The organism is Streptomyces sp. 5K101 (assembly GCF_046506645.1).
GTDB lineage: Bacteria > Actinomycetota > Actinomycetes > Streptomycetales > Streptomycetaceae > Streptomyces.
In genome coordinates this window covers 570,743-626,601 of sequence record NZ_JBKFFO010000002.1, presented here as the reverse complement: position 1 = coordinate 626,601, position 55,859 = coordinate 570,743, and the positions used below count along the sequence as shown (strand labels likewise).

Here is a 55,859-nt window from a genome sequence, read left to right as displayed (position 1 = left end):
GGGCTGCTCTACGGGCTGCTCGGCGTGTCCACCCGGGTCTGCTGCTCCTGCGCCTGGCGGAGACCGCCGTCGGCGCGCTGGGCGCGGTGCTCGCCGTCGCGCTGGTCCTGCCCGTCACCACCCATGCCGCGACTGACGCCTGGATCCGGCGTGCGGTGCGGTGCGTGCACGACTGCACGACCACGGCCGCACGGCGTCTCGCCGGCGACGAGGCGGCCGACCCCGCGCCGCTCGCCGCGGAGCTGGAGCTCCTGCTCGGCCGCGTACGCCTCTCGCTCGCCCCGCTGGTCCACCCGCTCAGCCCGCTGCACGCCCGCAAGGCCCGCGCGCGCCGGGTCATCGAACTGCTCGACGTGTGCGCCCGCGAGGTCCGCGGGCTGGCCGCCGTCGCCGCTGATCCGCAGGCGTCGCACGACGCCCGGCTCGCGGCCGCCTGCGGCCGCGTCGAGGCAGCCGTCCACGCACTCGTACCGGCGCGGCCCGCCCACCCGTCCGTCGCGACCGAGGTCGTGCACGTCCCGCCGCACCACCCGGGGGCCGAGGCCGCGCTCAGTCACCTCCACGGCCTCGAACGCGCGCTCGCGGACCTCGCCCAGCCCGTACGCACCTCCCCGCGCGCCCCGCTCGTGCCGGCGTGACCGGCCGGCGCCGTCGCCACCGCCGGCGATCCCTCTTGGTCTAGACCTGCTGCTACCGTCGGGGCCGCGCACCCGTGCACGGCCCGTGGACGGTCCACCGGCGACCCACGGGGCGGGGAGGGGACTGCGGTGGGTGACACACGCGCGGTGCGGGCGTTCATCGGATCGTTCACCTCGGCGGGCGGACGGGGGGTCGTCGCCCCCTCGGTGGATCCCGGCACCGGTGCCCTGACGGCCACCGCCGCCACCCGCGCGGTGGCCGACCCCTCCTACCTCGCCGCGGCGGACTCGGTCCTGTACGCCGTGTCCGAGACGGCCGACGGCGCGGTCGCCGCCTTCGACATCGCCGGCGGCACGCTGCGCCCGATCGGCGGACCGGTATCCGTCGGCGGCCACAGCCCGACGCACCTCGCCGTCACCCGGAGCCGGCTGCTGACCGCCCACTACGGCTCCGGCAGCGTCAGCGTGCTGCCGCTCGGCCCGGGCGGGGCCCCGGGCCCGGTCGCGCCTGGAGCCGACGCTGACCGCGTGCCGCTGGGACGACAGCACCGGGACGCTGGAGCCGGGCACCGCGATCCGTGTCCTGCCGGACGGCGTGGCAGGACCGGCGTACCCCTCGGCAGTCGTCGTCGCGCCCGACGGCAGGCGGGTGTGGGCCGCGATCCGGGGCCACGACGCCATCGCGGTGCTGGAGCTGGACGAGACCTTCGAGAAGGCGGAGCTCGTGACCACGGTCCCGTGCGGCGGCCACTGGCCCCGCGACCTCGCCCTCGATCCCTCCGGTCGCAGGCTCTACGCGGCGAACGAGCGTTCCGGGGACGTCACTTGGTTCTGCGTCGACGAGGCGACGGGCATCCCGCACCGCGCCGGGTCGCTGCGGGTCCCGGCCGCGTCCTGCGTCGTCTTCGCCTGACCGGTTCCGGCGCACGGCGATCGCCCGGGCGCATGGTTCGGGCACACGGGGATTCGGCCGGGCGCACGGTTCGGGCACACGGGGATTCGGCCGGGCGCACGGTTCCGGCGCACGAGGCCGGCCGGGCGCACGGCTCCGGTGCACGGCGATCGGCCGCGCGCACGCGAAGGGTCCGGGCCGGTCGACATGTCGCCCGGCACGGACCCTTCGTCATCGACGCCCGACGGGGCGTCAGCGCAGCTGAGTCCCCTGCGGCTGGGCGATGCCCAGGGCGGTCGCGTACTGCGACAGCACCAGCTTGCCGATGGCCGGGTAAGCGCCGAGGGCCTCGGAGGCGGCGCAGCCGGCCTCCTTCACGGCGGCGTCGAGCAGCCCCTCCGGCAGCTCAGGACCCACCAGGTACGGCGCAAGCGCCAGCTGGACGGAGCCCGAACCCCGCAGCTCCTCCGCGACCGCGGCCACCGAGCCCGGCTCGTCGAGCGCCGCGGCCATCACCGGCACGGCCAGGCGTGCCGCCAGGAGCATGCCGGTGATACCGGCGGCCTGCACGGCCTCCTCGCCGCCCACCGTGGCGAGGATGATGCCGTCGGCCGCGGTCGCCACCGTGAACAGCCGCGCCCGGTCGGCACGTGCCATACCGGCCTCGGAGAGCCGGACGTGCACGGCCTCGGCGAGCAGCGGGTGCGGACCGAGGACATCGGTCAGCTCCACCGTGACCCGGCTGTCCATCAGGGCCTCGCGGATCCGGCGCATGAGCGCGTTGTCCGGGCCCGCCAGCAGCGGGACGACGACGGCGGCAGGGCCCTCGGGCTCGGCGACCTCGCGGCCGGCGGCCTTGGCGATCTCGTACCGCTCGGTGCGGACGGCCGCGGTGCGGGCGAGAACCGACACCAGTGTCGGGTACTCCTCGTCGTCGCCGTCGATGTAACCGATGGCGACCTCGAGGCCGGGCAGCTCGGACCGGGCGATGCTGATGACCTCTTCGGCCAGGCTGCGCGTCGTGGGCGCGGGGGCACCGGGCACGGCGAGAACGAGCGCGGGCGCGCCCTCGGGAGCGGCCACGGGCTCCGGGCGGCGGTGTCGCCCGGTCTGTCGGGGGCGTGGCATTCGTACAGGCAGGCCGGGTGCAGGCCCAGTGGGGGAGCTCATGGCGCCGCATGCTACTGGCTTTGTGGGCGCGGCTGTTCGGGGAGGGGGCAGTCGTGCGTCTTCTGTCCGTGTTTATCCGCCTGGCGACGAGTGGATCACACGTCCGGGTCCGTGATCCGCCCGGCGACGGGTGGATCACGTGGCCGGATCCGTCACGACGTGCAGCATGGCGGGATGCGGCGGCAGCAGCAGCCCGCCGGTCGCCACGGCCTCCGCGAGAAGCAGCGCGCCGTACAGCGGATCGCCGGCGGCCGGGACGAGGCGGACCCTGGGGACCTGGTGCGCGAACTCGGCCCGCAGGGGGACGAGCAGCGGGTCGCCGAGCTTCGGCACCCCGCCGGTCACCGCGACCTCGCACCCGCCCGGTGCTTCGGCCGCCGCCGGGCACACGGCCGCGGCAGCCTCCGCGATGTGCCCGGCCGCGCGCGCGAGGATGCCCGCCGCGACCCGGTCGTGATCGGCGCAGGCCGCGACCTCGGGAGCGAACGAGGCCAGCATCGCGGGCCGGTCGGCGCGGGGATAGAGCAGCCCCGGCAGCTCAGCCGCCGGACCGAACACGGCCTCCGTCCGCGCCAGCAGCGCCTGCGAACCGCCCCTGCGCCCGTCGTACGCGCGCAGCGCCGCCTCCAGGCCGGCCCGGCCGATCCAGGCCCCGCCGCCGCAGTCGCCCAGCAGATGGCCCCAGCCGTCGGCCCGGCGCCACGACGCGAGGTCCGTGCCGACCGCGATCATGCCCGTGCCCGCGGCGACCACGGCACCGGGCCGCTGACCCAGCGCACCGGCGTACGCCGTCACCGCGTCGGCGGCCAGGCCCAGCCGCCGCACGCCGAGCGACGCGGCCAGCGCGGCGGGCAACTCGGCACGCAGCCGGCCGCCCAGCGTGGCCATCCCGGCCGCGCCGATCACCACGGCCGCCGGCTCGCCGCCGCCGGCCCGCTCCAGGAGGGCCCGCGCCATCGGCACGAGCTGCTCCAGCATGTGCCCGGCGTCGATCCCGTCCGGCCCCGTGCGCACCGGCTCGGCCGACACCGAGGTCTCGGCCTTCTCCAGCGCGCCCGCCTCGGCGAGCGCTACCCGCAGACCGGAGCCGCCCGAGTCGACGCCGAGCACTCGGATCACGGCAGCCGCCAGTCGACGGGCTGCCCGCCCTGCCGGATCAGCAGTTCGTTGACCCGGCTGAACGGGCGCGAACCGAAGAAACCGCGGTCCGCGGACATGGGCGAGGGATGCGACGACTCGATCGCCGGCAGGTCCCCCAGCAGCGGGCGCAGATTGCGCGCGTCCCGGCCCCACAGCACCGACACCAGCGGCTTGCCGCGCGCCGCCAGCGCGCGGATCGCCTGCTCCGTGACCTCTTCCCACCCCTTGCCGCGGTGCGCGGCGGGTTTGCGCGGCGCGGTGGTCAGCGCCCTGTTGAGCAGCAGCACGCCCTGACGCGTCCAGGGCGTGAGGTCCCCGTTGGAGGGACGGGGATGGCCGAGGTCGGCGTGCATCTCCCGGAAGATGTTGTCGAGGCTGGGCGGCCACGGCGCCACGTCCGGTGCCACCGAGAAGCTGAGCCCGACGGCATGGCCCGGCGTCGGGTACGGGTCCTGACCGACGATCAGCACGCGGACGTCGTCGAACGGCTGCTGGAACGCACGCAGCACATGCTGTCCGGCGGGCAGATACGTGCGTCCGGCGGCGATCTCCGCGCGGAGGAAGTCCCCCATGGCGGCGATGCGTTCGGCGACGGGTGCGAGAGCGTCGGCCCAGCCGGGCTCGATGATTTCTTTCAACGGTCGTGGTGCCACGGGGCGTCATGCTACTGGTGCGGTCGGCACCCGCGGCACCACATGATCCGTTTCCCGGCGGCCGTGGGCCGCCGACCCCGACCGGCCCCGTCAGCGCATCACCGCCGCCCGCACGCACAGCACGTCGGGGAGGTGCGAGGCCAGTTGCTGCCAGGAGTCGCCGTCGTCCGCGCTCGCGTACAGCTCGCCGTTGCGGTTGCCGAAGTAGACGCCGGCGGGGTCCGCGTCGTCCGTGCACATCGCGTCGCGCAGCACCGTGCCGAAGTGGTCGCCCTCGGGCAGGCCCACCGACAGGGCCCCCCAGCTGCCGCCCGCGTCGCCGGTCCGGTAGACCCGGCAGCGCCGGCCGGCCGGGACGCGATCGGAGTCGGCGGTGATCGGGAAGACGTACGCCGTGTCGGCGCGGTGCCGGTGCGCGGCCACCGCGAAACCGAAGTCGGACGGCAGTCCGGCGCCGATGTCGGTCCATGTGGTGCCGGCGTCGTCGCTGCGGTAGACGCCCCAGTGGTTCTGCAGGTAGAGGCGGTCCGGGTTCGCCGCGTCCTGGGCGATCTTGTGCACGCACTGCCCGAACTCCGGGTTCGGATCGGGGAGGAAGACCGCCGACACCCCCTTGTTGGCGGGCGCCCAGCTCGCGCCCCCGTCGCGGGTGCGGAACACGCCGGCCGTCGACACCGCGACCGTGACCGCGTCGGGGTCCCGGTGGTCCGTGACCACCGTGTGCAGACCTTCACCGCCGCCGCCCGGCACCCACTGCGAGCGGGTCGGGTGCTCCCACAGCGGCCTGACGAGCTCGAAGGTCTCCCCGCCGTCCTCGGAGCGGAACAGCGCGGCCGGCTCGGTGCCTGCGTAGACCACGTCCGGTGCCGCGTCGGACGCTGGATGGAGCTGCCACACCCGCTCCAGCGAGGCGCCGGTGTCCTTGGGGAACTTCACCGCCGGCTTCTTCGGCTCGACCCAGGTCCTGCCGAGGTCGTCCGAGTGGAAGACGGACGGCCCCCAGTGCGAGCTGTCACCGCCGACGAGCAGCCGCGGCACTGCTCTGCGCGTGTCGATGCCGACCGAGTAGACCGCCTGCGCGTTGAAGTGGGGGCCGTCGAAATCCCACGCACCTGCCCTTCTGCGGCCGATGAAGAGCCCTTTGCGAGTGCCTACGGTGAGCAGTACATCGGTCATGGCCGATATCCCTCCAGGACGCCGTTGTCTCGGATCTGGGCCAGTCTGCACCCGACCACTGACAGCGTCCTGCGATGCGGTCTGTGCGCACGTCGGCCCCGCGACAGCAGTACCGACCGTCCCGGCCGGCGAAACTCATCGGTGTGCGCGGGTGAATTCCCGCACGCACGCCGGTCCGCCGGGAGAGAGCTCCCGGCGGGCCGCCGCCGGCGGCCCCGAGGGGCCGCCCTGAGGGACGGACGGGTCAGACGGAGCGGTGGTACTGCTGCGGTACGTGGACCTCGGCGCCGAGCGTGCGGGCCGCGTGCCGTGCCCACGACGGGTTGCGCAGCAGCTCCCGGCCGAGCAGCACGGCGTCCGCCTCCCCGTTGGAGAGGATCTTCTCGGCCTGCTCGGCCTCGGTGATCAGCCCGACCGCGGCGACCGGCAGCCCGGTCTCCGCCCTGACCTGCGCGGCGAAGGGCACCTGGTAGCCGGGGCCGGTGGGGATGCGGACGTGCGCGGCGTTGCCGCCGGAGGAGACGTCGAGCAGGTCGACACCGTGCTCCTTGAGGAGAGAGGCGAAGCGCACGGTGTCGTCGGGCGTCCAGCCCTGCTCCTGAAGCCAGTCGGTGGCCGAGATACGGAAGAAGAGGGGCAGTTCCTCCGGCCAGACCGCGCGCACGGCGTCGACGACCTCCAGCGCGAAGCGGACCCGGTTGTCGAAGGAACCGCCGTACTCGTCGGTGCGGTGGTTGCTGTGCGGCGAGAGGAACTCGCCGATCAGGTAGCCGTGCGCGCCGTGGACCTCGGCGATCTCGAATCCCGCGTCGAGCGCCCGGCGGGCCGCGTCCGCGAACTGCCCGACGATCTCATCGATCCCCTCCCGCGTCAGCTCGTCGGGCACGGGGTGTCCCTCGTCGTAGGGGACCGGGCTGGGGCCGAGCGGCTGCCAGCCGTGCTCGTCGGCTCCGAGCGGCGCGCCGCCCTTCCAGGGCCGGTCGGTCGAGGCCTTGCGGCCGGCATGGGGGAGCTGGATGCCCGGAACGGTGTTCTGGCTCTTGAGGAAGCGGGTGATGCGCCGCAACGCTTCCACCTGCGTGTCGTTCCAGATGCCGAGGTCCGCGGGGCTGATCCGGCCCTCGGGGCTGACCGCGGTCGCCTCGACGAGGATCAGGCCGGTGCCCCCGGCGGCGCGGGCCGCGTAGTGGGTGAAGTGCCAGTCGCCCGCGACGCCCGCGTTCGGGCCGAAGACCTCCGCGCTGTACTGGCACATCGGCGCCATCCAGGCGCGGTTGGGGATGGTCAGCGAGCGCAGGGTGTAGGGCTGGAACAGCGAGCTCACGGCGGACTCCCTTTCGGACGGGGTGGAACCTGGGTACGGAATCACGGGGCGGGACTCCGTCATGTTCGTACGATAGCCATCGTAGTACGGTAAGTGTCAAACTACGAGGGTTCTCGTACAATGGGTTCGGGGTGCGGGGCCGCGCCCCGTGTCGTACGAAGCCCATCGGACGAACCCCGGACGAAGCGGAGCCGCCGTGACCAGCGTGAGCAGCGCCCGAGTTCTCGATCACCCCGCGCGGGACGAGATCCGGCTGGAGAGCGTGCTCCACGCGCTGTCCGACCCCATGCGCATGCGGGTCGTGCGGGAGCTGGCGACGACCGACGACGAGCTGTCCTGTTCGTACTTCGAGCTGCCCGTCACCAAGTCGACGACCACGCACCACTTCCGGGTGCTGCGCGAGAGCGGCGTGATCCAGCAGATCTACCGCGGCACGGCCAAGCTCAACTGCCTGCGCCGGGACGACCTGGAGGCCCTTTTCCCGGGCCTGCTCGACAGCGTGCTCGCCGCGGCCGAGGGCCAGGACGCCCGCCTCACCTGACCCGCCGGACCCGCTCCCATCCTGGGCGTGGCCCATGTCCGCGGCCGCCTTCGGCCCGAAGGGCCCGGTCGGCCGTTTCGCGACGGGCCGGCCGCCCGGAGGCGCTCGTTCCGCAGCCGTCGGCCCGGCCGATGCGGCCGACGCCGCGTCCGTCCGGTCGGCGTCCGGCCGAGACCGCGGCCCGGACCGGCCCGGATCCGGCCGCCGACGCGGCCGGTGTCGCCTCAGTCCGCCGCGTCCGCGGCCGTCAGCAGGCCCTGCCAGTCCGCGATCTTGACCGAGCGCCGGCCCAGCGTGCGGCCCAGGGCCTGCTCGGCCGACTCGATGGCCAGCCAGCCCGGCCAGGCGACCGGACGGTGGCCGGCCGCGCGCAGCTCCGCGAGCGGGTCGGCCGCGACCGGCCTGGCGGCCAGCCGCGCCGCGTCCTCCAGCAGCGAGGCGACGGTCTCCTTGGCGCACGGCCGGTTGGTGCCGATGACGCCCGTCGGTCCCCGCTTGATCCACCCCGCCACGTACTCGCCGGGGGAGGGCATGCCGTCCCTCAGGACCCGCCCGGCCTCGTTCGGCACGATGCCGCGATCCGCGTCGAACGGGAGGCCGGCCGTCGGGACGCCCCGGTAGCCCACCGCCCGCAGCACCAGCTGCGCCTCGATGTCCTCGTACGCGCCCGTGCCGCGCACCCCGCCCCGGTCGTCGGGCACTGTGCGCTCGAAGCGGACCCCCGCGGCCCGCCCGCCGCGCTCCAGCACCTCGACCGGGCGCAGAAAGAAGCGCACATGGATGCGCCGGGCCCGGCCCGTGGGGCGCCGGGCGGCCCATTCGCGGACGACCAGGAGGTTGCGGCGGACGAGGGCGGGCACGGCCTCGGGGTCGGCGTACGCCGTCTCCAGGGCGAGGTCCGCCGGCTCGACCAGCACGTCGGCCCCGGGCAGCGCGCCCAGTTCCCGCAGCTCCTTGGTGGTGAACTTCGCACCGGACGGGCCGCGCCTGCCCACCATGTGCACATCGCGCACGCCGCTCGCCGCGAGCGCCGCGAGCGCCGGTTCGGGCACGTCCGTGGGCCGCAGTTCATCCGCGCCCCGGGCGAGGATGCGGGCCACGTCGACGGCCACGTTGCCCACCCCGATCACCACGGCCGACGGCCCGCCGAGCGGGAAACCGCCGGCCACCGCGTCGGGGTGGGCGCTGTACCAGGAGACGAAGTCCGTGGCGGAGTGGCTGCCGGGCAGGTCCTCACCGGGAATGCCGAGCCTGCGGTCCCGCGCCGCCCCCACGCAGTAGACGACGGCGTGGTACAGCTCCAGCAGCCGCGCCGGCGCCAGACCCTGCGCCCCGGCCTCGACGTTGCCGAGGAAGTCGATGTGTTCGTCCTCCAGCACGGACCGCAGGTTGTTCTGCAGCGACTTGATCTTCTCGTGGTCGGGGGCGACCCCGTAGCGCACGAGTCCGTACGGGCAGGGGAGACGGTCCAGGATGTGCACCCGGACGTCGGGCACGGCGGTCTGCTGGACGAGGGCCTGAGCGGCGTACACCCCACTGGGGCCCGATCCGACGACGGCGACACGAAGCACGGCTGCGCTCCTTCCCGCAGGGGATTCCAGCATCGCACCGGCGTGCGCGCCTGGGGAGCCTCCCGCCGGGGTGTCGTCGCGCCACTTCGTCGCGGCTGTTCACAGCGACCGCATCCGGCCGATCTCACTCGTCTGCTGCGCGATCACGTCGTTCGCCATCTCCTCCACCGTGACGTTGTTGCCGTGCGACAGGACGTCGGCCGCCATGGTGATCGCCCCCTGGTGGTGCGTGATCATGAGCTTGAGGAAGAGCTCGTCGAAGGCCGGCCCCTCGGCGTGGCGCAACTGGTCGAGCTGGGCGTCGGTGGCCATGCCTGGCATGGAGGCGTGGTCGTGCTCGTGGGAGCCGGCCCTTCCTCCGCCGGCGTGGGTCTTCAGCCACGCTCGCATCGCCCCCACCTCGGGTTCCTGCGCGGCGGCGATGCGGCCCGCGAGCCGTTCGATGCGGGACGAGCCCGCGCGGCCGTCGGCCAGCGAGGTCATCACCAGTGCCTGCTCGTGGTGCTTGATCATCATCTGTGCGTAGCGGAAGTCGGCGGAGTTGGGGCTGTCGTCCGGCACGGCCTTCGCGGCCTCCTCGGGGGACAGGGTCTTCGCGGGCTCGCCCGGCTTCCCGGGGGCGACGACCGACGTCCCCTTGTCCGTGCCCGCCTCGGCGCGCGTGCCGGAGTCCGCGTCGCAGGCCGCCAGGACGAGCGCGGCGGCGGCAACCACCGCCGCCGTGAACGAGGTTCGAGTGCGCGCGGATCGGCGGGGCTTCAACACGACGACCTCCTGGGACACTTGGGATGTCAGGGGAGCGTACTTGCTTGAACGCGCGGCGAGTCGATCAGAATCCTTCATGATGTGTGTGTTGCCATCTGTTGAGATGCGCATGCAAAGGACGATACTGCCGGGGTCCGTTGAACCGTTCGGCCATGAACGGCGACAAGGGAGGATGCAGTGACCCCGTTGCACACCACCCGCGTGCGGCGCAGACGTCTCGGCGCGGCGGCAGCCGCGGCCGGTCTGCTGGCCGCGCTGCTGACCGCGGGACCGGCCGTCGCGATTCCCGACCCGGGAGACGCTCCGGCCGGTGGCGAAGTCTCGTCGAGCCAGGCGGCCGGGACCCGGTCCGCCATCGCGAGCGGCGAGATCCCCGCTGTGGACGACATCGTCCACAGCGACAACATCGAGCACGTGAGCAACATCCCCAAGGATGCGCTCAAGGGCACCAACTCGGACATCGCGTTCCAGGGCTCGTACGCCTTCGCCGGCAACTACGACGGCTTCCGGATCTTCGACATCAGCGACCCGAGGTCACCGAAGTCCGTGGCCCAGGTGCTGTGTCCCGGATCGCAGAACGACATCAGCGTCTCCGGCGATCTGCTCTTCCTCTCCACCGACTCCTCGCGCAGCGACAACTCCTGCAACAGCACCTCGCAGCCCGCCACGGAGAAGTCGTCGTGGGAGGGCATGAAGATCTTCGACATCAGCGACAAGCGCAACCCCAAGTACGTCGCCGCCGTCGAGACCGCCTGCGGCTCGCACACCCACACCCTCGTGCCCGAGCGCAGGAACGTGTACATCTACGTCTCCTCGTACGCGCCGAACGCCGCGTTCCCCGACTGCCGGCCGCCGCATGACGGCATCTCCGTCATCAAGGTGCCCCGCACGGCACCCGAGAAGGCCGCCGTCGTGAACTTCCCCGTGCTCTTCCCCGGCGAGGGCCCCGACGGAGGCGGCAACCCGGGCGGGCCGACCAACCCGGGCGTCTCCAAGACCACCGGCTGCCACGACATCACCGTGCTGCCCTCGAAGGACCTCGCCGCCGGAGCCTGCATGGGCGACGGCATCCTGTTCGACATCGAGGACCCGGAGCACCCGCGGGTCATCGACCGCGTCCAGGACAACGTGAACTTCTCCTTCTGGCACTCGGCCACCTTCAACCGGAAGGCGAACAGGGTCGTCTTCGCCGACGAACTGGGCGGCGGCGTCGCGGCCACCTGCAACACCCGGGTCGGCCCCCACCGCGGCGCGGACGGCATCTACGACATCAAGGGCAAGGGCGACCGGCGCAAGCTGGTCTTCCGCAGCTACTTCAAGATCGACCGGCACCAGGCGGACACGGAGAACTGCGTGGCGCACAACGCCTCGCTGATCCCGGTCAAGGGCCGCGACATCATGGTCCAGGCCTGGTACCAGGGCGGCGTCTCGGTGGTGGACTTCACCGACGCCGACCGGGCCGAGGAGATCGCGTACTTCGAGCGCGGCCCGGTCAGCTCGAACAACCTCGTCGTCGCGGGCTCCTGGTCCGCGTACTACTACAACGGCTACATCTACTCCAACGACATCGCCAAGGGCCTCGACGTCCTCAGGATCGACGACCGGCGCACCGACGCCGGAGCGCGGGTGCGGATGCACGAGCTCAACGTGCAGACGCAGCCGGACTACTTCGAGGACTTCGACGACTGACCCGGACCGGCCGGGACGGCGCGAGACGCTCCGCCGGGTCCGCGCGGGCCCGGCGGAACGCCCAGCTCCCAGTCCAGCCCGTAACGCTGGAACAGCTCGGCGCGCAGCCGTGCGTGAGGCATGGGCGCACCCGGCAGCAGCACGGCGAACACCGCACCCATCAGCAGGGCGCGCAGCAGCGGATAGTCGGCGTCCACGTCGGTGGAGCCGTACCGTTGCACCGTGTCGCGCAGCAGGGCGGCGAGCCGCTGCTGCTCCGGGCACTGCACGAATCCCTCCGCCTGCAGGATCCCCGCCATGTGCGTACGCATCAGCCGCGGACGCTCGACCGCGAGGCCCAGGATCGCGTCGATGGCGCGCGCCAGGCGCTCCTGGCCGTCCTCGGTGCGCGGCTCGCGTTCGAGCGCGGCCTCCAGCGTGCGGTGCATGAGCCGGTGCACCGCGGACTGGAGCAGCTGGCGCTTGCCGGGGAAGTAGTACGAGACGAGGCCACGGGCCGAGCCCGCCCGGTCGGCGATGTCGCCGAGGGTCGTCGCCTCGAATCCGCGCTCGTCGACCAGCTCCACCGTCGCCTGCAGCAGCCGCTCGCGCGAACGCCGACGAAGTTCTTCATTGACCTCTGCGCTCCGCGGGGACATTCTGTACTCCTGCGTTGACTGGCTCCGAGCCAATATACTCAGCGCATCCCGCCTCCAGGCCCGGCGGGGGCTGGCCGGCGGATGTGCTGCCCGGACCGGGCGACGCGGGGGATCGTCCGGTCCGGGTGGCTTCGCACCCGATTCCGTCGGCTGTCTTCAGTGTGCTCCGGTCGCGTCGCCGACCGAATGCCCGGTGCGGTCCCGCTCGACGTGCCCGGCCGGCCGACGGCCGCGGTCGACCAGTTCGAGCACCGGGCGCAGCCCGTCGGGCCGCTCGTCCACCGGCAGGTGGTCCACGAAGTGCACCGCGCACCCGAGGTCCGCGGCGCCGCCGTCGGCCGGCGGATGGTCCCCGACCATCAGGGCGTCGCGCGGGTCCCGGCCTAGCGCCTCGCACGCCGCCCGGAACAGCCGCACGTCCGGCTTCTGCACCCCGTGTTCGTACGACAGCGTGTACGCGTCGACCCATGCGTCCAGGCCGTGCGCCCGGAACACCGGCCGCAGGTCCCACCCGATGTTGCTCACCACGCCGACCCCCACGCCGCGCTCCCGCAGCCCGCGCAGCACCTCGGCTCCGTCCGGGTAGGGGCGCCAGGCCGCGGGCGTCTTGTGGCGGTCGTAGAGCGCGTCGTAGAGGCCCTCGTCGGGCAGCGCCACCTCGCGGGCGAGGCCGGTGTACACGACGCGGTGCAGCTCCGGAGTCGTGTCGCGCAGCGCCCACTGCGCGGCCAGCCGCTCCGGCAGGCGGCGCGGCGGCGGCCCGCCGGGGAGGGCGCCGGCCTCGGCCAACCGGCGTGCGAGGCCGTCCGCTTCGGACTCCGGGAGCGCGGCGCCCCGCTCGCGGAGCACCGCGCGGAGCCAGTCGTGGGCCGACTCGCTGCGGAACAGCGTGCCGGAGAAGTCGAACAGCACCGCCGTGATCGCCATGTCGCCGATCCTTCACGGTTCAGCGGCGCCGCGACAAGACCGCCCTGTCGTAGGAGACCGCCGTCAGTGCCACCACGGCCGCCCCCAGCAGCCACCCGGCGACCACGTCGGTGGGCCAGTGGACGCCCAGGTACACGCGGGTGAAGCCGACGCCGGCGACGCTCACGACGGCGAGCGCGACGCCCGCCGCCCAGGTGGGCCCGGACGCCCCGTACCGCCGGGCCAGCCACAGCAGCAGTCCGCAGGTGACCACCGCCGTCATCGCGTGACCGGAGGGGAACGCCGCGTACTGCGCCGAGTCCACCGGGTCCGGCCACCGCGGGCGTTCCCGGCCCGCCACCGCCTTCAGTGACTGCTGCACGGCCGCACCGAGGGCGCTCGCCGCGGCCACCCACACGGAGAGGAGCCGTTCGCGCCGCACCCAGAGCCACACGGTCACCGTGGCGGCCAGCAGGCGCATGGTCCACGGGTCCCACACCCAGTCCGTCAGCACCCGGTTGACGCGGGTGAGTGCGGGCTCGGTGACCGCGGTGCTGTGCAGCGCCTCCGCGACGTCACGGTCGAAGGCGAGTAACGGGGGCCAGGGCAGGACCACCAGCACGGTCAGTACGGCCGACAGGGCGACGCAGACCGTGCCCGTACGGGCCGCGGCGGTCGCGCGCGGGGCCGGACGGCGGGCTTCCTGGGACGGGGCCGGGCTCAGTCGGGGCGAGAGGGGCATGCGCCGATCCTGGCCTCCCGACGGGCGGTCCGGCTATCCCAGCGCGCGCAGGCCCGGGACGAATGCCACGAGCAGCGGAACGACGGGCACCAGCGCCGCGGCCGCCGTCAGTTGAAGCCGTCGGCCGGCGGTGAACCGCGGCACGGGGCTCAGCAGCCGGTTCACCCGCTGGGGGAGCTCCGCGCCGGGCGTCGGGCAGGGGCCGAAGACCCCGCGTTCCTCGTTCAGTTCGACCAGGGCCAGGGCGATCGTCAGCCGGCCGTACCGCCGCGAGGCGACGTCGTCCGCGGCCAGCTCGACCAGCCGGTGCATCTCGTCGCGGAACGCCGCGAACACCGGGATCTGCGGGAACCCGTTGGCCAGTGCGGCGGAACAGTGCAGCAGCCAGTCGTGCCGGGCCCGGGCGTGTCCCTGCTCGTGCGCCAGCACGGCATCCAGCTGACGGCCCTTCAGCCTGCGCAACGCAGCTGTGGTGACGACCAGTTGGGGAGCCGCGCCCGGCAGCCACCAGGCGTCCGGCCGCTCGCCCTCCAGGACCACCAGCGGCTCGTCGCCCGGCTCCTCGCCGGGCAGCAGGGGCGAGCGCACCAGAAGCTCCCGGTGCCGCCGACGGCGCCGCGCGTGGGCCCGCAGTACCTCCCGCGTGAGCATCGTCGCGGTCCACAGCCCGCCGCAGGCGAGCAGGACCGCCAGCACCGCGGACCAGGGCTCGTTCGCCCGCAGTGCGTAGGCCTCGACGACGCCGTGGGGTGCCGGGGCGAAGACATGGCCGCGGACCAGCTGCCAGGCCGCGGCCGCGCTCAGGACCATGGACAGGGCGAACGAGAGGAGCACGGCGGCGACCACGCACTGCCACACCCACAGAGCGACGACGGGCTCGCGCTCCGCCCAGTCGCCGCGTGACACCAGGCGTGGGGCGACAACGGCGGCCAGTACGCCGAGCAGAAGCAGCGCGAGCGAGACCATCATGGAATCCAGCCTATGAGCGCGGGCTACCTGCCGGTATGGCCCAGCGCGTCAAGTGACGTACGCCACGGTTTGAACGGGCGGACCGCCCGAGTCCGCTCACAGCGTCAGAAGCATCGCCAGCATCGCCATGCCCATCGCGACTCTGCAGGCCGGCGCCAGTTCCGGCGGGGCGCCCCGGGCGGAAGCCGCCGGACCGGGTGCTCCGGCGGGAGCCACGACCGGCACGAGGCGCAGGCCGGTGCGCAGCACGTACGCCGCGAAGTAGACGACAAGCGCAGCCGTCAGTACGGGGACTCCCGTGGGGGCGTGGGACGCGTGCGGGCCGGCGGGCCCCGCCATCGCCGCCGCCATGTAGACCATCGCCAGACATGCCACGAGATGATGCGCGTGGTGCCTGCCGGTACGCAGGGCCCATATCGCGCGCAGGGCCGCGACGCCGAACACCGCGGCGTACACCACCCAGTGCCAGGACGGGAGCGTGAGCACGGCCGCCGGCACGGCCATCGCCGCCATGCCGAAGCCCATCAGCGCCTCGCCCCCGGCCTCCTCACGCGCGTCACCCGTGCAACTGCGCATCCGCACCAGGCAGTACGCCCCGGTCGCGGCGCACAGCGCCATGAGCAGCCATCCGGACGTCATCGGTCCGTGCACGCACATCTCCCCCTTCGACGGCGTCGAAGGAGGCATGCCCGCCGGCACAGGACGCACGCGAGCGCACGGGAGTACAAGGGAGCGCGTCAGGGGCGCGGACGGTGGAGCCCACGGGGCGACCGGCCCCCATCGGCCGCCGGGGGCCGCGTTACCCTCGTGCCACGCGTACCCCCCCGTGCCTCCGGCGCCCCACGGTGCCCGGCACCCGGTCGAAACGGAGCCGCCCATGGACACCGCACCGCCCCGCGCTTCCGGCGAGCTCACCTACCGCGACGCGGTGGCGGTCGACGTCCCGGTGCTCGTCCCGCTGATCGAGTCGGCGTACCGCGGCGACAGCAGCCGCGCGGGCTGGACCACCGAGGCCGACCTCCTGCACGGCCGGCGCACGGACCCCGAGGGCGTGCTGGCGGTGATCACCGCGCCCGGCAGCCGGCTCATGGTCGTCGAGCGCGACGGCGAGCCGATCGCCTGCTGCCAGCTCGAACACCGCGGCGACGCCGCCTACTTCGGCATGTTCGCGGTGCGACCCGCCCTCCAGGGCGGCGGCCTCGGCCGCAGGGTGATCGCGGAGGCGGAGCGCAGCGTGCGCGAGACCTGGGGCGTGCGGGAGATGCACATGACGGTGATCAGCCTCCGCGAGGAGCTGATCGCCTGGTACGAACGCCGCGGCTACCGCCGTACGGGACAGCTGAGCCCGTTCCCGTACGGCGACGAGCGGTTCGGCATCCCGCAGCGCGACGACCTGGTCTTCGAGCTGCTGGTGAAGGACCTCACCGGCTGACCGGAGCCGGCTCCCTCACACGGTGGACCGCCCGCTTCCTCACGTGGCGGACCGCCCGCTTCCTCACGCGGTGAACCGCCCGGTGCGGCGGATCTCGGGGAAGTCGGTGGTCGCGCCGTCCAGTTCAAGGGCGCGCACCAGCCGCAGGTGCTCCTGGGTGTTGACCACCCAGCCGATCACTCCCAGCCCCGCACCGCGGGCGCGCTCGACGGTCTCCAGTGTGAGCCTGCGGATGTTCAGCGCGAGCGACGCGGCGCCCACCGCCTTCGCCCGGTCCACGATGTCCGCTTCCCACCGGCTGGCGATCAGCACCGTACGCACGCCCGGCACCAGCGAGGCGATCTCCGCGACGGCGTCGTCGTGGAAGGAGGAGACCTCCACCCGGGGCACCAGGTCGCGGCGGTGCATCACCTCGGCCAGCGCACGCGCCGCCGCAACATCCTTGATCTCCGCCTGCAGCGGCGAGCGCACCGCGTCGAGCACCTCCTCGAAGACGGGCACGCGCTCGCCCATGCCCGCGTCGAGCTGACGCAGCTCTGCGAGGGTCTTCTCGGCGATGGGGCCGTTCCCGTCGGTCGTGCGGTCCACATCGGCGTCGTGCATGACGGCCAGCGCGCCGTCCTTGGTCAGATGCAGGTCCAGTTCGATGGCGTCCATGCCGCACTGCTCGGCGCGGACGAAGGAGCGCAGGGTGTTCTCCGGCTCGACGCCCATGACCCCGCGATGACCGATGGTGAGGAAAGTCAAGATTTTCTCGCTTCCGTCGACGGCGGCTCCCGCGGCCCGGCCCCCGCTCGTCCACGCGGTGGGGGCGCACGCGGTAAGGAGGCAGCCTAACGGCCCCTCCGGCACAGGGGACCGTTCTCGCGCGGGGTGTCCGGAAGCTGCTCGGCCGCGCGTCCGGGGAAGTCGCGGACTGTCCGTAACGACTGCCGCTCACCGTAAAAACTTCTGCGATCACGGGGGTAGCGCAGGATAATTTCCTATGCCTCCTCTTGTATGGAGGAACGCCCGACCTATACGGTGTCTTGACGCGAGGTTCTCCCGTGAAGGAAGTGACATGACGGAAATTCTTGTGCAGGACATGGCCGAGAAGGGCATATCTCACGCCGGGCGGGTGGTCGACCACCCGAGCTGGCCGGTGCTCAAGAATGCCGTCGAGGAGATCCGCCCCTGGCAGTCCAAGGACGGCTCCATCGACTTCGACGCAGAAGGTGCCCCCGCCCCCTCCGACGCCGAGGCCGCCGTCGAGCGCGTCGTCGGCGCGGTGGAGGACCTCTCCCCGCTGCTCCCGCACGACGAGGCCTACCACCGGGCCCTCGTCGCCGACCTGCGCAAGTGGGCGAAGGACGGCTTCACCGTCCCGGACTTCCTGGACTCGCTGCTCGCCTTCCACCCGGCCGCCGCCCGCGAGGACGGACTGCAGCACCTCGTCGTGTTCCCGATGTACACGCAGAACGGCAACCCGGACCGCAACCTCGAGGCGGTGGTCCTGCGCATGGTCTGGCCCGAGTGGCTCGCCGAGCTGGAGCGCACCCGCTACGACAACCCTCTCTTCTGCGGCATCACCTTCGAGGACTTCACCGCCGGGTACGACACCAACTCGGCCGTCCTCTTCCCGGAGACCATCGCCGTCCGCGAGGCCCCCGAGCGCTTCACCTGGGGCGGCATCTTCTGCGACCGCGAGGCCGCGCGCTTCCGCGCCGTGACCGAGGAGGCCGTGCGCATCCTCGGGCTGGAGCTGCCGGACGACATCCGCGAGATGGTCGGCGACCAGAAGCGCTGCGAGCAGGCGTTCGTCCTGTGGGACATGGTGCACGACCGCACACACAGCCACGGCGACCTGCCGTTCGACCCGTTCATGATCAAGCAGCGCCAGCCGTTCTGGATGTACGGCCTGGAGGAACTGCGCTGTGACCTCACCGCGTTCAAGGAGGCCGTCAAGCTGGAGGCCGAGGGCAACCAGCACGGCCGCGACGTCCAGTACGCCGTCCTCTTCGACCGCATGTTCCGCTTCCCCGTCTCCGGCGACCGGACGCGCAACTACGACGGCCTCGGCGGCCAGCTCCTCTTCGCGTACCTCCACAAGCACGACGTGGTGCGCTGGACCGACAACACCCTGAAGATCGACTGGGAGCGGGCGCCGCAGGTCACCAACCAGCTGTGCGCCGAGATCGAGAAGCTCTACCGCGACGGCATCGACCGCCCGAAGCTGGTCCACTGGTTCGCCGCCTACGAGCTGGTCTCCACCTACCTCCCCCCGCACCCGGGCTCCCGCTGGGCCAAGGGCCCCGAGGCCCTCGACCTGTCCCAGCCGCCGCGCAAACTGGTGGACGACGTGCTTCCGGACGAGTTTCCGCTGAGCATGTTCTATGAGGCGCTCTCCAAGAAGCTGAAGAACGTGATCGCCTCCACCAAGGGGATCACCGCTGCTTCGGCCGGAGCGGCCGCGTGAGCTCTCGCATCCAGGAGGCGACCACCATGAACGGGAACGGCAACGGCGCGCTCGAAGGCGCGGTCGTGGCGGTGGCCGGTGCGGCCGGCCCCGCCGGACGGGCCACTCTGCTGAGGCTGGCCGAGGCCGGCGCGACCGTCGTCGCCTCCGACGCCGACGCCGAGCGTCTCGCCCAGGCCGTCGACGCCGCGCGGTACGCGCACGGCGGCGCGACGGTCATCGGCGACACCGTCGACCTGCTCGACCTGAACGCCGCCAAGGAATGGGCCGGCAAGACCGAGAAGGAGTTCGGCCGCGTCGACGGGCTGGTGCACCTCGTCGGCGGCTGGCGCGGCAGCGCCGGCTTCACCGACAGCGACCCGGCCGACTGGGCCCTGCTGGAGAAGCTGCTGATCCGCACGGTCCAGCACACCTCGCTCGCCTTCCACGACGCACTGCTGCGCAGCGACCGCGGCCGCTACGTGCTCATCAGCGCCGCGGGAGCCACCAAGCCCACCGCCGGCAACGCCGCCTACGCCGCCGCCAAGGCCGCCGCCGAGGCGTGGACGCTCGCCGTCGCCGACTCCTTCCGCAAGGCGGGGGGCGATCAGGGACCGGCGGCAGCGGCTGCCATCCTGATCGTCAAGGCACTGGTGCACGACGCCATGCGCGCCGAGCGCCCGAATGCGAAGTTCGCGGGCTTCACCGACGTGACGGAGCTGGCAGACGCCATCGCCGGAGTCTGGGACCGGCCCGCCGAGGAACTGAATGGACAGCGTCTGTGGCTGACCCCCAAACCCTGAAGACCGACGCCCGTCGTCACCACGACCCGTCCGTCCGCGGGTTCGCCAGTGACAACTACGCGGGTGCCCACCCGGAGGTGCTCGCGGCCCTCGCGCTCGCCAACGGCGGCCACCAGGTCGCCTACGGTGAGGACCAGTACACCGAGCACCTCCAGCGGGTCATGCACAGCCACTTCGGGCCGACTGCCGAGGCGTTCCCCGTGTTCAACGGCACCGGCGCCAATGTGACCGCCCTCCAGGCGCTCACCGACCGCTGGGGCGCGGTGGTCTGCGCGGAGACCGCGCACATCAACGTGGACGAGGGCGGGGCCCCGGAGCGGATGGGCGGGCTCAAGCTGCTCACCGTGGCGACGCCGGACGGCAAGCTCACCCCCGAGCTGATCGACCGGCAGGCCTGGGGCTGGGAGGACGAGCACCGGGCGATGCCCCAGGTCGTCTCGATCACCCAGAACACCGAACTGGGCACCGTGTACACGGTGGAGGAGATCCGCGCCGTCGTCGAGCACGCCCACGGCCTCGGCATGAAGGTCCACCTCGACGGCGCGCGGATAGCCAACGCGGCCGCCTCGCTGGACGTCCCGATGCGGACCTTCACCAACGCGGTCGGCGTCGACGTGCTCACCTTCGGCGGCACGAAGAACGGCATGCTCTTCGGCGAGGCGGTCGTCGTCCTCAACCCGGACGCGGTCAGCCACATGAAGCACCTGCGCAAGATGTCGATGCAGCTGGCCTCCAAGATGCGGTTCGTCTCCGTGCAACTGGAGGCGCTGCTCGCCAAGGACCTGTGGCTGCGCAACGCCCGTCACTCCAACGAGATGGCGCAGCGGCTCGCCGCGGGTGTGCGCACGGTCGACGGCGTGGAGATCCTCTACGCCGTCGAGGCCAACGCCGTCTTCGCGCGGCTCCCACAGGACGTGACCCGGCGTCTCCAGGAGCGCTTCCGGTTCTACTTCTGGGACGAGGCGGCGGGCGACGTCCGCTGGATGTGCTCCTTCGACACCACCGAGGACGACGTCGACACGTTCGTCCAGGCGCTGAAGGAAGAGATGGCCCGCTGACCCGGCTGTGTGCACACGGACGCGGCCGACCGGAGAAGCATGGGCTTCCGGTCGGCCGCGTTCCTGTGCCCGGGGGGCAGGGAACCGATCGGCAGGCCCTGAACGCTCGGCCGGACCAACGCGATCAGGAAGGGCCTCAGTGGGCCTCGCGGACCTCGGCGGGTGTCGGTGCGGTGCCGCCGAGGTGGGCGGGGACCCACCAGGTGTCGCTCGCGTCCCGGGGGCGTACCGGGTACGCGCGCTGGGCGGCCTCCAGCAGCTCCTGCACGCGCTCGCGCAGCCGCCGCGTGAGGGCGCCCGCGTACTGGTCCGTCGGCGCCTCCATGGGCTCGCCGACCCGGATCGTCACCGGGATGTGCGCGCGCTTGAAGTTCCGCGGACGGCCCTTGGTCCACAGTCGCTGCGTACCCCACAGCGCCACCGGGATCAGCGGCACGCCGGCCTCCTGCGCCAGGCGTACGGCACCCGACTTGAAGGACTTCAGCGTGAACGACTGGGAGATCGTCGCCTCCGGGAAGACGCCCACGACCTCGCCCGAGCGCAGCGAGTCCAGCGCGTGCGCGTAGGCCGCCTCACCCTGCTTGCGGTCCACCGGGATGTGCTTCATGCCGCGCATCAGCGGTCCGGACACCTTGTGGCGGAAGACGGAGTCCTTGGCCATGAAGCGGACCAGACGCTTCTGCGGCAGCGCGGCGAGACCGGTGAAGATGAAGTCCAGGTAGCTGATGTGGTTGCTGACCAGGACGGCACCCCCAGAACGCGGAATGTTCTCGGATCCCTGAGTGTCGATCTTCAGGTCGAGCGCCTTGAACATCGTGAGGGCGGCACCGATGACCGGCCGATAGACGAGCTCTGCCATCTGGGGAGGACCCTTTCGTCATGCCCGGGGAGGGTTCTCCCGGTAGAAGTTACGCAGCCGTAGGTTTTCGGCATTGGGGCGATCGTGCCCCATGTGTGGCGTGCTGACCAGCCCTGGGGCCCGGTACGGGCGAGATTCTCATCACGTCGAGATCCCTGTGGCCGCCCGTTCACCGGGAATGATGGTCCCCCTGTGCACGCTGCACAGCGGGTGACGACTCGACGGAGGAGAACCGAAGTGCGCCCTCAGGACCCGGAACGACGGCTCGGTGCGGCGGAGCTGGGAGCCGGTCTCGGACGGCGGGCGACGCTGGTCCAGTTCTCGACCGCCTTCTGCCAGCCCTGCCGCGCCACACGCCGCACGCTGTCCGACGTCGCGGGCATGGTCGACGGTGTCGTGCACGTCGAGATCGACGCCGAGGAACGGCTCGAACTCGTGCGGGACCTGGACATCCGCAAGACGCCCACCGTCCTCGTGCTCGACGCCGCCGGGCGTGTCGTCACCCGGGCCTCCGGAGCACCCCGCAAGGCCGACGTCATCGCCGCGCTTGGAAGGGCGTGTGACGCGCCGTGAGCCCGGTCGCACAATTCCGTGCGCACTTGACTGCACAGGGCAACGGTCGTCAGGCTGGCGTCTGTGCCTCCAGTACTCCTTCTCTTCGGGCGGGTCCATGTGGACCTCGTCCGTCATGCGAGCGCGCGCTGTCCGGCTGACGTCGACGCCTCAGCCGCCTAGTTCGCACCCATGCAGAAGGAACCCTCGATGACGGCCACGACCGATCTCGGCACCTCACCCCTGACCTCCGCGCTCGCCGCTCCCCGGAGCGGGTCCGCTGTCGGCCTGGTGAGCCCGCAGCAGTCGCCGGCCGGCCTGCCTGCCGCCTCTCCCGACACCGGTGACCTGCTGAAGTCCGTCTTCCGCCAGCACGCCGCCGGTGTCGCGGTGATCACCGCCCAGGGGGAACGTCCCGTCGGCTTCACCGCCACCTCGCTCACCTCCGTGGCCGCCGATCCGCCGCTGGTCTCCTTCGGCGTGGGCACCGCGTCCTCCAGCTGGCCGGCGGTCGCCGAGGCGGAGTACGTCGGCGTCCACATACTCGGCGAGCACCAGCAGGAGCTGGCCGCGACCTTCGCCCGCAGCGGCGCCGACCGTTTCGCCCCGCCCACCCGCTGGCGCCCCGGCCCCGAGGGTGTGCCCGTCCTTGACGGAGTGGTGGCGTGGCTGGTCGCCCGGGTGGTGGCACGCGTGCCGGCGGGAGACCATCGCCTCGTGATCGCCGAGGTCGCGACCGGGGACCCGGCCGGCGGCGGGCGTCCGCTGCTGTACCACCAGGGCCGCTTCACGGCGCTGCGCGACTGACCTGGCACGCCGTTGTCAAGGTCACAGTTCAAAGCGCTTGCTTAGCGGGAACAACCTGAGTGTACTGACGAGTAATATTTCGATCGGAGCGCGGCCCGCCCCGACCGGGATCCGCCCCATCGGACGCCTATGCTGCGTTCACAAGGCAGTCCAGTAGAGACGATGCAGTAGGAGAGCCGGCGTGAGCCTGAGGATCGTTGTCTGTGTGAAGTACGTGCCCGACGCCACCGGCGACCGGCACTTCGCCGATGACCTGACCGTCGACCGCGACGACGTCGACGGCCTGCTGTCGGAGCTGGATGAGTACGCGGTCGAGCAGGCGCTGCAGATCGCGGAGGACGCCGACGACGCCGAGGTCACCGTGCTGACCGTCGGCCCCGAGGACGCCAAGGACGCGCTGCGCAAGGCCCTGTCGATGGGCGCCGACAAGGCGATCCACGTGGAGGACGACGACCTGCACGGCACCGACGTGATCGGCACCTCGCTGGTGCTAACCAAGGCGATCGAGAAGGCCGGCTACGACCTGGTCATCTCCGGCATGGCCTCCACCGACGGCACCATGGGTGTCGTTCCGGCGATCCTTGCCGAGCGTCTGGGCGTCCCGCAGGTCACGCTGCTCTCCGAGGTCTCGGTCGAGGACGGCAAGGTGACCGGCCGCCGTGACGGCGACACCGCCTCCGAGCAGCTCGAGGCGTCCCTGCCGGCCGTCGTGTCGGTGACGGACCAGTCGGGCGAGGCGCGTTACCCGTCCTTCAAGGGCATCATGGCCGCCAAGAAGAAGCCGGTGGAGTCCTGGGACCTGGAGGATCTGGAGATCGACGCCGACGAGGTCGGCCTCGAGGGCGCCTGGACCAAGGTCGACTCGGCCACCGAGCGTCCGGCCCGTACCGCGGGCACGATCGTCAAGGACGAGGGCGAGGGCGGCAAGCAGCTCGCGGAGTTCCTCGCGAGCCAGAAGTTCATCTAAGGCTTCGGCCCCCACTGCCCCCTCACACTTCGCAAGCAGGAGAGAAGAAGTCCCATGGCTGAAGTTCTCGTCTACGTCGACCACGTGGACGGTGCCGTCCGCAAGCCCACCCTGGAGCTGCTGACGCTGGCCCGCCGCATCGGCGAGCCCGTCGCCGTCGCCCTCGGCTCCGGTGCCGAGAACACCGCCGCCGCGCTCGCCGAGCACGGCGCGACCCGTGTCCTGACCGCCGACGCGCCCGAGTTCGCCGAGTACCTGGTCGTCCCGAAGGTGGACGCGCTGCAGGCCGCGTACGACGCCGTCTCCCCGGCCGCCGTGCTCGTCCCGTCCTCCGCCGAGGGCAAGGAGATCGCGGCCCGCCTCGCGGTCCGCATCGGCTCCGGCATCATCACCGACGCCGTCGACCTGGAGGCCGGCGAAGAGGGTCCGGTCGCGACGCAGTCGGCGTTCGCCGCCTCGTTCACCACCAAGTCCCGTGTCTCCAAGGGCACCCCGGTCATCACGGTCAAGCCGAACTCGGCCGCCGTGGAGGCCGCCCCGGCCGCCGGCGCGGTCGAGGCGCTGTCGGTGTCGTTCTCGGAGAAGGCCACCGGCACCAAGGTCGTCTCCCGTACGCCGCGTGAGTCGACGGGCCGTCCGGAGCTGACCGAGGCCGCGATCGTGGTCTCCGGTGGCCGTGGTGTCAACGGCGCGGAGAACTTCGCGATCATCGAGGCGCTGGCCGACTCGCTCGGCGCGGCGGTCGGTGCCTCGCGTGCCGCGGTGGACGCCGGCTGGTACCCGCACACCAACCAGGTCGGCCAGACCGGCAAGTCGGTCTCCCCGCAGCTGTACATCGCCTCCGGCATCTCGGGTGCGATCCAGCACCGGGCCGGTATGCAGACCTCGAAGACGATCGTGGCGATCAACAAGGACGCCGAGGCCCCGATCTTCGACCTGGTCGACTACGGCGTGGTCGGCGACCTGTTCGACGTCGTGCCGCAGCTGACCGACGAGGTCAAGTCCCGCAAGGGCTGACCGCATTTCGTCCGGCAGGGGCCGCGTGGTGATCTTCACCGCGCGGCCCCTGCCGGTTGTGGCGGACCATTGACGCAGATCACGAGCTCCCGTTAACTTCGTTCAACAGAATGTTGATTCCGTGTAGCGGAAACACGGACACAGGGATCTGCGGAGGGTGTGGGAATGGGTCAGCAGGAGAAGGTGGCGACGAGCCTCGCCGGCGCGGTCAGCGAGGGCATCAGCGCCTCCCTGGCGACGGTCGACGCGGAGCTCGCCCGCCGGTACCCGGGAGACCCCGGCACCCGCCAGCCCGTCCACACCGTCTACGTCCCCGGCGACGTCTTCGCCGCCGACACCATCCGCACCTGGGGCGACGCCGCCCTCGCGGCACTCGACGAGCACGCCCCCGACGCCGCCACGCTCGCACGCGTCCTCGGCCTGAGCGACGAACTGGCCGAGCCCGTGTACACGCGGGTACGCGCCAAGCTGGAGCGCGAGCCGGTCGAGGACCTGCGCGTCGACTTCGAGGACGGCTACGCGGGCCGCGACGAGGACGCCGACGCCGCACGCGCCGCCCGGCTCATCGCGGAGGCGTACGCACAGGGCACCGCCGCGCCGTACATGGGCATCCGTATGAAGTGCATGGAGGCCGCCGTACGCGACCGGGGCATCCGCACCCTCGACATCTTCCTCACCGGCCTGATGGAGGCCGGCGGCCTGCCGGACGGGCTCGTCCTCACCCTGCCCAAGGTCACGTACACCGAGCAGGTGTCCGCGATGGTGCGGCTCGTCGAGGAGTTCGAGAGGGCCCGCGGCCTGGACAGCGGCCGCATCGGCTTCGAGATCCAGATCGAGACCAGCCAGTCCATCCTCGGCCCCGACGGTACCGCCACCGTCGCGCGCATGATCGACGCCGCCGAGGGCCGCGCCACCGGCCTGCACTACGGCACCTTCGACTACAGCGCCTGCCTCGGCGTCAGCGCCGCCCACCAGGCCAGCGACCACCCCGCGGCCGACCACGCCAAGGCCGTCATGCAGGTCGCCGCGGCCGGCACGGGCGTACGGGTGTCCGACGGCTCCACCAACGTCCTGCCCGTCGGCTCCACCGAGAAGGTCCACGACGCCTGGCGGCTGCACTACGGCCTCACCCGCCGCGCCCTTGCCCGCGCGTACTACCAGGGCTGGGACATGCACCCCGGCCACCTGCCCACCCGCTACGCCGCCGTCTTCGCCTTCTACCGCGAGGGCTTCGAGCAGGCCGCGGCGCGCCTGTCTGCCTACGCCACCCACGCGGGCGGCGACGTCATGGACGAGCCCGCGACCGCCAAGGCCCTCAGCTCCTACCTGCTGCGCGGCATCGACTGCGGCGCCCTGGACACCGCCGAGGTGGCCCGGCTGACCGGCCTCACGCGCGCCGACCTCGACGGCTTCGCGGCGCCCCGGCGCGGGGAGTTGACGGCCACGGCCGAGTAACAGCCGGCAACGGACCAGGCGCGGCGCGGTCTACGTCCGGGCGGCGACAACGACGCTCCGGTGCCGGGTCGGCCGGCTGCTGAGCCGGGCGCCTGGTCCCGGCACCGCCGGGATCAGGACATCGGGGGGCTGCCGCCCCGGCTGCGGCGGGGTCAGGACGGCGGGGGGGGACTACTCTCCGCCCGCGCGGGGTCAGGACGGCAGGGGACACGCTCCGGCCGCGGGAATCAGGACGGCGGCGGGGTGCCGCACCGGCCACACGGCGTCAGGACGGCGGCGGGCTGCCGCACCGGCCACGCGGCGTCAGGACGGCGGGGGACACGCCCCGGCGGCCGCGGGGTCAGGACGGCGGGAGGATCTCCCCCGAGCCGCGCGGGATCAGGACGGTGTCCAGCATCACCTGCGCCGGCTCCTCGTTCACTCCGTCCAGTCTGCGGAACAGCCGCTCCGCCGCCGTACGGCCCAGCGAGGCCGCGTCCTGGGCTATGACCGTGATGCCGAGCAGGTCGGCGAGCTCGATGTCGTCGAAGCCGACCAGCGCGACCGGCTCCTCGCGTCCGGCGAGGAGCCGGACGACGGTCACCGTGACGCGGTTGTTGCCCGCGAAGATCGCGGTGACCGGCTCGATAGCCTCCAGGATCGAGGTCACCGCCTCCTGGACGCGCTCCGGCGCCGTGGAGCCCAGCGAGACCCAGGAGTCGTCGATCTCCAGGCCTGCGTCCTCCATCGCCGCGCGATAGCCGCGCAGGCGCTCGACCGCGGTGTGGATACGCGGCTGGTCGCCGATGAAGGCGATGCGCCGGTGGCCGTGCGCGATCAGATGCGCCACGCCCGCGCGTGCCCCGCCGAAGCTGTCGGACATCACCGTGTCCGCCTCGATCCGGCCGGCCGGACGGTCCACGAACACCGTGGCCACGCCCGCCTTCATCTCCGGCTCCAGGTAGCGGTGGTCGTGACCGGCGGGGATCACGATGAGCCCGTCCACCCGGCGTGCGCACAGGGCGAGCGCCAGCTCCTGCTCGCGGTCGGGGTCCTCGGCACTGGACCCGTTGATCAGCAGGGCGCCGTGCGCCCGGGCGACCTCTTCCACGGCCCGGCTGAGCGGCCCGTAGAACGGGTCGGCGAGGTCCTCGAGCACCAGGCCGATGGACGCGGTGCGGCCCTTCCGGAGCACCCGCGCACTGTCGTTGCGGCGGAAGCCCAGCGACTCGATGGCCTCCTGCACCCGCCGCTCGGTGTCGGGTGTGACGCCCGGCTCGCCGTTGACCACCCGCGAGACGGTCTTGAGACCCACTCCCGCGCGCGCCGCCACATCCTTCATCGTCGGCCGATTTCCGTAGCGGGGCTCGGGACCTCGGGTGCTTCCCGGCAACTGCGGGGGGCGAGTCGTATCGGCCACGGTGAGCTTTCTGTCGGAGGCAGACGGTCACGTTCGATGGTATGGGATGGTGTGGCGTCGGGCATAGGGCCTGGACAACGTTGTCAGGGCAATGGAGACTTGTCCCCGAAGCCGCAGGTCCGACAGTCTCCCCGGGGGATCGCACACCGATGCATACCAGCCTCGTCGCCGCTCTCGACATCGGCGGTACCAAGATCGCCGGCGCGTTGGTGGACGGGGGTGGTGCTCTTCTGCTGCGTACGCAGCGGCCCACGCCGGCCCAGGAGAGCGGTGACGCGGTGATACACGCGGTGGAGGGCGTCCTCGCCGAGCTGACGGCGTCGCCGCTGTGGCCCGGCGTGCGGGCGGTGGGCATTGGCAGCGCGGGGCCGGTGGACCGCTCGGCCGGTACGGTCAGCCCGGTCAACGTCCCCGGCTGGCGGGACTTCCCGCTGGTCGAGCGGGTGTCACGGGCTGTTGGCGGCCTGCCCGTCGAGCTCGTCGGCGACGGCGTCGCGATGACGGCGGCCGAGCACTGGCTGGGCGCGGCCCGCGGATACGACAACGCGCTGTGCATGGTCGTCTCGACGGGCGTCGGCGGCGGTCTGGTGCTGAACGGCCGGCTCCACGCGGGCCCCACCGGCAATGCCGGCCACATCGGCCACATCAGCGTCGACCTGGACGGTGACGCCTGCCCCTGCGGGGCACGCGGCTGTGTGGAGCGGATCGCCAGCGGCCCCAACATCGCCCGCCGGGCCGTGGAGAACGGCTGGCGCCCCGGTGCCGACGGCGACGCGACGGCCGCGGCCGTCGCCGAGGCGGCGGGCGCGGGCGACCCGGTCGCGACCGCCTCCTTCGAGCGCGCCGCCCAGGCACTCGCCGCGGGGATCGCCGCGACGGCGACGCTCGTCGAGATCGACGTCGCCGTGATCGGCGGCGGGGTCGCGGGCGCGGGGGACGTGCTGTTCACGCCGCTGCGGCGTGCGCTGCGCGACTACGCGACCCTGTCGTTCGTGCGGCGCCTGAAGGTCGCGCCCGCGCGGATGGGCACGGACGCCGGCCTCGTGGGCGCGGCGGCAGCGGCGACGCTGGGCCCTTGGGCGGGCGGCGAACCGGGTTACGCCCCCGGGGTCGCGGCACCCGTGCGCGTCACGCCCTTGTGACGGGGCCGCGCTTCTCGGGCGTGGCCCGTTCCGTGCGCGTGGCCCTCGGGCGGGCGGCGAACCGGGTTACGCCTTCCGGGGGCCGCGGCGCCCGTGCGCGTAGCGCCCCTTGGGCGGGCCAGGCTTCTCGGGCGTGGCCGACCCCGTGCGCGTGACGCCCCCTCCCGCGCCGGGCTTTCCGGGCTGGGCCCGGTCCGTGACGGCAGCGTCGGGCCGCTCCGGGGCTCGCATTCGGGACTGCTTTCACGAACTTGCGTTGCGGTATCTCACGACGCCTTACGTCCCGAACACGACCCCTGCGCGTCCCTACCCCTGGCTCGAACCCTTGTGGTGGCTGTGAGTGGGCAGCCGCCCGCACTTGCCCCCGACGGGCGGCGATGCCGTCCCGGGGGACGACCACCAACCGGTACTGCCGTACCGGGGCAGGGGTCGGGGTCGGAAAAGAGGGGTGCCCGGACGTAAGGCGTCGTGAGTTACCGCAACGTCCGGTAGCTGGAAAGCAGTCCGGGTACCCCACTCCGGAGGCCCCGGCCCCCGGCACCACCCCCGGACAGGGGCACCCCGGGAGCACCCCCGGGCAGGGGCACCGGGGGGCGCCACGCCCCCCCCGGGCTCACCAGGCGCGGTCGGCGTGGGCTTGTTGAGGGACCACCACCAGGAACGCGTCCGACTCCAGGTCCATCACCACCTCCGCCGCCAGCCCCTCGTCCCGCCGGTGCCGGGCGTACTCCTCGGCGGCCCAGCTGCCGCGCGGATCTCCCGCCGGAAACTTCTCCAGAACAGTGCGGCGCATCGCGCACCCCCTCCTCTCTCCCGCTCCAACGACGGCCGCAGGCAGGTGTCACGGGCAACGGCCCGGCCACAGTTCCGCCCCCGATCGGCCAACCCGTTCCGGCCGGGGGTTTCCGTGGCAGGGTGATGCGGGCAAGCCACTGTGGGCAACGGAAGAGGGGGACCCGTGATCGTCTGGATCAACGGTGCGTTCGGAGCGGGCAAGACGACTGCCGCACGCGAACTGATCGATCTGATCCCCAACAGCACCCTGTTCGACCCCGAACTCGTCGGCGCGGGCCTGCGGTACGTGCTGCCGCAGAAGCGGCTCGACGACGTCGGGGACTTCCAGGACCTCCCCATCTGGCGGCGGCTCGTCGTGGACACCGCGGCCGCGCTCCTCGCCGAGTTGGGCGGGGTGCTGGTCGTGCCGATGACCCTGCTGCGCCAGGACTACCGCGACGAGGTGTTCGGCGGGCTCGCCGCGCGGCGCATCCCCGTCCGCCATGTGCTGTTGCGCCCGGATGAAACGATCCTGCGCGCACGGATCGCGGGCCGGTCCGTGCACGGGACCCCGGACGGCGACCAGCGCGTCAGGCAGTGGTCGTACGACCACATCGAGCCGTATCGCGCCGCGCTCGGCTGGATCACCGCCGACGCGCACGTGATCGACACGAGCCGTATCGACCCGCACGAGACGGCCCGCCGGATCACCGCGGCCGTACGGTCCGGAGCCGCGGCCGCCTGCGACATCGTCCAGACACCCGAACCCACCGCCGAGACCGTCGCCGCGGGCGTGCTGCTCTTCGACGACCAGGACCGGGTCCTGCTCGTCGACCCGACGTACAAACCCGGATGGGAGTTCCCCGGCGGCGTCGTCGAGCGGGGGGAGCCGCCGGCCCGCGCGGGGGTACGGGAGGTCGCGGAGGAACTCGGCCTCGAACTGGCCGATGTCCCACGGCTGCTCGTCGTCGACTGGGAGGCCCCACGGGCGCCGAGCTTCGGCGGACTGCGGCTCCTGTTCGACGGCGGCCGGCTCGAGGACGGCGACGCGGGACGCATACGCCTGCCCGGCCCGGAGCTGCGCGACTGGCGGTTCGTGGGCGAGCAGGAGGCCGCGCACCTGCTGCCGCCCGCCCGCTACGAACGCCTGCGCTGGGCGCTGCGCGCCCGCGAACGCGGCACCGTGCTCAACCTAGAGGCCGGCATCCCCGTCGGCTGACGCCTCCGCCGCGTCGAGCAGCGCCGCTGCGGCGTCGTGGGTCAGCGGGTCGCCGTGGCCGAAGCAGACCGTCGACGGGGCGAGCGAGGCCAGCCGGCGCATCGACACCTGTGCCGCCGCCCGGTCCACGTTGAAGACCCCCAGCATCACCTGCCCGACCCCCGCCACGCAGTCCCCCGTGAACAGCACCCCGTGATGCGGCAGATGGAGGCCGATCGAGCCGTCGGTGTGACCGGGGGAGTGGACCACGCGCGCGCCGCCGCCGAAGTCGAGCACGTCGCCGTCCGCCAGCTCCCGGTCCACCCGGGTCGGCGGCGCGGGCGGCACCGTGAGCCCGTGCTCGTACAGCGGGATCTCCCAGTCCAGCAGTACGGGCTCGGGCACGGGCGCCTCGCCCCGTACGACCGGGGCGTCGAGGTGGTGCGCCAGCACCTCGGCCCCGTACCGCGCGGCCAACTCGCCCGCCGCGCCCACGTGGTCGCGGTGGCAGTGCGTCAGCACGATCCGCCGCAAGTCCGCCGGGTCGAGCCCCGCCCCCCGGATCGCCTCCTCGATCAGTGGCGCGGCGTCCCGGTGACCCGCGTCGACGAGCGTCAGCTCGTCGCCGTCGCGCCACAGGTAGGCCTGGCCGATGGGGAAGCGGAACATGTGCAGCTGCGGCAGTACCGGGATGACGTCCATGCGGCGACCGTACGCACAGGGGTACGCCCGCCGCCCGGAACTACGCTGCCCGCGATCTTCGCCGAGCGCGGAATCGGCCAGCCGGCAGCCGGTCAACCCCGCTTGGACTCGGCGTAGTTCACCAGGAACAGCGCCTCGGCGACCGACAGCCGCTCCAGTTCCTCGGGGGACACGCTCTCGTTCACCGCGTGGATCTGCGCCTCCGGCTCGCTGAGCCCGATCAGCAGGATCTCCGCCTTCGGGTACAGCGCGGCGAGCGTGTTGCACAGCGGGATGGAGCCGCCCATCCCGGACGCCTGCATCTCCTCGCCCGGGTACGCCACACGCATCGCCTCGGCCATCGACGTGTACGCGGGGCTGGTCACGTCCGCCTGGAACGGCTGGCCCTGGCCCACCTGTTCCAGCGTCACGCGCGCGTTCCACGGGGTGTGCTTCTCGATGTGCGCGAACAGCAGCTTCGTCGCCTCCGCGGCGTCCTGGCCGGGCGGCACCCGCAGGCTGATCTGGGCCCGCGCGCTCGCCGGGATGGACGGCGTGGCGCCCGCGACCGGGTGGCAGTCGATCCCGATGACCGTGACGGCGGGGCGGGCCCAGATCCGGTCCGCGACCGTGCCGTTGCCCGGCAGGCCGACACCGTCGAGGACCTTCGCGTCCTTGCGGAACTCCACCTCCGGGTACTGCAGTCCGTCCCACTCGGCCTGCGCGGGGAGGCCGTCGATCACCGTCGAACCGTCCTCGGCGCGCAGCGAGTCCAGGACCCGGATCAGCGCCGCCAGTGCGTCGGGCGCGGCCCCGCCGAACTGGCCCGAGTGCAGGTTCCCCTCGAGCGTGTCGACCTGGACGCGGATCATGGTCATCCCGCGCAGGGTCGCCGTCACCGTCGGCAGGCCCACCCGGAAGTTCCCCGTGTCGCCGATCACGATCGCGTCGGCCGTCAGCAGGTCCGGGTGCTCCTCCGCGTACCGCTCCAGGCCGCCCGTGCCCTGCTCCTCCGAACCCTCGACGACGACCTTCACCGAGACCGGGATGCCGCCGTTCGCCTTGAGGGCGCGCAGTGCGAGCAGGTGCATGATGAAGCCGCCCTTGCAGTCGGCCGCGCCCCGTCCGTACCAGCGGCCGTCGCGCTCGGTCAGCTCGAACGGCGGGCTCACCCAGGCGGCCTCGTCCAGCTTCGGCTGCACGTCGTAGTGCGCGTACAGCAGGACGGTCGGCGCGCCCTGAGGGCCGGGCAGCAGCCCGTACACCGACTGCGATCCGTCCGGGGTGTCGAGGAGCGCGACGTCCCGGAACCCCTCCGCGCGCAGCGCGTCCGCCACCCAGCCGGCCGCCGCCTCGCACTCGCTGCGCGGCGCCACCGCCTCGTCCGCCACCGACTGGAAGCCCACCAGCTCGGTGAGCTCCGCCTTGGCACGGGGCATCAGCGAGGCGACGGTCTCGGCGATCGGATTCGCGGTCATGGGCACGCTCCTTGCGGGTGCGACGTTGTGCGATGTGTGTACGGCGAATGCGTGGTCGATCCTCCCACAGCGGGTCGGAGAGGCCCGCGCCGTAGGATGCGGTCGAGAGCATGGGCCATGGGTCGGATCGGGAGCAGAAGTACATCGTGAGCAGCGAGAACGATGCCACCGGAGCAGAGGCGGCACAGGAGCTTGGCGGGGGTCCCGCGTGGGACGTCGTCGTGGTCGGCGCAGGACCCGCCGGAGCCTCGGCGGCGTACGCGGCGGCGGTGAGCGGTCGTAAGGTGCTGCTCCTGGAGAAGGCCGAACTGCCCCGCTACAAGACCTGCGGCGGCGGCATCATCGGCCCGTCGCGCGACAGTCTCCCGCCCGGCTTCGAGCTGCCCCTGCTCGACAGGGTGCACGCCGTCACCTTCTCGCTGAACGGGAAGCTGGCCCGCACCCGCCGCTCCAAGCGGATGCTCTTCGGTCTGATCAACCGCCCGGAGTTCGACGCCGGCCTGGTCGAGCAGGCGGAGAAGGCGGGCGCGGTGGTGCGCACGGGCGTCACCGTCTCCCGTGTGGAGCAGCACGGCCCCGCCGTCCCCGACCGGCGCACCGTCGCCGTCGTGCTGTCGGACGGCGAGACGGTGCTGACCCGTGCGGTCGTCGGGGCCGACGGCAGCGCCGGCCGGATAGGCGCTCACGTCGGCGTGAAGCTCGACCAGGTGGACCTCGGCCTGGAGGCGGAGATCCCGGTGCCGGACACGGTCGCCGAGGACTGGGCGGGCCGGGTGCTCATCGACTGGGGCCCGATGCCCGGAAGTTACGGCTGGGTGTTCCCCAAGGGCCGGACGCTGACGGTCGGCGTCATCTCGGCGCGCGGCGAGGGCGCCGCGACCAAGCGGTACTTGGAGGACTTCATCGCGCGCCTGGGGCTGGCGGGCTTCGAGCCCGCCGTCTCCTCCGGGCACCTGACGCGCTGCCGCAGCGACGACTCGCCGCTCTCGCGCGGCCGGGTGCTGGTGTGCGGGGACGCGGCGGGGCTTTTGGAGCCGTGGACTCGGGAGGGCATCTCCTTCGCGCTGCGTTCCGGGCGGCTCGCGGGGGAATGGGCGGTGCGGATCGCCGAGGCGCACGACGCCGTGGACGCCCGCAGGCAGGCGCTCAACTATGCGTTCGCCATCAAAGCGGGGTTGGGCGTGGAGATGGCGGTCGGCCGGCGCATGCTCGCCGTCTTCGAACGCAGGCCCGGGCTGCTGCACGCGGCGATCACCGGCTTCCGGCCCGCCTGGACGGCCTTCACCGACATCACGCGCGGGGCGACGACGCTCGCGGGGCTGGTGCGCACGCACTCGCTGGCGCGGCGCGCCCTGGACATGCTGGACAAGCGCGCGTAGGGGCGCGTACGGGCCGCGCACATGCCCATGCGGCGGACGGTGCCGGCCGGCCCGCGCGGATGCGGGCGCGCAGCTCGGCCCCGCGGCACCGGCCGTACTGCACAGGGAGTACGTGCGACCGCCACGCCGGGGTGACGTCGACGTGCCGCGCCCGGGTCTAGCGTGGCCGGTATGGAACAGCAGCGCCCGCGCAGATGCGGTGGTCCCCCCTGGGCACGGGGCGGGCCACCGCTGATGCGGCAGTGGGAGGAACGGCGGGACCGGGGCCGGATCCCTTGGGTGTCGACCGTGGCGCTGGCCGTCTTCGTCATGATCGGCACCGGCTTCGCCGCCGAGGGGCAGCCGGCGCGGGAGCCGCTCGACGCCTTCGCGCGCGTCCTGCTTCTCCTCGGCCCCGCGCTGCTCCTGCTGCGCATCCGGTACCCGGTCGTCGCGGTCTCGGGCGTGTGTGCGACCGCGTTCGTGTACTTCGCGGCCGGCTACCCGTACGGACCGGTCTTCCTCACCATCGCCGTCGGCTGCTTCTCCGCGATCGTCGCCGGTCACCGCCGCGCCGCCTGGTGGTCCATCGGTCTGCTGTGGGCGGGCCACCTGCTGATCGCGCACTGGCTCTACCGCTATCTGCCCCCGGGCGGCGACGCCGCCGCCCCCTGGGGTCAGGAGGTGTTCGTCACCGCCTGGGTGGTCGCGGTCGTCGCCGCCTCCGAACTCGTCCGCGTACGGCGCGAGGTGTGGGCCCGCGAGCGTGCCGAGCGCGCGGCCGCCGAGAAGCGCCGCGCCGACGAGGAACGGCTGCGCATCGCCCGCGAACTCCACGACGTCCTCGCCCACTCCCTCTCCGTCATCAACGTCCAGGCGGGAGTGGGCCTCGCCCTCCTCGACTCCGACCCCGGACAGGCGCGGACCGCGCTGACCACCATCAAGGCCGCGAGCAAGGAGGCCCTCGGGGAGGTACGCCAGGTGCTGGACACCCTGCGCACCCCCGGCGACGCCCCCCGCGCGCCCGCCCCGGGCCTGGCGCGCCTGCCCGAACTCGTCGAGCAGGCGGCGAGCACCGGACTCGCCGTCGACGTCGAGACGGCGGGCACCCTGCCCGCACTCCCGCCCGGCGCCGACCTGGCCGCCTTCCGGATCGTGCAGGAGGCGCTCACGAACATCGTCCGGCACTCGGGTTCGCGTACCGCCCGGGTGCGCATCGCCTACGCCGTGGGCCGGCTCGACCTGCGGATCGACGACGACGGGCCCGCCACCGGTTCCGACGCCGGGGGCAGCGGCAACGGACTGGCCGGGATGCGGGAGCGGGCCGCCGCCCTCGGTGGCACCATCGAGGCGGGTCCGCGGCCGGACGGCGGCTTCCGGGTCCACGCCGAACTGCCCGCGCGGCCCAAGGAGACGACGTGATCCGCGTACTGCTCGCCGACGACCAGTTGCTGGTGCGGGCCGGTTTCCGGGCACTGCTCGACGCCCAGCGGGACATCGAGGTCGCGGGGGAGGCGTCGGACGGCGAGGAGGCCGTGCGCCTGGTGGGCGAACTGCGGCCGGACGTGGTCCTGATGGACGTCCGTATGCCACTGCTCGACGGCCTCGCCGCGACACGCCGGATCACCGGCGACGAGCGGCTGAAGGACGTCAGGGTGGTCATGCTCACCACCTTCGAGCTGGACGAGTACGTCTTCGAGGCCATCCGCTCCGGGGCCTCCGGCTTCCTCGTGAAGGACACGGAACCGGAGGAACTGCTGCGCGCGGTACGGGCGGTGGTGGCGGGCGACGCGTTGTTGTCGCCGGGCGTCACGCGGCGGCTGATCGCGGAGTTCGCCGCCCGGTCCAAGGCCCCGGCGAAGGCCGAGGGGCTCGACGGGCTCACGGAGCGCGAGCGGGAGGTGATGGCGCTGGTCGGCATCGGCCTCACCAACGAAGAGATCGCCCGCCGCCTGGTCGTCAGCCCGCTGACCGCCAAGACGCACGTGAGCCGGACGATGGTGAAGCTGGGCGCCCGCGACCGGGCCCAACTGGTGGTGCTCGCCTACGAGTCGGGCCTCGTACGGCCGGGCTGGCTGGGCTGAGCCGCAAGCGGTGCAGTGGCCGCAAGCGGTGAAGCGGCCGGCGGGCAGGTGCCCGCCGGCCGCGTCCCCCGTGGCGGTGCGGCTCTCAGTCGCCGACCTTCACCCGCTCCGGCTCCGCGGCCGGCACGGACGTGGCGACGACCATGGACTCCCCGGCGGCGCGCCGCGTCGCCCGCAGTCCGGTGAGGGTGATCAGCAGTCCCGCGGCGGCGATCGCGGTGACGACCGCAAGACCCGGCCGGAAGCTGTCCAGCACCTCCTGTGCGGAGTGGCCGGTCTCGCCGCCCGCGGTGATCACGGCGGTGACCACGGCCAGGAAGATGGCGCCGCCGACCTGGATCGAGGTGTTCAGCAGGCCGGAGACCATGCCCTGCTCGTGGTCCTCGACACCGCTCGTGGCCTGGATGTTGAGCGACGGGAAGACCAGGGCGCACGCCGCGCCGAGCAGCAGCATCGACGGCAGGATCACCGCGGCGTACGTGGGCGTCAGGTCGATCTGGAGGAACAGCGCGTACGCGACGACCAGCAGCGCGAAGCCGGTGGCGATCACGCGGGGCGTACCGAAGCGGTCCACGACCGAGCCGATCTTCGTCGCCGACAGCGCGACCAGCGCGCCCGCGGGCAGGAACGCGAGGGCGGTCTGCAGGGCCGACCAGCCGAGCAGTGACTGCATGTACTGGGTCACCAGGAACTGGAAGCCCACGTACGAACCGAAGAAGAACGCCGCGCCGAGGTTCGCCCTGATCTGATTGCCCGAGCGCAGCACGCCCAGCCGGATGAGCGGGTGCGCGCTGCGGCGCTCGATGGTGACGAACGCGGCGAGCAGGACGGCGGTGGCGGTGAAGGAGAGCAGGGTCTGCGCGGAGGCCCAGCCCACTTCGGGCGCCTGGACGACGGTGAAGACGAGCAGCAGCATCGACAGTGTGCCGGTGACGGCGCCGGGCAGGTCGTAGCCCTTGCCGGAGTCCTCGCGGCTGCTCCTCGGGATCAGCCTGATGCCGGCCACGAGGGCGATCAGGGCGATCGGCGCGGGCAGCAGCATGGTCAGCCGCCAGCTCATCTCGGTCAGCAGCCCGGAGAGCACGAGGCCCATGGAGAAGCCGGTGGCGGCGCAGGTGGTGTAGATCGACAACGCGCGGTTGCGCTGCGGGCCCTCCTTGAAGGTCGTGGTGATGATCGACAGGCCGGCGGGAGCCGTGAAGGCGGCGCTGAGGCCCTTGATGAAGCGGCTGGCGATCAGCAGCGGGCCGGAGTCGACGAGGCCGCCGAGCAGGGACGCCAGCGCGAAGACGGCGAGGGCGACGAGGAAGACGCGGCGGCGGCCGAGGAGGTCGGCGGCGCGGCCGCCGAGCAGCAGCAGGCCGCCGTAGCCGAGGATGTAGCCGCTGACGATCCACTGCAGGGTCGAGGTGGACAGTTCGAGATCGGTGGCGATCGAGGGCAGCGCGACGCCGACCATCGAGACATCGAGGGCGTCGAGGAACATCGCGGCGCAGAGCACGAGCAGGGTGCCCCACAGGCGTGGGCTCCAGCGGTCCTGCGATGTGGGGACGTCGATCGGAGAGGTCATGCGGAGCACACTACATGCACATGCATTGACTGCAAGTGCATTTAATTCCGGTGCAACAAAGTGCGTCGTTTCTGCTAACGTGCGGTCATGGCTGCGACGAAATCGGAGCGCGTACTCGTGCAGGAGTGGCGGGACGTCCTCGCCCTGCACGCGCGCACGATGTGCGAGCTCGATCGTGAGCTGCACAGGTTCGGGCTGGGCGCCAGCGACTTCGAGGTGCTGGACGTGCTCGCCGAGTTGAGCGACGGGGACGCCGCGGATGCGGGCGACTGCTCGTCCCGTGTCCAGGAGCTGGCCTGCCGTGTGCACCTCAGCCAGAGTGCGCTCTCACGCCTGATCGCCCGCCTGGAGAAGGACGGTCTGGTGACCCGGGGCATGTGCGCCGAGGACCGCCGCGGGGTGCGGGTGGCGCTCACGGACCAAGGCCGCGCGCGCCACGCCGAGGTGAAGCCACTGCAGCGCGCGGTGCTGTCGCGCATGCTGCCGGGTGCGACGGACTGACCACGGACAGAACACGCTGACGTCGAGCGCACGGTACGTGACAGGGCGGGCACGTCGCCGTGCCGGCGGCCCTGTACGTACCTCACAGGTGGCGCGCCTCCGGGCCGGCGGCCCGAAAGTGCCCGTTACCAGGTGATGGCCGACGTCTCGCGCCACAGGCGGGCGAGTTCCGCATCGCCGGTGACCGACACGGCGTCCAGGGGCAGCCTGTTCCACAGCGTCAGATAGAGCCGCTCCGCGGACCCGCTCAGCTCGCCGTCGCACGGTCCCTCGCCGCCGAGCTCCGTGCGCGCCGGCTCCTGCGACAGCCGTACGGTCCACACGTCACCGGTGTCCGTCGCCGTTACGCGCAGCACCTTGGGGGTCGCGGTGCGCACCCGGCTCTTGTGCCGTGCGTGGAACGCCGTCAGTAGCTCGTCGATCCCGTCGGCGGCGAACTCCGCGGCGACCGGCCCGGGCTTCCCGCCCGACGCCGACTCGGCGTCCGCCCGGTGCACCGCCGTCTCGTGGGCCTGGCGCCGCGCCCAGAAGGCCAGCGGTGAGGGGGCGGGCAGGAAGGACCAGCACGCGAGGTCGGCCGGGGCCTCGCTCAGCGCCGCCACCAGCAGCCCGTGCCCCTCGCGGAACCATTCGAGCAGTGCGTCGCCGTCGAGATCGGGCTCCCCGGCGGCCGGTACGTACGAGCTGTGTCCCTCGGTGACGAACGACGTCGCCCAGCGGTGCACCATGCCCGTGTGCCGCAGCAGGTCCCGCATCCGCCAGCCCGGGCACGTCGGCACGGGGGCCGTGGGGCCGGCCGCGTCGGCGGCCGCCGCGAGCAACTGGCCCTCCCGGACCAGGGACTTGATGTGCACCGAGGTCTCCATGGCGCAGATTCTGCCAGCGCGGCGGGGCCTGCTCCAGGGTGCCCCGTGGCCCCTGGGCGTCAAACCCTGTGCGGGCGTGCGGTCTGCGGTCCGCCGCGCAGCAAGCGGACGAACAGGCCCAGCGCGCAGGCCTGTACGAGGACCGCGACGACCAGTGCCGGGTAGAGGAACGCGGCGGACTCGGCCACGCCCTCCCCGAACAGAGAGCCCAGCGCCATGAGCGCGAAGATCGTCGGCGCGGTCAGCAGGAACAGCCATATGCCGGCCAGCGACGCGTCCTCGTGATGGACGAACAACGTGTCGACGGCCACGAAGAGGGCCGCCGCGGCGACCAGTGCCAGGTAGATCCTGGACGCGAGGTCGCCGAAGGTCAGTCGTGCGAGCGAGGTCAGTCCAGCGTGCATGGCCGTCTCCCTTGGTGGTCGTCGTCCTCCCAGGCTGCGCCGGTCCGGGTGCCCGCACCTGAGTACGACTACTCAGCCGCCATGGGCGAAACGGCCCGGTCCCGTGAGTCCCGGGCATCCTCCGAGCGCCCCGCGGACCGGTCGCGCCGCGCGACCTCGGTGCCGGGGGCGGAGGCGTGACGTGCACCGTACGCGATGAATGCGGCTCCTCCGGCCAGCGCCGCCACCGTCGTCAGCGCGACGGGCAGCGAGAACCAGTCGGCGAGGAAGCCGATGGCGGGCGGGCCCAGCAGCATGCCGCCGTAACCGAGCGTGGAGGCGGCGGCGACACCGGCTGGCCCGGCCAGCGCGCCCGCCCGGCCGACGGCCACGGGGAAAATGTTCGCCAGGCCCAGACCGGCGACGGTGAAGCCCAGCAGCGCGAGCCACACGGTCGGTGCGAGCGCGCCGAGCAGCATCCCGGCCGCGGCGGTGGCGCCGCCGGCGACGAGCGTACGGGTCTGGCCGAGCCGCTCCAGCAGCAGCGTGCCGGTGAGGCGGCCCGCCGTCATGGCGAGGGCGAACAGCGAGTAACCGGCAGCGGCCACGCCCGGGTGCGCGTGCAGATCCTGCTCCAGGTGCAGCGCGCTCCAGTCGGCCATCGCGCCCTCGCCGTACGCGGTGCACAGCGCGATCACGCCGAAGAGGACGACCAGATTGCGGGTGCGCCCCGTCAGGCGCGCGGGTGCGGTCGCGGTCGCGGCGTCGTCGGCGGCCGGCGCCGGGTGCGCCAGGAGCACCGGTCCGGCGACGGCGGTGACCAGCAGGCCGAGCCCGGTCAGCGCGAGCAGGTGCACGGTGGGCGACAGGCCGCCGGCGACGAGACCGCCGAGTCCCGCGCCGAGCATGCCGCCGAGGCTGAACGCCGCGTGGAAGCCGGGCATGACGGGCCGGCGCAGGGCCGCGACCAGGTCGACGGCCGCGCTGTTCATGGCGACGTTGATCCCGCCGTACGCCGCGCCGAAGACGAGCAGCACCAGACCGAGGGCGAGTGCGGAGTGCGTCAGCGGAGGCAGCGCCATGCTCAGCGAGAGCAGCACCGCACTGCACACGGTCACGGCGTGGCTGCCGAAGCGGCGGCACAGCCGGCCGGTCAGCGTCATGGTGACCACGGCGCCGGCGGAGACGCCGAGCAGGGCGAGGCCGAGGTCGCTCGCGGAGGAACCGGTCTGTTCCTTGATGGCGGGGATGCGGACGACCCAGCCGGCGAAGAGAAAGCCGTCGAGGGCGAAGAAGACGGTGAGGGCGGTGCGGAGGCGGGACAGGGAGAACGCGGCGGTGTTTCCGCCGGGCCCCCCTGAAGCGGCCGTCCGGAGTTTGTTTAGAAGCGGCACAAAGTCAGGATAGGGGCTCGCGGCCGTTGCGTACAAGGCGGCTGCTCACTGTCCGGATCATGGGACACTCACGTGCATGAACGGCAAGGCGACGAGCAACCGGACGAGACTCGAAAGGGGCCGCAGCGCCCTCGGCCCGGCACTGGAACTGGTGCACACCGGGCGGGCGCCCACGCGTGCCGTCCTCACCGCCGAGCTCGGCGTCACCCGCGCCACCGCCGGAGCCGTCGCCGCCGAGCTCGAAGCGCTCGGCCTCATCCGGGTCGACTCCCGGCCCGGCGCCGCCGCCGGGTCCCAGGGCCGCCCCTCGCACCGCCTCGCCGTCGACGACACCGGCCCGGTCGTGCTCGCCGCCCAGGTCCACGCCGACGGATTCCGTGCCGCGCTCGTCGGCCTCGGCGGCCGTACGGTCGCCACGGCGCCCGGCTGCGTCACGGTCCAGGCGGATCCGGCACAGGTGCTCGGCGAGGTCGTCGACGCGGGCGCCGCGCTGCTGCGCGAGAGCGGCCGCCGCTGTGTCGGCGCGGGCCTCGCCGTGCCGTCCGCGGTCGCCGAACCCGAGGGCACCGCCCTCAACCCCCTGCACCTGGCCTGGCCGGCCGGCGCTCCCGTACGCGACATCTTCGCCGAACGCGTCGCCGCCGCGGGCATCAAGGGGCCCGCCTTCACCGGCAACGATGTCAACCTCGCGGCACTGGCAGAGCACCGCCACGGCGCCGGCCGCGGCGCCCAGCACCTGCTGTGTGTCGCCACCGGCCACCGCGGCGTCGGAGGGGCGCTGGTACTCGACGGCCGCCTGCACACGGGCAGTTCGGGCCTCGCCCTGGAAGTCGGCCACCTCACCGTCAACCCGGAGGGCCGCCCCTGCCACTGCGGCAGCCGCGGCTGCCTCGACGTCGAGGCCGACCCCCTCGCCTTCCTGACCGCCACGGGCCGCGACCCCGGCCCCGAGGTCTCGCTGCTCCAGCAGTCCAGGGACCTGCTGCGCGGGGAGTACGACGACCCGGCCGTCCGGGGTGCGGCGGAGGCACTCATCGACCGCCTCGGCCTCGGCCTCGCCGGACTGGTCAACATCCTCAACCCGGACCGGATCATCCTCGGCGGCCTCCACCGCGAACTCCTGGAGGCGGACCCCGAGCGCCTGCGCGCGGTCGTGGCCGACCGCAGCTTGTGGGGCCGCAGCGGGGGAGTCCCGATCCTGCCGTGCACTCTCGACCACAACTCTCTCGTGGGCGCCGCGGAACTGGCCTGGCAGCCCGTCCTCGACGACCCTCTGGCGGCGCTCGCCTGACGCACCGACGGGCATGGCCGGCCACCCGTCCGGAGGACCGCCCGGCGGCCCGCGCCGTGCTTGCGGGTAATCGACGACACATGACCCACACGCCCCCCGGGCCGCACCGCGCGCACCCGTTCGCGCACCTGCACCGCAGAGTGCTCGAATCACCCGTCGGGCTCGGCTGGAACCGCGGCCGGGAGATAGAGCTCATGCACCGCGCCATGGGCTTCGCCGCACTCGGTTTCGTCACCCTCGTGCCGCTGCTCGTCGTCGTCGCGGCCGCCGACCCCGTCAGCGCCGAAGGCTTCGCCCGCTGGCTCGGCCAGGGGCTCGGCGTCTCGCGGGAATCCGAACAGCAGGTCGAGGAACTGTTCGGCGTGCCCGGACAGGCACTGCAGCGCACCACGGCGTTCGGTCTCGCCGCGCTCGTCGTCTTCGGGCTCACCTTCGGCTCCGCGGTGCAGACGGGCTACGAGAAGGTGTGGGACCTGCCGACTGCCCGCTGGCACACCATGTGGCGCCATGTGGTGTGGCTGGGGCTGCTGATCTTCTTTCTCGTGGTGTTCTTCAATCTCCCGGAGCCGGACTCCTTTTGGGTCAACGCGGTCACCACCGCCGGCGACCTGCTCGGCACGGTCCTGTTCTTCTGGGTGTCCCAGCATCTCCTGCTCGGCGGCCGCGTCCGCTGGCGGGCCCTGCTGCCCGGTGCCGTGGCCACCGCCCTGTCCCTGCTCGGGCTGCGGGTCTTCTCGCAGCTCGTTTTCTCACCGCTGATCGCCTCGAACACCGTCACCTTCGGTCCGTTCGGCACCGTCCTCGTGATCCAGTCCTGGCTCGTGGGCGTGGGCGTGGTCGTCTACGGCGGGGCGCTCGCGGGACGTCTCGTCCACGAGGAGCTCACCAGGCGCAAGCTGCTCCGCGCGATCGAACACGACGTCCTCTAGCGCGCCGTCCCCTCACCAGTGCCGTCCCCTCACCAGTGCCGTCCCCGGCCCAGCGCGCCGCGCTCGGGTGCCGAGACGTGGAGCACCTCGTAACGTTCGCCGGGTACCGCGGGCGCATCGTGGTCCCACAGGGACACGTACATCAGCTCCCAGCGGTACGGGTCGACACCGAGCGCCGCGCACACAGCGCCCTCGCGCAGCGCGAGCCGTGCCGTCTCGGCCGCCGCCTCCTCGACGAGCGGGCCGGGCCGGACCCCCGGCGGAATGTGCTGCGTGTGCCGGACGGCGGTGCGCGCCCCTGCCGCCGCCGAGGGCGCGTTGTGGTACGCGGCACCCGTCCAGTGCTGCACCTGCGGGCGGCCGAAGTCGTCGACGATGCCCTGGAAACCGGGCCCCCACAGAAAGCTGTTCATGCCCTCGGGCGCGGTCCACAGGTACAGCGGCGCGTACTGGTTCACGGGCGAGCCCGCGGCGCGTTCGCGTATCAGGTAGGCCTTGAGGCCGAGGCCGGGGAAGCCGTCCAGCAGATGCCCGCGCCGCGCCACGCGGTCGCGGATGATGCCCATGTCGTAGTCGGCGGGCAGGGTGATCTCGTACTGCATCGCGTGCACGGTCGGGTCAACTTCCCTGGGCGGTCGGGGATGCGAGGAGGGCGAGCAGGCCGCGGACACCCGCGTCGAAGGCGGCCGTCGAGCCGGAGGCGCGGGCCAGCACGTAGCCACCCTGCACGGTCGCGACGATCGTCGCCGCGACCTCGGACGGGACGAGTGCGGCACTCAGCTCGCCGCTCTCGCGGCCCTCGTCGACGACGGTCGCGAGCCTGCCCCGCAGCCATGCGAGCGTCTCGTCGACCGGGGCCCGCAAGGCGTCGTCGGCGATGACGTCCGGATCCGTCGTCAGCCGGCCGATCGGACATCCGCGCAGGACGTCGCGCTCGCGCAGGAGATACGCGGCGATGCGCTCGTGAGCGGTGCCCGGACCGCCGAGCAGCGCCTCGGCCGTGGCCCGCATCTCGTCGGCCGTGCGCCGGATCGCGGCCAGCGCCAGGTCGGGCTTGCCGGAGAAGTGGTGGTACATGCTGCCCTGGCCGACGCCCGCCTGCCGCTGGATCGCCTTCGGGCTGGTGCCCACGTACCCGCGCTCCCACAGCAGTTCGCGGGTCGCCTCGATCAGACGTTCCGAGGTGCTCATGAGAGGACTGTACATACTAGTAGGTACAGACTCCAGCCTTCGTTCGGGACGGGATGGAGCAGCTGCCCCGAATTCGCTTGTTCCCGGATGGTAGGCGCGCCGTCAGCCGGCGACGGCCGACCGGGCGGTGGCGGTTGCGGCGTCGGCCTCCGCCTCGGGGACCTCGGAGAACGGACCGGTGGTCGTCGCTCCGTACACCGCCGGGTACCCGGGCAGCATGATCGCCGGGCAGGTCGCGGGCAGCGTGAACCAGACGACCTTGCCCGCGTCGCCGCGCGGCCGCACGCCCCAGCTCTCGCTGACGGCGGCCACCAGTGCGAGCCCGCGCCCGTGGGTCGCGGAGGAGTCCGCGTCGTGGACGGTCGGCAGACGCGGATCGTGGTCGTGGACGGAGACCGTGAGCCGGTCGAGCAGCAGCTCGACGTCCACGGTGCAGGTTTTGTCCGGATGGGCGTGCCGGTGCACATTGGTCAGCAACTCGGTGACACCGAGCGCGGCCGGGTCGATCAGGGGATCGAGATGCCAGTAGCGCAGTTGCGCCGAGATGATTCTGCGGACCTGACCGATCCGCGACGGCAGGGCCTGGAGCTCCACCGTGCAGTGCCTGCTGGGCTGGCTGATCACGGCTGCGACTCCCCGAAATAGGTCCGGAAGAAGACGAGACAAGAGATCCAGCAGTCGGCCGCCTGCTGAACATACCGGCGGGGCTGGATCTCAGCGTGACCGCCGGTGAACCCTGGGTGATGTGGAACCAGCGTGCAGCATGGCCTGGGGGGCCGCAACTCGCGGCATTCCCGTGCCCGTTCTCAACTCCTGTTGCCGCCCGCCCCGCGCACCGCTTCCAGGAAGCGCCCCGCGAGGGCCTTTCCGTCGGGCCGCCGGCTGCGCTGACCCATGGTCAGCCGGTACCGCTTGCCGTTCAGCGTCGCCACCGTGCTGTCGTCACCCGCGAACCAGGGCCGGCCCGCGGTGACGGCCCGCACGGGCGCGCTCTCGATCACGCGGCCGTAGCTCGTCATCAGTGCCAGCCGGCCGTCCTTGATGAGCACTTGCCCGGCGCGGGTCAGTGAACGCGGCCAGCGCTCGATCCGCACGCCCGTGGCACTGAAATCCGGCTCCGCCGTTGCCATCGTGTCCGCCCCCTTCACAGCGACTCCTGTGGGAAGTCTGCACACTTGGGTCGCCGTGCACCAGTGCGCCTGGTCAGAGCCTTGCACAAGCGACTCCTATGGATCCCCAAAGTGAACGTTTGCCCAGGTGGGGGGCTTACTGTTGCGGGTGGGCACACATCGTGGACCAGTGGCGGGCGAGGCGAGGACGGCACTCATGAGCACGCGTGAGAAACCAGTGGTGGGCGAGGCGGGCGGCGTGTCCGCCGAACGGGTGAGACCGGATGCTGACCCGGCCCCGGCCACGGCCGGGGCGGTCGCGACCGTCGACGTGGACCGCAGCGACCCCGCCTACCGGGCCTGGCTGAAAGAGGCCGTGCGCAAGGTGCAGGCGGATGCCAACCGTTCCGCCGACACCCACCTGCTGCGCTTCCCGCTGCCCGAGGAATGGGGTATCGACCTCTACCTCAAGGACGAGTCCACACACCCGACGGGGAGCCTCAAGCACCGCCTGGCCCGCTCGCTGTTCCTGTACGGCCTGTGCAACGGCTGGATCCGGCCGGGCAAGCCCGTCATCGAGGCGTCCAGCGGCTCGACCGCCGTCTCGGAGGCGTACTTTTCGAATCTGATCGGCGTCCCCTTCGTCGCCGTGATGCCGCGCACCACGAGCCCCGAGAAGATCCGGCTGATCGAGTTCCACGGCGGACAGTGCCACTTCGTCGACGACTCGCGCCGGATGTACGAGGAGTCCGCCGCGCTGGCGGAGCGGACCGGCGGCCACTACATGGACCAATTCACCTACGCGGAGCGGGCCACCGACTGGCGGGGCAACAACAACATCGCCGAGTCGATCTACCAGCAGCTGCGGCTCGAACGCTATCCGGAGCCCGCCTGGATCGTCGCCACCGCCGGCACGGGAGGCACGTCGGCGACCATCGCCCGCTACGTGCACTACATGCAGTACGACACCCGGATCTGCGTCCCCGACCCGGAGAACTCCTGCTTCTTCGACGGCTGGACCCGCGGCGACCCGGAGGCGAGCAGCGACTGCGGCTCGCGCATCGAGGGCATCGGCCGGCCCCGCATGGAGCCGAGCTTCGTCCCCGGCGCCATCGACCGCATGATGAAGGTGCCCGACGCGGCGAGCATCGCCGCCGTACGCGCCCTGGAGACGGCCATCGGCCGCAAGGCGGGCGGCTCGACCGGTACCGGCCTGTGGAGCGCGCTCAAGATCGTCGCGGAGATGGTGGACAGGGGCGAGAAGGGCAGCGTCGTCACCCTGATCTGCGACCCGGGCGACCGCTACCTCGACAAGTACTACTCCGACGAGTGGCTGGCCGAGCAGGGCTTGGACATCCTCCCGTACGCGGCCGCGATCGAGTCGTTCCTGGGCACGGGCGCCTGGCCCTGCTGAGCGCGGCATGGGGGTGATGGGCCGGTCGCGGGCCCGGCATGCCGCGCACGGCAGGGCGCAGTGGGCCCGGTCAGCCGGCGATCAGGGCGCACCGGGCCCGGCGGTCAGGGCGTACCGGAGCCGGCCAGCCGGCGGTCCAGATTGCGCACCGCGTCTTTGAACGCACGTCCCAGTCCCCCTCTGCCCAGCCGCAGCGCGAGGCGCAGCGGAACGGGGCCGTCGGCGGCGAAGGTCCACTGGATGCGTGACCCCGTCGCCGTCGGCGTGATCCGCCACTCCTCCAACAGGGCACGCAGACCAGGGGCGTTGGTCTGCTCGATCCGGTACGCGTAGCGGCTGTCCGGTTCCTTCGCCAGGATGCGCTCGGTGAACACCGTGCCGCCCTTGAGCCTGACCTCGCGGCCGGCACCGCCCTCCGTCGACCGGGCCGCTGTCACGGCCGTGAACCACTCGGGCAGGTGCTCCACGTCCTCGGCCAGCGTGGCGTACACGGCGGACGGCACGGCCGACACCGGGGCCGAGAACACCAGGCGTATCGGTGCGTTCTCCACGAACTCCAACTCGACCGGGCGTAGTTGACGTGCCATGGTCCGGACCTCCAGTGGCGGCGCAGGTGTGGGGACCGCACACCCTAGCGGCGGCGCCGCAGGATGTCCGCCCCCGCGGCTTTCGCCATGAGCGCCCCGTCCCGGCCTACGCCTCGGTTTTGTCCCCGGCCTACGCCTCGCACGAGCGGTCCGCTCACGCCGTGCGCCTCGCCCGCAGGTGACCAGGCTCCCGGCCTACGCCTCGTCCTCGGCCCGCGTCTCGCGTGCGAGCAGCCCGTCGAGCGCGCGGCCGAACGCCAGCCGGCCCACCCGGCCCACCAGCCCGTCCAGCAGCCCCGGCAGCACGGCGATCCGCAGCTCCTCCACCCACACCACCGCCGAGCCCGTGCCCACCGCGCGCACCTCGATCTCGGCCCAGCCCGTGATCAGCCGGCCGCGCTTGACCAGCCGGCACCGCCCCGGGCGCCCGCCCACGGGCGGCTCCCAGCGCACGACCTCCATCGGGTCGTCGAAGCCGAGCCGGCCGACGCCGCTGCGCGCCACGAACACCGTGCCCACACCCGTCGGCCCGCCGCCCCTCACCGACACGGACGTCAGGGGCACCGACGCCGCGTGCGCCTGCCAGTCCGTCACCCGCCGCCAGCACGTGGCGGCAGGCAGCGCGGTGGTCCGGCCGATGCGGAACAGGGCCATCCCGGATCAGCCGCCCTGTCCTTGGGCCACCTCGTCCTCACCCGCCACGACCAGGCCGGGCAGGTACTCGCCCATCTCCTCGCGCGCATCGGCCGACAGCCCCGCGTCCGTCACCAGCGTGTCCACGTCCGACAGCCGGGCGAACGAACTCAGGCCCACCGTGCCCCACTTGGTGTGGTCCGCGACCACCACCACGCGCCGCGCGGCCTCCACGAGGCGGCGGTTCGTCTCCGCCTCCGCCAGATTCGGCGTCGACAGACCCGCCTCCACCGAGATGCCGTGCACACCGATGAACAGGACGTCGAAGTGGAGCGACCGGATGGCCTGATCGGCCACCGGCCCGACCAGCGAGTCCGACGGCGTACGCACGCCGCCGGTGAGCACCACCGTCGCGGCCCCCGGCCGCGGGCCGCCCGCGGGGCCCGTGCCCCGGGCCGAGTGGAAGACGTCGGCGACGCGCACCGAGTTGGTCACCACCGTCAGGTCGGGCACGTCCAGCAGATGGTGGGCCAGCGCATACGTCGTCGTGCCGCCCGACAGGGCGATCGCACTGCCCGGGACCGCGAGGCGCGCCGCCGCCCGCGCGATGTCCTCCTTGGCGCTCAGCTCCAGCGCCGACTTGGCCTCGAACCCCGGCTCGTGCGTGCTCGCCTCGACGACCGGTACGGCTCCGCCGTGCACCTTCGCGACGACGCCCTGGCGGGCCAGGGCGTCCAGGTCGCGGCGCACCGTCATGTCGGAGACGTTCAGCCTGCGGGTGAGTTCGTTCACCCGCACGCCGCCGCGGCGTCGGACCTCGTCGAGGATCAGGGCGCGCCGCTGCTCCGCGAGCAGGTTCTGGTTGTCGCTCACCGCCGGGGGACCGGTCCTTCCGTGACGTCGCCGCGTCGGGTCGCGGCGCCTGTCGGCCAGGGTTCTCATCCTCGCACGCCTCCTCGGGGCCGGGCTCGGGGAGATTCCGTAAGTGCCGTGCGGCGAACCGCCATGATCCGGGATTCTGGTCACGAAACGCGGCACGGCCGCGCACCCGCTGCTGCTCCCACCGCCCCTGCGACGAGAGAGAGTCACCTCTGTGTCCCCTGCCACCCCGGCACCGCACGGCGAAGGGCCCGCGCTGGAGCTGCTGGTCCACGGCGTCGGCGGAGCCACTCCGCAGGACATGCTCAAGGACCCGCGCACCGTCCGGATCACCGGCGACGACAAAGCCGCCGTGTACCGGCGCGCCGACGACGCCGAGGCGGAGCGGCACCCCGAGGAGTACCTCGACCGGCCCGTCCCCGAGGCGTACTGCTGGTCCAACCTCACCTCGGGCAACGGCGCGCGCGCCCTGTGGCTGCTGCTTCTCCCGTTCATGGTCGCCAACCTCGCCCACTGGACGCGTCCGAGGGCGAAGGGCAGCCGGCGCACCACCCGGCTGTACGGCGCCCTCGTGCGGCTCGTCGCGCTCAGTCTCACGATCCTGCTGACGGCCGCGGCCTGTGAGGTCGCGCTGGACCTGCTGGCGTGGCAGTGCGCGGGCTCGGCCGCGTGCGGCGGGGAACGGGCCTGGCTCGGGTTCCTCTCGGCCGAGCAGGGCGGCTGGTGGTCCCAGCCCGGGCGGCGGCTGGCGCTCGCGGCCGTGGTGCCCGTCGCACTGGTGGTGCTGCTGTGGTACTTGTCCAACCGCACCTGGAGCGCGTACGAGTCGCAGCGGCCGCCCACCGCCGCCGACGGGTGCGTCGCCGGCGTCGACTCCGACCACGGTGACGGCGCGGATCACGATGACGACTCCCACCACGGTGACGGGGCCGACTTCCAGGACAGCGACGCCGACGACGCGGATGACGGCGCGTCCGAGGGTGCCTCCCGCGATGCGGAGCGGGACAGTGCGCGACCTCGCGCGCCGCGCAGGCCTTTCGTGCGGCCGGCGCTCGGCAGGCCCGGCTTCTGGTACGGCCGCAGGCTCGTCGCCCGGCTGCGCGCCGCACACACCGCGGCGGGATTCCTGACGGTCGCCGCCGCGGTGGCGGGCGCCGCCGCCCGCCACGACCGCTCGGCGGACGACACCCTGCTGAAGGTGTGCGGCGTACTGCTCGAAGCGGCACTGGCCCTCGCGGGCGTCGCGGTGCTGTGGGTCGTGCTGCGCAGAGGGCGGAGCGAGAAGCGGGTCGACGCCCGGCTCGACCGGGCCGTCGTGCGGTATCTGCCGGGCACCTCCCTGGCGTTGCTCGCCCTCGCGCTCCTCTACGCCGCCTGGTCCCGGCCGGCGTGGGAGTCCGCGGCGACGCTCCCCGGCGACGTCACCTTCCGGGTGATCGCCCTCGCCCAGGGCACGCTGGTCGTGGCCCTCGCCGTGGTGGCCCTGCGGCTGCACAGCCGGGCACACCACGCGCGTGTCGTGCTCCACGGCCTGGGCGGGCCGGCCGTCGCCATGCTCGCCTGCGCGCTCGGCGGCGTGATGACCGGCGGTGTGGCCCAGCGCGTCGCCGACTGGCTCGACGGGCCCGGCACACCCGGCATGGACGGGCACGGCGCCATCCCCGGACCGCCCGTCCTGCTCAGCTGGCAAGCCGCCGTGATACCGGTGCTGCTCGTCGTCCTGCTGCTGCCCGCGCTCGCCCTAGCCGTACGGACCTGGCTCCTCGGGCGCCGTCTCGGCCCCGCCGTCGAGGCCGAGTACCGCGAGGAGCGGCCGGATCCGGTCCGCACCCGGCGGATCGCCGGGACCAGGGCCAGGGCCCGGCTGACCGACGACGCACCCCTGTTGGTCGGCCTCCTGGCCGGGGCCACGCTCCTGCTCGGCATCGGTGCCGTCATCGGCGCATGGGTGAGCGGCGAGGTGCCCGGCCGCGCCTTCGGCGACAGCGGCGGCCTGACCGAATCCACGGCCGAGGCCGCCCAGGCGCTCGGCTCCTGGCTCGTCGGGTTCGGCTTCATCCTCTTCGTCACCATGGGGCGGCGCGCCTACCGCGACGCGTCCGCCCGCCGCACCATCGGAATTCTGTGGGACGTCGGCACGTTCTGGCCGCGCGCCGCCCACCCGTTCGCGCCGCCCTGCTACGCCGAGCGGGCCGTGCCCGACCTCACGTGGCGCATGTGCACCTGGACGGAGCGCAGCGGGGGCCGGCTCGTCATCTCCGGGCACTCCCAGGGCAGTGTGCTCGCCGCGGCGGCCGTGTGGCAGCTGCCGGAGGCCACCCGCCGCCGCGTCGCCCTGCTGACGTACGGATCACCGCTGGAACGCCTCTACGGCCGTTGGTTCCCCGCCTACTTCGGACCGGGCGCGCTGCGCGAGCTCAACAGCCAGATGGACTGCTGGCGCAACCTGTGGCGGACCACCGACCCCATCGGGGGGCCGGTGCTGGTGCCCGCCGCGGGCGGCCATCCCGACGTCGACCGCGACGCTCTCAAGGACCCGCTGGTCCACGGCCGTTCGGGCCGCTACCCGCTGCCGGAGCCGATCCTCGGTCACTCCGACTACCAGGCCGACCCGTCCTTCGCCAAGGAACGCGCGCATCTGCTCGACCGGCTCACCCCGGTCGTGCCCGCGCAGGCCGGCGTCGCAGAGCTCTGACGGAGCCGCGAGGGCTGTCCGGCCACGTCCGCCGGACAGTCATCGTGCGCAGGCCGGGCAGTCCGCCGGGCAGCCTCGCGGGCTGGGGCGGGCAGCCCTCCAGGGCAGGTGGGGCCGGTCCGCCGGACGCCCTCGCGGGGCAGGTCCGCCCGGTCCACCGGGGCAGCTCCTCAGGGCAGGTCGGGCAGGTCCTCGGAGTAGAGCAGCGTCAGATCGTCGGTGCTCACCTCGGCGAGCTCCGCCACCCGCACCGCGTGCCGCTCCACCATGGACTCGAACGTCTGGCGCGCGGTACGGCCGTTGCCGAAGGCCGGCCCCTTCGGCAGCGCCGTGAAGTACTTCAGCAGGGCCTCCGCCGCCCCCTCGCCCAGCCGGTACTCGTGCTCCTCGGCCTGCTGCTCGACGATCCGCAGCAGCTCCTCCGGCGCGTAGTCGGGGAAGGTGATGGTCCGCGAGAAGCGCGATGCCACACCGGGGTTGACGGTCAGGAAGCGCTCCATCTCGGCGGTGTATCCGGCGACGATCACCACGACCGCGTCGCGGTGGTCCTCCATCAGCTTCACCAGCGTGTCGATGGCCTCCTTGCCGAAGTCGCGGCCGGAGTCCTCGGGGGACAGCGCGTACGCCTCGTCGATGAACAGCACACCGCCGCGCGCCCGTTCGAACGCCTCCTGGGTGCGGATCGCGGTCGAGCCGATGTGCTCGCCGACCAGGTCCACCCGGGACACCTCAACCAGATGGCCCCGCTCCAGGACCCCGAGCGAGGCCAGGATCTCGCCGTACAGCCGGGCGACCGTCGTCTTGCCGGTGCCGGGGGAGCCGGTGAAGACCAGATGGCGGCGCACGGAGGCGGCCTTGAGCCCTGCTTCCTGACGGCGCCTGCCCACCTCGATCATGTTCGTCAGGGTGCGCACCTCGCGCTTGACGCTGTCCAGGCCCACCAGCGCGTCCAGTTCACCGAGGACGGCTCCCGAACTGCGCGCCGGCTCGGCGGCGGGCGCGGGCGGTTCCGCTGCTCCGCCGGCGGCCGGGGGAGCGGCGCTCCGGGCGGCGGGGACGGCCGACAGCAGGCCGGGGGACTGCGGGGCGGCGGTCAGCACGGCCGTGGCGCGCTCGGCGCCGGGCCGCATCGTGCCGCTCTCGTCGCTCGTGCAGTCCTCCACGATCGGTCCGTCGTCCTCACCGAGCTCGTAACCGCCGCGCGTGCAGCGCTCGGTGCGGCAGCGGCTCAGCATCGTGCGGCAGCCGTCCATGACGTGGAAGCCGTAACCGCCGCTGCCCGTCACCCGGCAGCCGCGGAAGGTGCCGCGGCCCTCGGCCGACACGTAGAAACCGGCCTCGGCGGGCGAGGTGACGGTGCAGCGCTCGATCAGCGGGTCGGCTCCCTTGGTCACGATCACGCCGGTCTGCGCCGCGTCGATCGTGCAGCCGTTCAGCGTGCCGCCGCTGCCGTGGTCGCGGAACCAGGCGCCGGTGGACACCTCCCGGATCCGGCAGTCGTCGAGCTGGGCGGTCGCGCCGTCGCTCACGGAGACCGCCGTGTTGCGCACCTGGGAGACGTCGCTGTCGACGACGTCGGCGCGCGAGCCGCGGTCCAGGACGAACAGGGCGTCCGGGACGTCGTGCACCCGGCAGGAGTCGAGCACGGCGGTCGCACCGTCACTGACCCACACCGCCGGGTAGTCGCCCGTACTGTCGTGGATCTCGCACTGGTTGGCGTCCACCCGTGTGCCCGGGTCCCACACCGACAGGCCGTTGCGCCCGAAGCGGCGCACCGTCGTGCGGGTGAGGGTGAGCACCGAACGGGACCGCAGGTCGATCGCGTTCTCCGGGATGTCGTGGATGTCGCAGTCGGAGAGGGTGAGCACCGCGTCCGTGTCGAGCGTGACGCCGTCCGAAGTGGTGCGGTGCACAGAGGAGTCGATCAGATGCGCGGCGGCCCGCGAGGCGACCTGCACACCGCTGCCCTTGACCTCGTAGATCTCGCAGCCGACGGCCTCCAGGCCGCTGCCCTCGCCGGTCACGGCCACGCCCGCGCCGGAGGCGTGGTGGACCCGGCACCGGTCCAGGCGGGGATGGGCACCGCCGCGCACCGATACCCCCGACTGACCGGCGGCGACCACCTCGCACTCCTCGAACACGCCGCTCGCGCCGTCGAGTACGGCGATGCCGACACCGGCCGGGTTGTCCACGGTGCAGCGGCGAACCGTGGGCCGTGCGGCACCGCGCACCTCCAGGCCCGCCGCCGAACGGGTCACGATCCGCAGGTCCGTGAGCTCGGGCGTGCCGTCCTCCACGAGCAGCGCGGGGACCGACGAGTCCTGGCCCTCCACATGCAGGTCCTGGACGGTGGCGGACGCGCGCACGGTCAGCGGCACCCCGTCCACGGGCGCTATCCGCACCGAGCCCACCGCTCCCTCCGGCCCGCGCAGTGTCACGGCCCGCTGGACCACGAGATTCTCGCGGTACGTCCCAGGGGCCACGGTGAGGACGTCGCCGTCGCCGGCGGCCTCCAGGGCAGCGGCGAGGGACGCGTACTCACCCGTGCGGCGCCGCCACCGCGATGTGCCGGTGTGCGTCACCTGGACCGTGCCCTGTGCCATGGCGCTGCCTAGCCCCCACCTCGTGTTCTCGTGCATCGCCGCGCCGCTGACGGGGACGCGTCCCGCACCCCGCGTGGGGGGTCGCACCACCGTAGCGCGCGCGGCGGGCGGGAGTTGACGGGACCGGGCGGGTCAGCTGCCGGCACCGGCCCGTCCCCAGTCCGGACCCACCGCCGCCCAGGCCCGGTCCAGGTCGGCGAATCTGCGCCGCACCAGCCGCCACAGCACGATGCGCCTCAGGCATTCGACGAGCAGGCCGAAGGCGAGCGCGGCACCGATCCCGGCGAGCGCCGCATGCGCGCGAGCCGTACCGGGGTCCATGGGGCGGGGCACTATTCGGCCGGAACCGTCCGTCCAGACCGTGAACGTCGCACCCTTGCGCGGGGACCACAAGCCGGTCGTCACGCGCCCGGTGCGCCGGGTCCCGTCGGGGGCCGTCCATTCGGCCGACACCGCCCGGCGCTGCTCGCTCGCCGCGGTGGACCCCGGGTCGAAGGCCGCGGGGCCCGCCACGGTGGCCGGCGCCAGGACCGTGGCCGTCGTGGGGTGGCGCTGCTGGCGCTGGATCCGCACGGACTGCCGCAGCGACTCGTCGGCCAGCGTGCCGGCGATCCAGCCGACGACCGGGGCGGCCGTGACGAGGAGAAGCGCCGCGACGAGGGCCACCCACGCCTCGGCGAGGTCCGTCGCACGGCGCAGGGGATTGTGCCGCCAGCGCCAGATCCCCGCGGCTGCTCGCACTGCTGGCCACCCCCCTTCTGTGTCCGTGATGGCCCGATACGGCACGGAACAAGCGCGGGTCGCGCGAGGAGAGAGTGAGGTCACCCCCTCCCGTCGGCCCCCGCGTCCGTCGCGGGGATGTCCCCGCGACCGTTCCAACGCGGCGCGCTCCGCGAAGGGTTCCCGCCGGGCAGGGATTTCCACGGAAAGGATGCCGTCGGCTCTGAGGCGTACTCAGTCGAGGCGCGGACCGACTCCGGTGCGGCGAGGCGTACCGGCGCGCGGACCTCTCGGCAGAGCGCACCGGCGCGGCGGCCCCCTCGGCAAGGCGCGGGGCCCCTCGGTAAGGCGCGGGGCCCCTCGGCAAGGCGCGCCGCGGCAGTGGACCGCTCAGGGACGTCACTGACATGCGCCATGACGGTCCGTAACACGCCTGGCCGCGCAGTCGCACCGCGCCAGACCGTTGGGTCGGCATGCGCCACGACGCCACGACGGTCTCCGTACAGGGCGCAGCGGAGCGGCATACGGGGCAGTGGCCCGCCCTGCGAGGGGGCACCCGCCTTGCCAACACCCTTCTTCGAGCGCCCCCTTGCACGGGAGCCCCGGCCGACGAGTCGGCCGGGGCTCCACCGGTGGTCTCCCCGCATCCCCCGCGGCTCCGCCACCGTGCGCCGGTCCTGTGCGCTCTCTGCCGTGCGCCGCAGAGCGGCCCGGCAGAGGGCACGCCGTCACCGGCTGCCGTCACTGTGCCGTCAGTACCCCCGTCCCTGATACGGGCGGTT

General features: G+C 72.9%; 53 protein-coding genes and 2 pseudogenes (2 of these 55 running past the window's edge). 23 read left to right on the top strand and 32 right to left on the bottom strand.

Translation table 11 applies throughout. The features are described from left to right. Both ACLB9X_RS05710 and ACLB9X_RS05705 read left to right on the top strand, forming a co-directional pair. A pseudogene (locus tag ACLB9X_RS05710) lies at window positions 1–638 on the top strand (FUSC family protein); its annotated part reaches 30 nt to the left of the window's first position; the annotation flags it as partial. A gap of 129 nt (window positions 639–767) precedes the next feature. Next, a pseudogene (locus ACLB9X_RS05705) lies at window positions 768–1,551 on the top strand (lactonase family protein). A 231-nt stretch (window positions 1,552–1,782) separates the two neighbouring features. Here the strand turns inward: ACLB9X_RS05705 and ACLB9X_RS05700 are convergent. The 5 genes from ACLB9X_RS05700 to ACLB9X_RS05680 form a co-directional block, all read right to left on the bottom strand. Then, window positions 1,783–2,700: a sirohydrochlorin chelatase gene (locus ACLB9X_RS05700; RefSeq protein WP_410359107.1), complete on the bottom strand. Its 918-nt coding sequence runs from the start codon at window positions 2,698–2,700 to the stop codon at window positions 1,783–1,785. 135 nt (window positions 2,701–2,835) lie between these two features. Further along, on the bottom strand, window positions 2,836–3,819 hold the full coding sequence (locus ACLB9X_RS05695; RefSeq protein WP_410359106.1) for an N-acetylglucosamine kinase: 984 nt from the start codon (window positions 3,817–3,819) through the stop codon (window positions 2,836–2,838). Further along, on the bottom strand, window positions 3,816–4,493 hold the full coding sequence (locus ACLB9X_RS05690; protein ID WP_392326430.1) for a uracil-DNA glycosylase: 678 nt from the start codon (window positions 4,491–4,493) through the stop codon (window positions 3,816–3,818). Before ACLB9X_RS05690 ends, ACLB9X_RS05695 begins: the two co-directional genes overlap by 4 nt. A 90-nt stretch (window positions 4,494–4,583) precedes the next feature. Continuing rightward, a complete protein-coding gene (locus tag ACLB9X_RS05685) occupies window positions 4,584–5,669 on the bottom strand; it encodes a WD40/YVTN/BNR-like repeat-containing protein (RefSeq protein ID WP_410359105.1) in 1,086 nt (361 codons plus the stop codon). Window positions 5,670–5,913: 244 nt separating this feature from the next. Next, complete coding sequence (locus ACLB9X_RS05680; protein ID WP_410359104.1) at window positions 5,914–6,993, bottom strand: NADH:flavin oxidoreductase/NADH oxidase; 1,080 nt, start codon at window positions 6,991–6,993, stop codon at window positions 5,914–5,916. 196 nt (window positions 6,994–7,189) lie between these two features. Between ACLB9X_RS05680 and ACLB9X_RS05675 the strand changes: the two genes are divergently transcribed. Beyond that, on the top strand, window positions 7,190–7,534 hold the full coding sequence (locus ACLB9X_RS05675; RefSeq protein WP_410359103.1) for an ArsR/SmtB family transcription factor: 345 nt from the start codon (window positions 7,190–7,192) through the stop codon (window positions 7,532–7,534). Window positions 7,535–7,758: 224 nt separating this feature from the next. Here ACLB9X_RS05675 and ACLB9X_RS05670 read toward each other — a convergent pair whose 3' ends face one another. Both ACLB9X_RS05670 and ACLB9X_RS05665 read right to left on the bottom strand, forming a co-directional pair. Then, complete coding sequence (locus ACLB9X_RS05670) at window positions 7,759–9,105, bottom strand: FAD-dependent oxidoreductase (protein WP_410359102.1); 1,347 nt, start codon at window positions 9,103–9,105, stop codon at window positions 7,759–7,761. A 99-nt stretch (window positions 9,106–9,204) separates the two neighbouring features. Beyond that, the gene (locus ACLB9X_RS05665) at window positions 9,205–9,870 is read right to left on the bottom strand and encodes a DUF305 domain-containing protein (protein ID WP_410359101.1); all 666 of its coding nucleotides are present in this window, start codon (window positions 9,868–9,870) and stop codon (window positions 9,205–9,207) included. Between the two features lie 177 nt (window positions 9,871–10,047). Here ACLB9X_RS05665 and ACLB9X_RS05660 point away from each other — a divergent pair, with 177 nt between their 5' ends. Next, a complete protein-coding gene (locus ACLB9X_RS05660) occupies window positions 10,048–11,559 on the top strand; it encodes an LVIVD repeat-containing protein (protein ID WP_410359100.1) in 1,512 nt (503 codons plus the stop codon). Here the strand turns inward: ACLB9X_RS05660 and ACLB9X_RS05655 are convergent. From ACLB9X_RS05655 to ACLB9X_RS05635, 5 genes are all read right to left on the bottom strand, one after another. Further along, on the bottom strand, window positions 11,535–12,197 hold the full coding sequence (locus ACLB9X_RS05655; protein ID WP_410359099.1) for a TetR/AcrR family transcriptional regulator: 663 nt from the start codon (window positions 12,195–12,197) through the stop codon (window positions 11,535–11,537). The genes ACLB9X_RS05660 and ACLB9X_RS05655 overlap by 25 nt on opposite strands. 156 nt (window positions 12,198–12,353) lie before the next feature. Then, window positions 12,354–13,118 (bottom strand): HAD family hydrolase, encoded by a 765-nt coding sequence (locus ACLB9X_RS05650; RefSeq protein WP_410359153.1) that lies wholly within the window; start codon window positions 13,116–13,118, stop codon window positions 12,354–12,356. 25 nt (window positions 13,119–13,143) lie between these two features. Further along, on the bottom strand, window positions 13,144–13,845 hold the full coding sequence (locus ACLB9X_RS05645; protein WP_410359098.1) for a phosphatase PAP2 family protein: 702 nt from the start codon (window positions 13,843–13,845) through the stop codon (window positions 13,144–13,146). A 33-nt stretch (window positions 13,846–13,878) separates the two neighbouring features. After that, window positions 13,879–14,814 (bottom strand): M56 family metallopeptidase, encoded by a 936-nt coding sequence (locus ACLB9X_RS05640; RefSeq protein WP_410359097.1) that lies wholly within the window; start codon window positions 14,812–14,814, stop codon window positions 13,879–13,881. A 96-nt stretch (window positions 14,815–14,910) separates the two neighbouring features. Beyond that, window positions 14,911–15,465, bottom strand: a complete 555-nt coding sequence (locus ACLB9X_RS05635) for a DUF5134 domain-containing protein (RefSeq protein ID WP_410359096.1) — start codon at window positions 15,463–15,465, stop codon at window positions 14,911–14,913. 226 nt (window positions 15,466–15,691) lie between these two features. Between ACLB9X_RS05635 and ACLB9X_RS05630 the strand changes: the two genes are divergently transcribed. Continuing rightward, complete coding sequence (locus ACLB9X_RS05630; protein WP_410359095.1) at window positions 15,692–16,246, top strand: GNAT family N-acetyltransferase; 555 nt, start codon at window positions 15,692–15,694, stop codon at window positions 16,244–16,246. 63 nt (window positions 16,247–16,309) lie between these two features. Here the strand turns inward: ACLB9X_RS05630 and ACLB9X_RS05625 are convergent, their stop codons facing one another. Then, window positions 16,310–16,993 carry a glycerophosphodiester phosphodiesterase gene (locus ACLB9X_RS05625; RefSeq protein ID WP_410359094.1) on the bottom strand — a complete coding sequence of 228 codons (684 nt, stop codon included), beginning with the start codon at window positions 16,991–16,993 and terminating at the stop codon, window positions 16,310–16,312. Between the two features lie 313 nt (window positions 16,994–17,306). Between ACLB9X_RS05625 and ACLB9X_RS05620 the strand changes: the two genes are divergently transcribed. Genes ACLB9X_RS05620 through ACLB9X_RS05610 form a run of 3 tightly spaced genes read left to right on the top strand, consistent with a single transcriptional unit; the run spans window position 17,307 to window position 20,541 of the window. Beyond that, the gene (locus ACLB9X_RS05620) at window positions 17,307–18,701 is read left to right on the top strand and encodes a DUF6421 family protein (RefSeq protein ID WP_410359093.1); all 1,395 of its coding nucleotides are present in this window, start codon (window positions 17,307–17,309) and stop codon (window positions 18,699–18,701) included. A gap of 26 nt (window positions 18,702–18,727) precedes the next feature. Next, the gene (locus ACLB9X_RS05615; protein ID WP_410359152.1) at window positions 18,728–19,483 is read left to right on the top strand and encodes an SDR family NAD(P)-dependent oxidoreductase; all 756 of its coding nucleotides are present in this window, start codon (window positions 18,728–18,730) and stop codon (window positions 19,481–19,483) included. After that, window positions 19,462–20,541: a threonine aldolase family protein gene (locus ACLB9X_RS05610; protein ID WP_410359092.1), complete on the top strand. Its 1,080-nt coding sequence runs from the start codon at window positions 19,462–19,464 to the stop codon at window positions 20,539–20,541. Before ACLB9X_RS05615 ends, ACLB9X_RS05610 begins: the two co-directional genes overlap by 22 nt. Before the next feature lie 136 nt (window positions 20,542–20,677). Here ACLB9X_RS05610 and ACLB9X_RS05605 read toward each other — a convergent pair whose 3' ends face one another. After that, a complete protein-coding gene (locus ACLB9X_RS05605; RefSeq protein ID WP_410359091.1) occupies window positions 20,678–21,400 on the bottom strand; it encodes a lysophospholipid acyltransferase family protein in 723 nt (240 codons plus the stop codon). A 237-nt stretch (window positions 21,401–21,637) separates the two neighbouring features. On the opposite strand from ACLB9X_RS05605, the gene ACLB9X_RS05600 reads away from it, so the two are divergent. The 5 genes from ACLB9X_RS05600 (at window position 21,638) to ACLB9X_RS05580 (ending at window position 26,198) form a co-directional block, all read left to right on the top strand. Further along, window positions 21,638–21,973: a thioredoxin family protein gene (locus tag ACLB9X_RS05600; protein WP_410359090.1), complete on the top strand. Its 336-nt coding sequence runs from the start codon at window positions 21,638–21,640 to the stop codon at window positions 21,971–21,973. Between the two features lie 189 nt (window positions 21,974–22,162). Beyond that, window positions 22,163–22,759: a flavin reductase family protein gene (locus tag ACLB9X_RS05595; RefSeq protein WP_410359089.1), complete on the top strand. Its 597-nt coding sequence runs from the start codon at window positions 22,163–22,165 to the stop codon at window positions 22,757–22,759. Window positions 22,760–22,940: 181 nt separating this feature from the next. Next, entirely contained in the window at window positions 22,941–23,726 is a 786-nt protein-coding gene (locus tag ACLB9X_RS05590; protein ID WP_410359088.1) for an electron transfer flavoprotein subunit beta/FixA family protein, read from the top strand. A 54-nt stretch (window positions 23,727–23,780) separates the two neighbouring features. Further along, complete coding sequence (locus tag ACLB9X_RS05585) at window positions 23,781–24,743, top strand: electron transfer flavoprotein subunit alpha/FixB family protein (protein ID WP_410359087.1); 963 nt, start codon at window positions 23,781–23,783, stop codon at window positions 24,741–24,743. A 165-nt stretch (window positions 24,744–24,908) separates the two neighbouring features. Next, entirely contained in the window at window positions 24,909–26,198 is a 1,290-nt protein-coding gene (locus ACLB9X_RS05580; RefSeq protein ID WP_410359086.1) for a DUF6986 family protein, read from the top strand. Between the two features lie 340 nt (window positions 26,199–26,538). Here the strand turns inward: ACLB9X_RS05580 and ACLB9X_RS05575 are convergent, their stop codons facing one another. After that, complete coding sequence (locus tag ACLB9X_RS05575) at window positions 26,539–27,519, bottom strand: LacI family DNA-binding transcriptional regulator (protein WP_410359085.1); 981 nt, start codon at window positions 27,517–27,519, stop codon at window positions 26,539–26,541. A 227-nt stretch (window positions 27,520–27,746) separates the two neighbouring features. On the opposite strand from ACLB9X_RS05575, the gene ACLB9X_RS05570 reads away from it, so the two are divergent. Continuing rightward, complete coding sequence (locus ACLB9X_RS05570; RefSeq protein WP_410359084.1) at window positions 27,747–28,739, top strand: ROK family protein; 993 nt, start codon at window positions 27,747–27,749, stop codon at window positions 28,737–28,739. A 613-nt stretch (window positions 28,740–29,352) separates the two neighbouring features. On the opposite strand, the gene ACLB9X_RS05565 is transcribed toward ACLB9X_RS05570, so the two are convergent. After that, window positions 29,353–29,532 carry a hypothetical protein gene (locus ACLB9X_RS05565; protein WP_410359083.1) on the bottom strand — a complete coding sequence of 60 codons (180 nt, stop codon included), beginning with the start codon at window positions 29,530–29,532 and terminating at the stop codon, window positions 29,353–29,355. A gap of 165 nt (window positions 29,533–29,697) precedes the next feature. On the opposite strand from ACLB9X_RS05565, the gene ACLB9X_RS05560 reads away from it, so the two are divergent. After that, the gene (locus tag ACLB9X_RS05560) at window positions 29,698–30,732 is read left to right on the top strand and encodes an NUDIX hydrolase (protein WP_410359082.1); all 1,035 of its coding nucleotides are present in this window, start codon (window positions 29,698–29,700) and stop codon (window positions 30,730–30,732) included. Here ACLB9X_RS05560 and ACLB9X_RS05555 read toward each other — a convergent pair. After that, the gene (locus ACLB9X_RS05555) at window positions 30,706–31,413 is read right to left on the bottom strand and encodes an MBL fold metallo-hydrolase (RefSeq protein WP_410359081.1); all 708 of its coding nucleotides are present in this window, start codon (window positions 31,411–31,413) and stop codon (window positions 30,706–30,708) included. The genes ACLB9X_RS05560 and ACLB9X_RS05555 overlap by 27 nt on opposite strands. Window positions 31,414–31,505: 92 nt before the next feature. Next, window positions 31,506–32,870, bottom strand: coding sequence for a dipeptidase (locus ACLB9X_RS05550; RefSeq protein ID WP_410359080.1), 1,365 nt, complete (start codon window positions 32,868–32,870; stop codon window positions 31,506–31,508). Between the two features lie 110 nt (window positions 32,871–32,980). Here ACLB9X_RS05550 and ACLB9X_RS05545 point away from each other — a divergent pair, with 110 nt between their 5' ends. The 3 genes from ACLB9X_RS05545 to ACLB9X_RS05535 all read left to right on the top strand — a co-directional run bounded on the left by ACLB9X_RS05545 (window position 32,981) and on the right by ACLB9X_RS05535 (window position 36,312). After that, a complete protein-coding gene (locus ACLB9X_RS05545) occupies window positions 32,981–34,249 on the top strand; it encodes a geranylgeranyl reductase family protein (RefSeq protein ID WP_410359079.1) in 1,269 nt (422 codons plus the stop codon). A 171-nt stretch (window positions 34,250–34,420) separates the two neighbouring features. Continuing rightward, a complete protein-coding gene (locus ACLB9X_RS05540) occupies window positions 34,421–35,650 on the top strand; it encodes a sensor histidine kinase (protein WP_410359078.1) in 1,230 nt (409 codons plus the stop codon). After that, complete coding sequence (locus ACLB9X_RS05535; RefSeq protein ID WP_410359077.1) at window positions 35,647–36,312, top strand: response regulator; 666 nt, start codon at window positions 35,647–35,649, stop codon at window positions 36,310–36,312. Before ACLB9X_RS05540 ends, ACLB9X_RS05535 begins: the two co-directional genes overlap by 4 nt. 85 nt (window positions 36,313–36,397) lie before the next feature. On the opposite strand, the gene ACLB9X_RS05530 is transcribed toward ACLB9X_RS05535, so the two are convergent. Next, complete coding sequence (locus ACLB9X_RS05530; protein WP_410359076.1) at window positions 36,398–37,882, bottom strand: MFS transporter; 1,485 nt, start codon at window positions 37,880–37,882, stop codon at window positions 36,398–36,400. 87 nt (window positions 37,883–37,969) lie between these two features. On the opposite strand from ACLB9X_RS05530, the gene ACLB9X_RS05525 reads away from it, so the two are divergent. Then, the gene (locus ACLB9X_RS05525) at window positions 37,970–38,383 is read left to right on the top strand and encodes a MarR family winged helix-turn-helix transcriptional regulator (protein ID WP_410359075.1); all 414 of its coding nucleotides are present in this window, start codon (window positions 37,970–37,972) and stop codon (window positions 38,381–38,383) included. A gap of 125 nt (window positions 38,384–38,508) precedes the next feature. On the opposite strand, the gene ACLB9X_RS05520 is transcribed toward ACLB9X_RS05525, so the two are convergent. The 3 genes from ACLB9X_RS05520 to ACLB9X_RS05510 all read right to left on the bottom strand — a co-directional run bounded on the left by ACLB9X_RS05520 (window position 38,509) and on the right by ACLB9X_RS05510 (window position 41,026). Next, entirely contained in the window at window positions 38,509–39,249 is a 741-nt protein-coding gene (locus ACLB9X_RS05520; protein ID WP_410359074.1) for a maleylpyruvate isomerase family mycothiol-dependent enzyme, read from the bottom strand. A gap of 59 nt (window positions 39,250–39,308) precedes the next feature. Then, window positions 39,309–39,653, bottom strand: a complete 345-nt coding sequence (locus tag ACLB9X_RS05515) for an SCO4225 family membrane protein (protein ID WP_410359073.1) — start codon at window positions 39,651–39,653, stop codon at window positions 39,309–39,311. Between the two features lie 68 nt (window positions 39,654–39,721). After that, complete coding sequence (locus tag ACLB9X_RS05510; RefSeq protein ID WP_410359072.1) at window positions 39,722–41,026, bottom strand: MFS transporter; 1,305 nt, start codon at window positions 41,024–41,026, stop codon at window positions 39,722–39,724. 76 nt (window positions 41,027–41,102) lie between these two features. Between ACLB9X_RS05510 and ACLB9X_RS05505 the strand changes: the two genes are divergently transcribed. Both ACLB9X_RS05505 and ACLB9X_RS05500 read left to right on the top strand, forming a co-directional pair. After that, a complete protein-coding gene (locus ACLB9X_RS05505) occupies window positions 41,103–42,317 on the top strand; it encodes an ROK family protein (RefSeq protein WP_410359071.1) in 1,215 nt (404 codons plus the stop codon). 80 nt (window positions 42,318–42,397) lie between these two features. After that, window positions 42,398–43,246, top strand: a complete 849-nt coding sequence (locus ACLB9X_RS05500) for a YhjD/YihY/BrkB family envelope integrity protein (protein ID WP_410359070.1) — start codon at window positions 42,398–42,400, stop codon at window positions 43,244–43,246. A gap of 29 nt (window positions 43,247–43,275) precedes the next feature. On the opposite strand, the gene ACLB9X_RS05495 is transcribed toward ACLB9X_RS05500, so the two are convergent. The 4 genes from ACLB9X_RS05495 to ACLB9X_RS05480 form a co-directional block, all read right to left on the bottom strand. Continuing rightward, the gene (locus ACLB9X_RS05495) at window positions 43,276–43,857 is read right to left on the bottom strand and encodes a DUF4865 family protein (RefSeq protein WP_410359069.1); all 582 of its coding nucleotides are present in this window, start codon (window positions 43,855–43,857) and stop codon (window positions 43,276–43,278) included. Window positions 43,858–43,864: 7 nt separating this feature from the next. After that, window positions 43,865–44,452, bottom strand: a complete 588-nt coding sequence (locus tag ACLB9X_RS05490) for a TetR/AcrR family transcriptional regulator (RefSeq protein WP_410359068.1) — start codon at window positions 44,450–44,452, stop codon at window positions 43,865–43,867. 87 nt (window positions 44,453–44,539) lie between these two features. Beyond that, on the bottom strand, window positions 44,540–45,061 hold the full coding sequence (locus ACLB9X_RS05485) for an ATP-binding protein (protein ID WP_410359067.1): 522 nt from the start codon (window positions 45,059–45,061) through the stop codon (window positions 44,540–44,542). 182 nt (window positions 45,062–45,243) lie between these two features. Continuing rightward, on the bottom strand, window positions 45,244–45,567 hold the full coding sequence (locus tag ACLB9X_RS05480; protein ID WP_410359066.1) for a hypothetical protein: 324 nt from the start codon (window positions 45,565–45,567) through the stop codon (window positions 45,244–45,246). A gap of 196 nt (window positions 45,568–45,763) precedes the next feature. Here ACLB9X_RS05480 and ACLB9X_RS05475 point away from each other — a divergent pair, with 196 nt between their 5' ends. Continuing rightward, a complete protein-coding gene (locus ACLB9X_RS05475; RefSeq protein ID WP_410359065.1) occupies window positions 45,764–46,960 on the top strand; it encodes a PLP-dependent cysteine synthase family protein in 1,197 nt (398 codons plus the stop codon). Between the two features lie 104 nt (window positions 46,961–47,064). Here ACLB9X_RS05475 and ACLB9X_RS05470 read toward each other — a convergent pair whose 3' ends face one another. From ACLB9X_RS05470 to ACLB9X_RS05460, 3 genes are all read right to left on the bottom strand, one after another. Continuing rightward, the gene (locus ACLB9X_RS05470) at window positions 47,065–47,547 is read right to left on the bottom strand and encodes an SRPBCC family protein (protein WP_410359064.1); all 483 of its coding nucleotides are present in this window, start codon (window positions 47,545–47,547) and stop codon (window positions 47,065–47,067) included. A 195-nt stretch (window positions 47,548–47,742) separates the two neighbouring features. Beyond that, entirely contained in the window at window positions 47,743–48,201 is a 459-nt protein-coding gene (locus ACLB9X_RS05465) for an SRPBCC family protein (RefSeq protein ID WP_410359063.1), read from the bottom strand. Between the two features lie 6 nt (window positions 48,202–48,207). Further along, on the bottom strand, window positions 48,208–49,053 hold the full coding sequence (locus ACLB9X_RS05460) for a DeoR/GlpR family DNA-binding transcription regulator (protein ID WP_410359062.1): 846 nt from the start codon (window positions 49,051–49,053) through the stop codon (window positions 48,208–48,210). Window positions 49,054–49,273: 220 nt separating this feature from the next. Between ACLB9X_RS05460 and ACLB9X_RS05455 the strand changes: the two genes are divergently transcribed. Next, entirely contained in the window at window positions 49,274–51,754 is a 2,481-nt protein-coding gene (locus ACLB9X_RS05455; RefSeq protein ID WP_410359061.1) for a hypothetical protein, read from the top strand. A gap of 170 nt (window positions 51,755–51,924) precedes the next feature. On the opposite strand, the gene ACLB9X_RS05450 is transcribed toward ACLB9X_RS05455, so the two are convergent. From ACLB9X_RS05450 to ACLB9X_RS05440, 3 genes are all read right to left on the bottom strand, one after another. Further along, window positions 51,925–54,357 (bottom strand): right-handed parallel beta-helix repeat-containing protein, encoded by a 2,433-nt coding sequence (locus tag ACLB9X_RS05450; RefSeq protein ID WP_410359060.1) that lies wholly within the window; start codon window positions 54,355–54,357, stop codon window positions 51,925–51,927. A 132-nt stretch (window positions 54,358–54,489) separates the two neighbouring features. Then, window positions 54,490–55,098 carry a hypothetical protein gene (locus ACLB9X_RS05445; protein WP_410359059.1) on the bottom strand — a complete coding sequence of 203 codons (609 nt, stop codon included), beginning with the start codon at window positions 55,096–55,098 and terminating at the stop codon, window positions 54,490–54,492. A 731-nt stretch (window positions 55,099–55,829) separates the two neighbouring features. Continuing rightward, window positions 55,830–55,859, bottom strand: partial view of a DUF6643 family protein gene (locus ACLB9X_RS05440; RefSeq protein ID WP_410359058.1) — the final stretch only. 426 nt of this gene lie beyond the right edge of the window; only the last 30 of its 456 coding nucleotides appear in the window; the start codon falls outside the window, past its right edge; its stop codon occupies window positions 55,830–55,832.

Excerpts from the sequence above, each read along its gene's own strand:
- ACLB9X_RS05700 (WP_410359107.1), bottom strand. The coding sequence starts at position 2,700 with ATGAGCTCCCCCACTGGGCCTGCACCCGGCCTGCCTGTACGAATGCCA.
- ACLB9X_RS05685 (WP_410359105.1), bottom strand. The coding sequence starts at position 5,669 with ATGACCGATGTACTGCTCACCGTAGGCACTCGCAAAGGGCTCTTCATC.
- ACLB9X_RS05655 (WP_410359099.1), bottom strand. The coding sequence starts at position 12,197 with ATGTCCCCGCGGAGCGCAGAGGTCAATGAAGAACTTCGTCGGCGTTCG.
- ACLB9X_RS05645 (WP_410359098.1), bottom strand. The coding sequence starts at position 13,845 with ATGCCCCTCTCGCCCCGACTGAGCCCGGCCCCGTCCCAGGAAGCCCGC.
- ACLB9X_RS05640 (WP_410359097.1), bottom strand. The coding sequence starts at position 14,814 with ATGATGGTCTCGCTCGCGCTGCTTCTGCTCGGCGTACTGGCCGCCGTT.
- ACLB9X_RS05630 (WP_410359095.1), top strand. The coding sequence starts at position 15,692 with ATGGACACCGCACCGCCCCGCGCTTCCGGCGAGCTCACCTACCGCGAC.
- ACLB9X_RS05620 (WP_410359093.1), top strand. The coding sequence starts at position 17,307 with ATGACGGAAATTCTTGTGCAGGACATGGCCGAGAAGGGCATATCTCAC.
- ACLB9X_RS05615 (WP_410359152.1), top strand. The coding sequence starts at position 18,728 with ATGAACGGGAACGGCAACGGCGCGCTCGAAGGCGCGGTCGTGGCGGTG.
- ACLB9X_RS05605 (WP_410359091.1), bottom strand. The coding sequence starts at position 21,400 with ATGGCAGAGCTCGTCTATCGGCCGGTCATCGGTGCCGCCCTCACGATG.
- ACLB9X_RS05595 (WP_410359089.1), top strand. The coding sequence starts at position 22,163 with ATGACGGCCACGACCGATCTCGGCACCTCACCCCTGACCTCCGCGCTC.
- ACLB9X_RS05585 (WP_410359087.1), top strand. The coding sequence starts at position 23,781 with ATGGCTGAAGTTCTCGTCTACGTCGACCACGTGGACGGTGCCGTCCGC.
- ACLB9X_RS05580 (WP_410359086.1), top strand. The coding sequence starts at position 24,909 with ATGGGTCAGCAGGAGAAGGTGGCGACGAGCCTCGCCGGCGCGGTCAGC.
- ACLB9X_RS05575 (WP_410359085.1), bottom strand. The coding sequence starts at position 27,519 with ATGAAGGATGTGGCGGCGCGCGCGGGAGTGGGTCTCAAGACCGTCTCG.
- ACLB9X_RS05570 (WP_410359084.1), top strand. The coding sequence starts at position 27,747 with ATGCATACCAGCCTCGTCGCCGCTCTCGACATCGGCGGTACCAAGATC.
- ACLB9X_RS05565 (WP_410359083.1), bottom strand. The coding sequence starts at position 29,532 with ATGCGCCGCACTGTTCTGGAGAAGTTTCCGGCGGGAGATCCGCGCGGC.
- ACLB9X_RS05555 (WP_410359081.1), bottom strand. The coding sequence starts at position 31,413 with ATGGACGTCATCCCGGTACTGCCGCAGCTGCACATGTTCCGCTTCCCC.
- ACLB9X_RS05550 (WP_410359080.1), bottom strand. The coding sequence starts at position 32,870 with ATGACCGCGAATCCGATCGCCGAGACCGTCGCCTCGCTGATGCCCCGT.
- ACLB9X_RS05545 (WP_410359079.1), top strand. The coding sequence starts at position 32,981 with ATGGGCCATGGGTCGGATCGGGAGCAGAAGTACATCGTGAGCAGCGAG.
- ACLB9X_RS05540 (WP_410359078.1), top strand. The coding sequence starts at position 34,421 with ATGGAACAGCAGCGCCCGCGCAGATGCGGTGGTCCCCCCTGGGCACGG.
- ACLB9X_RS05530 (WP_410359076.1), bottom strand. The coding sequence starts at position 37,882 with ATGACCTCTCCGATCGACGTCCCCACATCGCAGGACCGCTGGAGCCCA.
- ACLB9X_RS05525 (WP_410359075.1), top strand. The coding sequence starts at position 37,970 with ATGGCTGCGACGAAATCGGAGCGCGTACTCGTGCAGGAGTGGCGGGAC.
- ACLB9X_RS05520 (WP_410359074.1), bottom strand. The coding sequence starts at position 39,249 with ATGGAGACCTCGGTGCACATCAAGTCCCTGGTCCGGGAGGGCCAGTTG.
- ACLB9X_RS05515 (WP_410359073.1), bottom strand. The coding sequence starts at position 39,653 with ATGCACGCTGGACTGACCTCGCTCGCACGACTGACCTTCGGCGACCTC.
- ACLB9X_RS05505 (WP_410359071.1), top strand. The coding sequence starts at position 41,103 with ATGAACGGCAAGGCGACGAGCAACCGGACGAGACTCGAAAGGGGCCGC.
- ACLB9X_RS05500 (WP_410359070.1), top strand. The coding sequence starts at position 42,398 with ATGACCCACACGCCCCCCGGGCCGCACCGCGCGCACCCGTTCGCGCAC.
- ACLB9X_RS05490 (WP_410359068.1), bottom strand. The coding sequence starts at position 44,452 with ATGTACAGTCCTCTCATGAGCACCTCGGAACGTCTGATCGAGGCGACC.
- ACLB9X_RS05480 (WP_410359066.1), bottom strand. The coding sequence starts at position 45,567 with ATGGCAACGGCGGAGCCGGATTTCAGTGCCACGGGCGTGCGGATCGAG.
- ACLB9X_RS05475 (WP_410359065.1), top strand. The coding sequence starts at position 45,764 with ATGAGCACGCGTGAGAAACCAGTGGTGGGCGAGGCGGGCGGCGTGTCC.
- ACLB9X_RS05470 (WP_410359064.1), bottom strand. The coding sequence starts at position 47,547 with ATGGCACGTCAACTACGCCCGGTCGAGTTGGAGTTCGTGGAGAACGCA.
- ACLB9X_RS05465 (WP_410359063.1), bottom strand. The coding sequence starts at position 48,201 with ATGGCCCTGTTCCGCATCGGCCGGACCACCGCGCTGCCTGCCGCCACG.
- ACLB9X_RS05450 (WP_410359060.1), bottom strand. The coding sequence starts at position 54,357 with ATGGCACAGGGCACGGTCCAGGTGACGCACACCGGCACATCGCGGTGG.